At 58.1% G+C, this 57,048-nt stretch carries 45 protein-coding genes, 13 pseudogenes and 2 other annotated features (2 of these 60 cut by a window edge); of the genes and pseudogenes, 13 read left to right on the forward strand and 45 right to left on the reverse strand.

All coding sequences use genetic code 11. The features are described from left to right. The 5 genes and pseudogenes from alr to ACK9YZ_RS34455 form a co-directional block, all read right to left on the reverse strand. Window positions 1-249, reverse strand: a pseudogene (gene alr / locus ACK9YZ_RS34435) (alanine racemase) (its annotated part extends 493 nt beyond the left edge of the window); the annotation flags it as partial. A 265-nt stretch (window positions 250-514) separates the two neighbouring features. Further along, window positions 515-844: a hypothetical protein gene (locus ACK9YZ_RS34440; RefSeq protein ID WP_416068552.1), complete on the reverse strand. Its 330-nt coding sequence runs from the start codon at window positions 842-844 to the stop codon at window positions 515-517. Between the two features lie 76 nt (window positions 845-920). Then, complete coding sequence (locus tag ACK9YZ_RS34445) at window positions 921-1,586, reverse strand: acyl-homoserine-lactone synthase (RefSeq protein ID WP_416068553.1); 666 nt, start codon at window positions 1,584-1,586, stop codon at window positions 921-923. 75 nt (window positions 1,587-1,661) lie between these two features. Further along, entirely contained in the window at window positions 1,662-2,399 is a 738-nt protein-coding gene (locus ACK9YZ_RS34450; RefSeq protein WP_416068554.1) for a LuxR family transcriptional regulator, read from the reverse strand. Between the two features lie 187 nt (window positions 2,400-2,586). Then, window positions 2,587-3,406: pseudogene (locus tag ACK9YZ_RS34455) on the reverse strand (MFS transporter). A gap of 130 nt (window positions 3,407-3,536) precedes the next feature. Here ACK9YZ_RS34455 and ACK9YZ_RS34460 point away from each other — a divergent pair. Then, window positions 3,537-3,755 carry a hypothetical protein gene (locus ACK9YZ_RS34460; RefSeq protein ID WP_416068555.1) on the forward strand — a complete coding sequence of 73 codons (219 nt, stop codon included), beginning with the start codon at window positions 3,537-3,539 and terminating at the stop codon, window positions 3,753-3,755. 433 nt (window positions 3,756-4,188) lie between these two features. Here ACK9YZ_RS34460 and ACK9YZ_RS34465 read toward each other — a convergent pair whose 3' ends face one another. The 5 genes and pseudogenes from ACK9YZ_RS34465 to ACK9YZ_RS34485 form a co-directional block, all read right to left on the reverse strand. Beyond that, window positions 4,189-4,722 carry a UPF0262 family protein gene (locus ACK9YZ_RS34465; protein ID WP_416068556.1) on the reverse strand — a complete coding sequence of 178 codons (534 nt, stop codon included), beginning with the start codon at window positions 4,720-4,722 and terminating at the stop codon, window positions 4,189-4,191. 184 nt (window positions 4,723-4,906) lie between these two features. Then, window positions 4,907-5,596 (reverse strand): annotated as a pseudogene (locus ACK9YZ_RS34470) (IS30 family transposase); the annotation flags it as partial. Between the two features lie 52 nt (window positions 5,597-5,648). Continuing rightward, window positions 5,649-6,545 (reverse strand): IS21-like element helper ATPase IstB, encoded by an 897-nt coding sequence (istB, locus tag ACK9YZ_RS34475; protein ID WP_138386462.1) that lies wholly within the window; start codon window positions 6,543-6,545, stop codon window positions 5,649-5,651. Then, complete coding sequence (gene istA, locus ACK9YZ_RS34480; RefSeq protein ID WP_416065907.1) at window positions 6,542-8,026, reverse strand: IS21 family transposase; 1,485 nt, start codon at window positions 8,024-8,026, stop codon at window positions 6,542-6,544. The genes istB (ACK9YZ_RS34475) and istA (ACK9YZ_RS34480) overlap by 4 nt, the downstream gene beginning before the upstream one ends. A 184-nt stretch (window positions 8,027-8,210) precedes the next feature. After that, window positions 8,211-8,555: pseudogene (locus ACK9YZ_RS34485) on the reverse strand (transposase); the annotation flags it as partial. 311 nt (window positions 8,556-8,866) lie between these two features. Between ACK9YZ_RS34485 and ACK9YZ_RS34490 the strand changes: the two are divergent. Further along, complete coding sequence (locus ACK9YZ_RS34490; protein WP_416068557.1) at window positions 8,867-9,607, forward strand: hypothetical protein; 741 nt, start codon at window positions 8,867-8,869, stop codon at window positions 9,605-9,607. A gap of 17 nt (window positions 9,608-9,624) precedes the next feature. Here the strand turns inward: ACK9YZ_RS34490 and ACK9YZ_RS34495 are convergent. Continuing rightward, window positions 9,625-10,998: pseudogene (locus tag ACK9YZ_RS34495) on the reverse strand (ISNCY family transposase). Window positions 10,999-11,291: 293 nt separating this feature from the next. Here ACK9YZ_RS34495 and ACK9YZ_RS34500 point away from each other — a divergent pair. Together ACK9YZ_RS34500 and ACK9YZ_RS34505 are read left to right on the forward strand one after the other, a co-directional pair. Then, complete coding sequence (locus tag ACK9YZ_RS34500) at window positions 11,292-11,444, forward strand: hypothetical protein (protein WP_416068786.1); 153 nt, start codon at window positions 11,292-11,294, stop codon at window positions 11,442-11,444. Window positions 11,445-11,654: 210 nt separating this feature from the next. Beyond that, a complete protein-coding gene (locus ACK9YZ_RS34505) occupies window positions 11,655-12,392 on the forward strand; it encodes a hypothetical protein (RefSeq protein ID WP_416068508.1) in 738 nt (245 codons plus the stop codon). A 99-nt stretch (window positions 12,393-12,491) separates the two neighbouring features. Here the strand turns inward: ACK9YZ_RS34505 and ACK9YZ_RS34510 are convergent, their stop codons facing one another. Then, a complete protein-coding gene (locus tag ACK9YZ_RS34510) occupies window positions 12,492-13,487 on the reverse strand; it encodes an IS30 family transposase (protein ID WP_210633345.1) in 996 nt (331 codons plus the stop codon). Between the two features lie 594 nt (window positions 13,488-14,081). Next, window positions 14,082-15,116: an IS110 family transposase gene (locus ACK9YZ_RS34515; protein ID WP_416068558.1), complete on the reverse strand. Its 1,035-nt coding sequence runs from the start codon at window positions 15,114-15,116 to the stop codon at window positions 14,082-14,084. A 134-nt stretch (window positions 15,117-15,250) separates the two neighbouring features. Here ACK9YZ_RS34515 and ACK9YZ_RS34520 point away from each other — a divergent pair. After that, window positions 15,251-16,199 (forward strand): IS630-like element ISRel6 family transposase gene (locus ACK9YZ_RS34520; RefSeq protein ID WP_416068559.1). Its coding sequence is split into 2 segments (ribosomal slippage): window positions 15,251-15,586 and window positions 15,588-16,199, totalling 948 coding nucleotides; the frame shifts between segments, so codons are not numbered across the junction. 227 nt (window positions 16,200-16,426) lie between these two features. Here ACK9YZ_RS34520 and ACK9YZ_RS34525 read toward each other — a convergent pair. Then, window positions 16,427-16,927, reverse strand: a pseudogene (locus ACK9YZ_RS34525) (transposase); the annotation flags it as partial. 68 nt (window positions 16,928-16,995) lie between these two features. Between ACK9YZ_RS34525 and ACK9YZ_RS34530 the strand changes: the two are divergent. Then, the gene (locus tag ACK9YZ_RS34530; RefSeq protein WP_416068560.1) at window positions 16,996-18,390 is read left to right on the forward strand and encodes a transposase; all 1,395 of its coding nucleotides are present in this window, start codon (window positions 16,996-16,998) and stop codon (window positions 18,388-18,390) included. A 19-nt stretch (window positions 18,391-18,409) separates the two neighbouring features. Here ACK9YZ_RS34530 and ACK9YZ_RS34535 read toward each other — a convergent pair. Continuing rightward, a pseudogene (locus ACK9YZ_RS34535) lies at window positions 18,410-19,168 on the reverse strand (IS256 family transposase); the annotation flags it as partial. A 441-nt stretch (window positions 19,169-19,609) separates the two neighbouring features. On the opposite strand from ACK9YZ_RS34535, the gene ACK9YZ_RS34540 reads away from it, so the two are divergent. Further along, complete coding sequence (locus ACK9YZ_RS34540) at window positions 19,610-20,587, forward strand: nodulation protein NodZ (protein WP_416068781.1); 978 nt, start codon at window positions 19,610-19,612, stop codon at window positions 20,585-20,587. A 36-nt stretch (window positions 20,588-20,623) separates the two neighbouring features. On the opposite strand, the gene ACK9YZ_RS34545 is transcribed toward ACK9YZ_RS34540, so the two are convergent. From ACK9YZ_RS34545 to ACK9YZ_RS34625, 17 genes and pseudogenes are all read right to left on the reverse strand, one after another. Further along, window positions 20,624-21,852 (reverse strand): IS3 family transposase gene (locus tag ACK9YZ_RS34545; protein ID WP_416068522.1). Its coding sequence is split into 2 segments (ribosomal slippage): window positions 20,624-21,558 and window positions 21,558-21,852, totalling 1,230 coding nucleotides; the frame shifts between segments, so codons are not numbered across the junction. Beyond that, window positions 21,455-21,571, reverse strand: a sequence feature (AL1L pseudoknot). It overlaps the preceding gene by 117 nt. Window positions 21,853-21,940: 88 nt before the next feature. Then, window positions 21,941-22,406: pseudogene (locus ACK9YZ_RS34550) on the reverse strand (NifX-associated nitrogen fixation protein). Window positions 22,407-22,746: 340 nt separating this feature from the next. After that, window positions 22,747-23,064 carry a ferredoxin III, nif-specific gene (gene fdxB / locus ACK9YZ_RS34555; RefSeq protein WP_416068561.1) on the reverse strand — a complete coding sequence of 106 codons (318 nt, stop codon included), beginning with the start codon at window positions 23,062-23,064 and terminating at the stop codon, window positions 22,747-22,749. Window positions 23,065-24,137: 1,073 nt separating this feature from the next. After that, entirely contained in the window at window positions 24,138-24,626 is a 489-nt protein-coding gene (locus ACK9YZ_RS34560) for a NifX-associated nitrogen fixation protein (protein ID WP_416068562.1), read from the reverse strand. A gap of 4 nt (window positions 24,627-24,630) precedes the next feature. Continuing rightward, window positions 24,631-25,113: a nitrogen fixation protein NifX gene (gene nifX, locus ACK9YZ_RS34565; protein WP_416068563.1), complete on the reverse strand. Its 483-nt coding sequence runs from the start codon at window positions 25,111-25,113 to the stop codon at window positions 24,631-24,633. Next, window positions 25,110-26,516 carry a nitrogenase iron-molybdenum cofactor biosynthesis protein NifN gene (gene nifN, locus ACK9YZ_RS34570; protein ID WP_416068564.1) on the reverse strand — a complete coding sequence of 469 codons (1,407 nt, stop codon included), beginning with the start codon at window positions 26,514-26,516 and terminating at the stop codon, window positions 25,110-25,112. The genes nifX and nifN overlap by 4 nt, the downstream gene beginning before the upstream one ends. 10 nt (window positions 26,517-26,526) lie before the next feature. Further along, entirely contained in the window at window positions 26,527-28,017 is a 1,491-nt protein-coding gene (gene nifE, locus ACK9YZ_RS34575; RefSeq protein ID WP_416068565.1) for a nitrogenase iron-molybdenum cofactor biosynthesis protein NifE, read from the reverse strand. Window positions 28,018-28,076: 59 nt separating this feature from the next. Beyond that, complete coding sequence (gene nifK, locus ACK9YZ_RS34580) at window positions 28,077-29,618, reverse strand: nitrogenase molybdenum-iron protein subunit beta (protein WP_416068566.1); 1,542 nt, start codon at window positions 29,616-29,618, stop codon at window positions 28,077-28,079. A 102-nt stretch (window positions 29,619-29,720) separates the two neighbouring features. After that, window positions 29,721-31,223, reverse strand: a complete 1,503-nt coding sequence (nifD, locus tag ACK9YZ_RS34585; RefSeq protein ID WP_416068567.1) for a nitrogenase molybdenum-iron protein alpha chain — start codon at window positions 31,221-31,223, stop codon at window positions 29,721-29,723. Window positions 31,224-31,322: 99 nt separating this feature from the next. Continuing rightward, window positions 31,323-32,216 (reverse strand): nitrogenase iron protein, encoded by an 894-nt coding sequence (gene nifH, locus ACK9YZ_RS34590; RefSeq protein WP_416068568.1) that lies wholly within the window; start codon window positions 32,214-32,216, stop codon window positions 31,323-31,325. A 276-nt stretch (window positions 32,217-32,492) separates the two neighbouring features. Continuing rightward, window positions 32,493-33,721, reverse strand: a protein-coding gene (locus tag ACK9YZ_RS34595; RefSeq protein ID WP_416068522.1) for an IS3 family transposase whose coding sequence is annotated in 2 segments (ribosomal slippage) — window positions 32,493-33,427 and window positions 33,427-33,721 — 1,230 coding nt in all. Because the reading frame shifts where the segments join, the coding sequence is not laid out codon by codon here. After that, window positions 33,324-33,440: a sequence feature (AL1L pseudoknot), on the reverse strand. Its footprint overlaps the gene before it by 117 nt. Window positions 33,722-34,122: 401 nt before the next feature. Continuing rightward, window positions 34,123-35,178 carry an LLM class flavin-dependent oxidoreductase gene (locus tag ACK9YZ_RS34600; RefSeq protein WP_416068569.1) on the reverse strand — a complete coding sequence of 352 codons (1,056 nt, stop codon included), beginning with the start codon at window positions 35,176-35,178 and terminating at the stop codon, window positions 34,123-34,125. A gap of 171 nt (window positions 35,179-35,349) precedes the next feature. Then, a complete protein-coding gene (locus ACK9YZ_RS34605) occupies window positions 35,350-36,981 on the reverse strand; it encodes an SDR family oxidoreductase (RefSeq protein ID WP_416068570.1) in 1,632 nt (543 codons plus the stop codon). Beyond that, on the reverse strand, window positions 36,981-37,556 hold the full coding sequence (locus ACK9YZ_RS34610; RefSeq protein ID WP_416068571.1) for a nuclear transport factor 2 family protein: 576 nt from the start codon (window positions 37,554-37,556) through the stop codon (window positions 36,981-36,983). The genes ACK9YZ_RS34605 and ACK9YZ_RS34610 overlap by 1 nt, the downstream gene beginning before the upstream one ends. 556 nt (window positions 37,557-38,112) lie before the next feature. Next, window positions 38,113-39,323 (reverse strand): annotated as a pseudogene (locus ACK9YZ_RS34615) (cytochrome P450). 245 nt (window positions 39,324-39,568) lie between these two features. Next, on the reverse strand, window positions 39,569-40,897 hold the full coding sequence (locus ACK9YZ_RS34620; RefSeq protein WP_416068572.1) for a dicarboxylate/amino acid:cation symporter: 1,329 nt from the start codon (window positions 40,895-40,897) through the stop codon (window positions 39,569-39,571). A 109-nt stretch (window positions 40,898-41,006) separates the two neighbouring features. Continuing rightward, window positions 41,007-41,681 carry a nitrogen fixation protein NifQ gene (locus ACK9YZ_RS34625; RefSeq protein ID WP_416068573.1) on the reverse strand — a complete coding sequence of 225 codons (675 nt, stop codon included), beginning with the start codon at window positions 41,679-41,681 and terminating at the stop codon, window positions 41,007-41,009. A gap of 553 nt (window positions 41,682-42,234) precedes the next feature. Between ACK9YZ_RS34625 and ACK9YZ_RS34630 the strand changes: the two genes are divergently transcribed. Together ACK9YZ_RS34630 and ACK9YZ_RS34635 are read left to right on the forward strand one after the other, a co-directional pair. Further along, window positions 42,235-42,774 (forward strand): peroxiredoxin, encoded by a 540-nt coding sequence (locus tag ACK9YZ_RS34630; protein WP_416068782.1) that lies wholly within the window; start codon window positions 42,235-42,237, stop codon window positions 42,772-42,774. Window positions 42,775-43,144: 370 nt separating this feature from the next. Continuing rightward, entirely contained in the window at window positions 43,145-44,167 is a 1,023-nt protein-coding gene (locus ACK9YZ_RS34635) for an IS110 family transposase (protein WP_416068574.1), read from the forward strand. Window positions 44,168-44,421: 254 nt separating this feature from the next. Here ACK9YZ_RS34635 and ACK9YZ_RS34640 read toward each other — a convergent pair. The 3 genes and pseudogenes from ACK9YZ_RS34640 to ACK9YZ_RS34650 form a co-directional block, all read right to left on the reverse strand. Further along, window positions 44,422-45,255, reverse strand: a pseudogene (locus tag ACK9YZ_RS34640) (Tn3 family transposase); the annotation flags it as partial. Between the two features lie 142 nt (window positions 45,256-45,397). Beyond that, window positions 45,398-46,132, reverse strand: coding sequence for an IS21-like element helper ATPase IstB (gene istB, locus ACK9YZ_RS34645; protein ID WP_416068548.1), 735 nt, complete (start codon window positions 46,130-46,132; stop codon window positions 45,398-45,400). Continuing rightward, a pseudogene (locus tag ACK9YZ_RS34650) lies at window positions 46,089-46,403 on the reverse strand (Mu transposase domain-containing protein); the annotation flags it as partial. The pseudogene ACK9YZ_RS34650 and the gene istB (ACK9YZ_RS34645), both read right to left, overlap by 44 nt. 187 nt (window positions 46,404-46,590) lie before the next feature. Between ACK9YZ_RS34650 and istA (ACK9YZ_RS34655) the strand changes: the two are divergent. Beyond that, window positions 46,591-48,102: an IS21 family transposase gene (istA, locus tag ACK9YZ_RS34655; protein WP_416068575.1), complete on the forward strand. Its 1,512-nt coding sequence runs from the start codon at window positions 46,591-46,593 to the stop codon at window positions 48,100-48,102. Window positions 48,103-48,114: 12 nt separating this feature from the next. Then, entirely contained in the window at window positions 48,115-48,870 is a 756-nt protein-coding gene (gene istB, locus ACK9YZ_RS34660) for an IS21-like element helper ATPase IstB (RefSeq protein ID WP_416068576.1), read from the forward strand. A 149-nt stretch (window positions 48,871-49,019) separates the two neighbouring features. Here istB (ACK9YZ_RS34660) and istA (ACK9YZ_RS34665) read toward each other — a convergent pair. Then, a pseudogene (istA, locus tag ACK9YZ_RS34665) lies at window positions 49,020-49,808 on the reverse strand (IS21 family transposase); the annotation flags it as partial. A 115-nt stretch (window positions 49,809-49,923) separates the two neighbouring features. On the opposite strand from istA (ACK9YZ_RS34665), the pseudogene ACK9YZ_RS34670 reads away from it, so the two are divergent. Continuing rightward, window positions 49,924-50,028, forward strand: a pseudogene (locus tag ACK9YZ_RS34670) (transposase domain-containing protein); the annotation flags it as partial. Window positions 50,029-50,047: 19 nt separating this feature from the next. Beyond that, a complete protein-coding gene (locus tag ACK9YZ_RS34675) occupies window positions 50,048-50,263 on the forward strand; it encodes a hypothetical protein (protein WP_416068577.1) in 216 nt (71 codons plus the stop codon). Between the two features lie 46 nt (window positions 50,264-50,309). On the opposite strand, the gene ACK9YZ_RS34680 is transcribed toward ACK9YZ_RS34675, so the two are convergent. The 9 genes from ACK9YZ_RS34680 to ACK9YZ_RS34720 form a co-directional block, all read right to left on the reverse strand. Then, window positions 50,310-50,567, reverse strand: coding sequence for an AbrB family transcriptional regulator (locus tag ACK9YZ_RS34680; protein ID WP_416068578.1), 258 nt, complete (start codon window positions 50,565-50,567; stop codon window positions 50,310-50,312). Further along, the gene (locus ACK9YZ_RS34685; protein ID WP_416068579.1) at window positions 50,567-50,689 is read right to left on the reverse strand and encodes a hypothetical protein; all 123 of its coding nucleotides are present in this window, start codon (window positions 50,687-50,689) and stop codon (window positions 50,567-50,569) included. The genes ACK9YZ_RS34680 and ACK9YZ_RS34685 overlap by 1 nt, the downstream gene beginning before the upstream one ends. Before the next feature lie 441 nt (window positions 50,690-51,130). Further along, window positions 51,131-51,373 carry a putative nitrogen fixation protein NifT gene (gene nifT / locus ACK9YZ_RS34690; protein ID WP_416068580.1) on the reverse strand — a complete coding sequence of 81 codons (243 nt, stop codon included), beginning with the start codon at window positions 51,371-51,373 and terminating at the stop codon, window positions 51,131-51,133. Beyond that, the gene (locus tag ACK9YZ_RS34695) at window positions 51,370-51,696 is read right to left on the reverse strand and encodes a nitrogen fixation protein NifZ (protein WP_416068581.1); all 327 of its coding nucleotides are present in this window, start codon (window positions 51,694-51,696) and stop codon (window positions 51,370-51,372) included. The genes nifT and ACK9YZ_RS34695 overlap by 4 nt, the downstream gene beginning before the upstream one ends. Window positions 51,697-51,778: 82 nt before the next feature. After that, window positions 51,779-51,973 (reverse strand): 4Fe-4S binding protein, encoded by a 195-nt coding sequence (locus ACK9YZ_RS34700; RefSeq protein ID WP_069456679.1) that lies wholly within the window; start codon window positions 51,971-51,973, stop codon window positions 51,779-51,781. A 34-nt stretch (window positions 51,974-52,007) separates the two neighbouring features. After that, window positions 52,008-53,489 (reverse strand): nitrogenase cofactor biosynthesis protein NifB, encoded by a 1,482-nt coding sequence (nifB, locus tag ACK9YZ_RS34705; protein WP_416068582.1) that lies wholly within the window; start codon window positions 53,487-53,489, stop codon window positions 52,008-52,010. 223 nt (window positions 53,490-53,712) lie between these two features. Beyond that, window positions 53,713-55,359: a nif-specific transcriptional activator NifA gene (gene nifA / locus ACK9YZ_RS34710; RefSeq protein WP_416068583.1), complete on the reverse strand. Its 1,647-nt coding sequence runs from the start codon at window positions 55,357-55,359 to the stop codon at window positions 53,713-53,715. A 195-nt stretch (window positions 55,360-55,554) separates the two neighbouring features. After that, complete coding sequence (locus ACK9YZ_RS34715) at window positions 55,555-55,848, reverse strand: ferredoxin family protein (protein ID WP_416068584.1); 294 nt, start codon at window positions 55,846-55,848, stop codon at window positions 55,555-55,557. A gap of 13 nt (window positions 55,849-55,861) precedes the next feature. Continuing rightward, on the reverse strand, window positions 55,862-57,048 hold the 3' portion of the coding sequence (locus ACK9YZ_RS34720; RefSeq protein WP_416068585.1) for an FAD-dependent oxidoreductase. 121 nt of this gene lie beyond the right edge of the window; the window shows 1,187 of its 1,308 coding nt (coding positions 122-1,308); its start codon lies off the right edge, out of view; the stop codon is at window positions 55,862-55,864.

Genomic DNA, 57,048 nt, shown 5'->3' on the forward strand with positions numbered 1-57,048 from the left:
TGGCGAAGGAGATGTCGAGGCCGGCAATTCGTCGGCAACCCGGCGCATCTCGGCGAGTTGTTCCGCGTTCTGTGCCTCATCCGGTTCATCCGCCGCGGCGAGGTGACTCATGATGAACAGCACTTCGAGGTTGCTTTTATCGCCGAGCGCCTTCGCCAGGGCAGAACGCTCCTTCGCCGGAAAACCGAGCCGTGACATGCCAGTATCGAACTGCAACACGGCGGGCAGGGTGCGCTTGAGCGTGCGGGCATAGCAGCAATGAGCGAGGATCCGCTCATCAGCCTGCCAGCCCCAAGCTGACCAATTGCCGGCTCTGTCCGGAAGGCACGGCGATCGCCGAAGCTACACCACTCCCAAGGACATGATCGAGTTTTTCGCCGCAAATGGCGACATCAACAGATCAACCGACTAGGTGCTTCGACAGATCTTGCGCAGCTATGCACCCGTAGGCACGCACTTAGACAAGTAGGAGCCCATTTGGACCCGTCTCGATGTGACCAGGGCTCACAACGCATCATCCCGCAGGCGGTCCCAGAAGAGTGCGCCGCACTGTTTCGAAAGGATTGCCTTCCGCAAAATACCACGTGTCAAAATCCAAGTTAGGTGCGACCATCCGTGTACTCGTCTCAACCAAAGCGCGAATGCCGCAGCAAGCCGAGAAATCATTCGCGCCGACCCAGAACAGCAAACCGTCGCTAATAGCTTCCATCATCGCACGGCCTGCGTCGAAGTCGAGTTGCTCGCCGCTCAAGCGCGGCGCGGCCGACTGAAATCTCTCGATCATACATGCGAGGATGTCTGACCTGATCTTTGGTGCATCGTTGGTCGCGACGAATGCTTCCATAGCGTGTATATACAATTGCCTATCTCCGGAGAGGCCCACCACTTCTGGCTTCTTGCAGCAGGTCGACCGGCGTGGTTCAGGCGGGATGCGCCTCGCAAGTCGGGCGGAAAGCCCGAGGCGTTATACGGTGTTGGTAAAGAGGCACTGCGATTTGCATTCTCGCACGCATGTTCGACAACACTCGGGCTGACACCTCGAAAGCACCGCAGCTGACGGGACGCTTGCCAAAGCCATCTGACCGCCCGAGCTCGTCGAAGGCTGCGCCGGCTTTTTCATAGATGCGCCGCATATGCGGTTCGTAGTTCGAAATCATTGTGTGGATACCGTTGTCGAGCGCCAGCTCACAGAGCGCCAGCAGAAGGAGGCAAAGCGCCCGCTCGTACCGCATGTCAGGAAAATCGCGGGCAAGCGCCTCCTCGTCGACACACATGCGCGTGCCCTCCCATATGCCGGGTGCGATCAGATCGGCGGCATGGGGAAAAGTGGAGCGGAAAACGTCGTGAAGAAGGGTGTGGCCGGTGGTCGGCATCAGCCGCACCGCCCCATAGAGCTGGTCTCGATCGTCATCGCACCAAATGAGATAGGCCGGATTGTGGCCGTCATAGCGGTCGCGTTCATACGGACCGGATGTCTTGACCTTCCAGCCCAGCTGATCGGCAAAGACTGTTTTCCTCAACCGGAAATATTGATCCAGCAAGTGTTCATATCGGCCGTACTGATGGCCCTGGACGAATGCATACATGGTCGCCTCCATTTGGATGTCGGCGAGAACATGCAATCGAAAGTGCAGGGAGGAAATGTCCGCAACCTGATACTCTCAAGTGTGGGTATTGCCATAGGGATTGATCAGGCGCAGTTGTGCTGCGCGTGCGGTTGCGGCTGATCTGGTCGCACATTCCAGTTTTAATTGTGCCGATTTGAGGTAGGAACGAACGGTGTGCTCTGACAGGCCGAGAATGGCGGCGATTTGGGGAGCTTCCTTTCCAAGCGCGGCCCAGTGCAGGCATTCGACCTCGCGGCCCCCTAGCAAAGGAACCGGATCGTCTTCGCCATAAAGTTCACGGACCGCCTTCTTGTGGATGAGAAAGGCGAGCTCCACCCATTCTTCGCGCTGCTCGACGACGAGGGCACTCCATTCGCTGTCTGGTTTTTTGGAGTTCAGCGAAAAGAGCGCGCGGCGCGACTTGGTGACGACCGGAATCGAGAACCCGTTCTCGCCAAGACCGAACGTCATAGCGTCGGCATAAAATGCCAGCGCCGCCTTCGGGATTTCGACCTCGCGCCAATCGAAGGGCAACTGCCGAACGAGACCCTCGTGCAGGATAGGATCGACTTTGACGAAGTCCTTCAGGAGGTAGCGTGCCACCCAGGGATCGGGATAGGTGGTCCTGACAAAGGGCGTGTCCACGGCACCTGCGATGGTCTGGGCGAGATGATAAGTGACGAAGTCGACTCCATAGTTCGCCTGAACAACTCTGATCGCCTCGTCGACGGTGGGTGCGCCTTCAATGCCGGCGGAAGTGATGCGAAACAGCGCGGATTCGTTTGTCTGCATAAGAAAATCTCCACAACACGAGCGTCCTGTGGGACGCCCTTCTTTAGACGTTGACGCAAGCGGCAGCGCTTGGCCGGGACGGAGGTCCGGCGAGACCGGTGGTCAACCGACAGTGCGAGGGTCGAAAATACTGCATTTGGAAACCTTTAGCTGCGCTACGCGCGGGTGGTGTCGCAGGGGGCGACCGTTATCCATTGCGTTGCTCACTTCTGCGAAACATAGGAAACGAGCGGAGCCGGCTTGCGGGCGGCGCCTGGCGGGCGTTCACGAGAATGGCGGTTTTCGGCGGCTGGGCGGCGGGGGTGAGGTCCATGAGGTCCCGGTCCAACTGCTTGTCGGCCGCGGCCGGGCGGTGATGCAGCCGGTGATAATCCATCCAGGTTGGTGTGCGGTAGGTCTCGAGCCAGCGCGAAGGTTCGCTGACATCGCAGGTGAACGTCCATTGCCTTGCCCCAGCCCGGCTTTGCACATGCCGGCGTCTGCACAGAACCGATCGGCGTTGTCGTCCGCAATGGAATATTCGATGATGACCAGGATCGGCCAGTCTCTGGGCTTGAGATCGAGCGCGATCGCCGGCGCGACGAACGACCCGGACGGTTCGAGTGCCGGGTCGAGACGATTGCTGATCGACAGCTTGACACCCGAGGCGGCGGCGAACAGCGACGCCCCGGCGGAAGCTGCGAGCGCAGAGAAAAGCGAGTGGGTCTCGGCGCGTCCCCTGAGCCAGCTGCCGCCAGCGATGCCGCCATAGGTGATGGCGCTGTAGATCGAGATGGTCCGCCCCGCCACCCAGCGCGGACTGGCGAATTGCAGTTTACGCCGAGGACCGATAACGCCGTTACCCAGCCGGCGCCGCCAAGCGCGAGCGACGCGGCAAACGCCCACGACAGTGCACAGGTCGCGCAGGCGATGCAGGCAGCAACGAAGATTCGTTCCTGCGCGAAGCTGTGCCGGAGAGGCTGATTTGCCAGCCCGGCGACAAGTGCACCAGTGCCGAAGCCGGCCATCAGAAGGCCACCGGCGACCGGGCCCGCCGAAGGCGCCGACGACGATGAAGCCGCCCAGCGCCGCACCGTCAAAGCGCCCCGTTTTGTAGCCGGCCGACATCAGCATGAACGCCGCCGGATGAATGGGCGTATGCTTCCTCTTGAAATAGGTGCTTTGCCATCCGCCATTGTCGTTGGAGATGACTTTAATGTAGCCGGTGCGAATATAGATGTAGGCATGGGCCGTGTAGACGGCATGCTCGGTGATATTCGCAAGGCCCGCCTTGAGGCTCTCTTCGCTCCCCGCAATTGCGGTGAGGTCGGTCATCTTGTCCAGCAAGTGTCGCAATTAAAAGTCCTTGGGCAGTGAGTTAGAACACATCACGTTGAACCTTTTGGCGCCGATACCTGAAAATGCGCCTGTTCCCATCCCACCAAGGAAAGGACAGCTTGGGCGGGAGATGGAGCAAAAACCAGGCCAACTAACTCGCCCTACGGTAGAGCCTGAAAATCAGTCGGTTCCGCAAAAGCTGTGCTTCCAGATCCTGTTGTTCATGTATCGAAAGCGAGAAAAAGTCTCATCGGTGAGACGCCCGGCTGGTTATAGCGCGGCTTCGAGCTGCAGAGGTTTGAGATCATCGACGCGGGGAAGCCCTAGTAACAGCGGATGCTTCAGTGGTGCCAGTGGTCCTCGGATGTTGTCATCAGTTGCCGCAGTTTTTGCCCACCTCCGCTGCTTTTTGTCTTCAGATCATGAGACTGCCACCGCAGGACGGGACTGCGGACGGAAGCGTTCGCCAGCGTCATGCCAGCCTCCGCAAGTGTCCGCGATGCTGCTGGTTGCTGATCAGCAGCACGTGGATCAGGGTGAACAGCCGCCGCGCGGTGTCGATGTCGACGGTGACCTTGGAGGCGAGACGCGCCTGCAACAGTTCGGCCGCTTCGTTGTGGATGCCGCGGCGCCCCATGTCGATCGCCTCGATCTTCTCCGGACTGGCGCGGCCGGCGGCGTCGTTGAAGCTGTCGCAGATGAGGGCATAGTCCTTGAGATGCCGGCGAAACGGCGTCAGCGACAGATGGTGGCTGACCACATGCTCGCCGCCATCCAGCGAAATTGTCATCACCAGGCGGCGGTCGACCAGTGCAAGCTGGAGGCGGTAGGGGCCGCCGTCATGGCAGACGGGAGCGAAACTGTTCTCGTTCAAGAGATCGAAGATCGCAATCGCCTGTTCCCGCTTGAGATGCGGATCGTCCTGAACGCGAAACGAGCCATCGAGCGAGACGGCGCAGAGCCGTGCGCCGGACGGTGAGGCGTTGGAGCCCGCGGCCGCTTTCATGTCAGGCCTCCGCTTGGCGGGACCAGCATCGTACACGGTCGGGATAGAGGAGACTGCCGTCGGCCTCGCGAGCCAACGGCAGCCGAATTACCCCGGGGGACCGGCGTCACGGTTCCCTCCGAGGTCACGGCAGATTTGGAGGAGCTAACCCAAGTGCATCACGCCCGTTTTGCAGGGTAGGGGATCACACCTGATCCTGCAAATGCGCCATGAACACCTCGGCCGGCGTCTTGTAGCCAAGGCATTTACGGGGTTGGTCGTTGAGATGTCGTGCGAGTTGGATGAGGTCGCGCTGTGACACGGCGGCCAGATCTGTAGCTCCTGGCATGAAGCGGCGAATACGTTTGTTGGCGTTTTCGACAGTTCCCTTTTGCCACGGTGCACTCGGGTCGCAGAACCAGCTACGCGCGCCGATCCCTTCTTCCAAAGCCCTGAATCCGGCAAACTCGGTACCGCGATCAAAGGTGAAGCTTTGACGTGCAAAGGCCGGCAAAGGAGAAAACGCTCTAATGATCTTGTCCATGATCGGGCGTGAATGCCGGCTTGGATTCTTGATGAGAACGGTGTAGCGGCTCTTGCGCTCCACGAGGGACGTGAGATTGGCGTGGCCGAGTGGACGCTCAAAGATGAGGAGGTCGCCCTCCCAATGCCCGAACTGCGATCGATCTCCAATAAAATCAGGACGTTGGGATATACGGTGCGAGGCTGGAAACACACCGTCGCGCGGCTTCCTGGAGCGCAGTGGACGACGTTTGCGACGCGCTTCCGGGAGATACTGATAGAGGCCAAGCCCATAGTCTTCCTTGCTGTAAATGAAGCGGTAGATTGTCTCTTTACAGACGCGGACGAGGCTGTGCCCCTCCAACAACAGGCGCCTATAGCGCGGCGATCAGGATGAGACGGTGGCGACAATCTGGATGAGACTCTTATGTCGCGGTCGGCATGAAGGTATCATGCTGATTGTCGCTGGCAAGAGTCTCATCGTGTTCTGATTGCCGCTCCGCGACAAACTGGGAAGAGCTTTTGATTGTCGCGAAGGCGGCAGGTCTGCCGCGCTGGCGTTTGGCTTCCATGGCGGAACGTCGCCGGTAGCTTTCGACGTTCATTTCGAAGATCGTTGCGTGATGAACAAGTCGGTCCACCGCGGCAAGCGTCATGGCCGGGTCCGGAAAGACGCGGTTCCATTCTCCGAAGGGCTGATTGGCGGTAATCATGATGGAACGCCGCTCATATCTTGCGGAGATGAGTTCGAAGAGCACGCTGGTCTCGGCCTGGTCCTTGGTGACGTAGGCCAGATCGTCGAGGACAAGCAGATCGAACTTGTCGAGCTTTGTTATGGCGGACTCGAGCTGGAGTTCACGCCGTGCGACCTGAAGCTTCTGGACGAGGTCGGTCGTGCGCGTGAACAGCACCCGCCAACCGTTCTCGATTAGCGCGAGGCCAATGGCGGCAGCGAGATGGCTCTTTCCGCCGCCGGGCGGACCGAACATGAGGATATTGGCACCTTTGGCGAGCCAGCTATCGCCGGCGGCAATGGCCATGACCTGGGCCTTGGAGACCATGGGCACGGCGTCAAAAGCGAAGCTGTCGAGCGTCTTGCCAGGCGGCAGATGCGCCTCGGCGAGATGACGTTCGATCCTGCGATGCGCCCGTTCAGCCAGTTCATGCTCGGCGATGGTCGAGAGGAAGCGAGCCGCAGGCCACCCTTCACGATCGGCCTGTTCGGCAAATTGCGGCCACAGCGTTTTGATCGTCGGTAACCGGAGCTCATTCAGCATGATGCCGAGGCGGGCTTCGTCGATGGTGTTGTGGACGTTCTTCATGCAGCCTCTCCCGCGCAGGCAGACCCCATCAGGGCTTCATAGCTATTGAGCGATGCGAGTTGCACATGAACGATCGGCAACTGATCCGGGTCCGGGCCGAAGATCGCTCTCAAGGTGACCAGGTCGGGCAGTTTGTGGGCGTCGAGCGTTCTGGCAAGCTCCTCGGCCAGTTCACGCTCGCAGCCGCGATCATGAGCCAGCGCCAGCAATTCCACGGTAATCTTGCAAGCCTGCCGGTCAGGCAGTTGCTCGATGAGAGTGTCGAAAGCCCTTCGATATTCCGGCCGGGGGAAGAGCTTGTCGCGATAGACCAGGTTGAGAAGCGCCATCGGCTTTTTGCGCAGGGAATGAATGACGTGGCGATAGTTGACGACCTGGTCATGCTTGCCGCTCGCGTGGGCGCGACCTCGCGGCAACGTCAGTAGATGCGTGCCGCCAATGAAGACGTCGAGGCGATCGTCAAACAAACGCACACGCAGCCGGTGGCCGATCAAACGGGAGGGGACGGTGTAGAAGACCTTGCGCAAGGCGAAGCCGCCGGTGCGCGACACGGTGACGACCACCTCTTCGAAGTCAGTGGTGCGGCGATCGGGAAGCGCCTGCAGATGCGGACGCTCGGTATCGATGCGCTTGCCATGCGCGGCATTGCGACGGCTGACGATCTCATCGATGAAAGCGCGGTAGGAGCGAAGATCGTCGAAGTCTCGGGTGCCGCGCATAAGGAGTGCATCGCGGACCGCGTTCTTGAGATGGCCGTGAGAACTTTCGATTGAGCCGTTCTCGTGGGCGACACCCTTGTTGTTGCGGGTTGGCGTCATCCGGTAATGAGCACACAGCTCCTCATAGCGGTTTGTGAGATCGACCTTGGCATCGGCATCGAGGTTGCGGAAGGCCGCCGACAGGCTGTCGCTGCGGTGATAGAGCGGCGAGCCGCCGACCGACCACAGGGCGTTCTGCAGCCCCTCCGCCAAGGCGACGAAGCTTTCGCCGCCAAGAATGACATGGGCGTGTTCGAAGCCCGACCAGACCAGCCGGAAGTGATAGAGCAGATGGTCGAGTGGCTGACCGGCAATCGTCACGCCGAGGCTGCCCATGTCGGTAAAATCCGACAGACCAAGTCGGCCGGGATCGTGCGTCTGGCGGAAGATCACCTCCTGCGCCTCACCGTGAATGGCCCGCCATGACCGGATGCGCCGCTCAAGGGTGCGGCGAATGCCTTCGGGCAATTCCGGATGACGACGCAGCATCTCGTCGTAAACGGCGACCGCACGAATGCCGGGAGCAGCCTTGAGGAGCGGAACGACCTCTGCATCAAAGATATGCTCAAGCGGATCGGGGCGACGTCGACCGCGGGGCGGCTTGTTCTGCGACGGAAGGCGCTGCTCTTTCTCGATACGGAACGCCGTTGCCCGGCTGATCGACGCCTTCGCGGCGGCGACCTCAACAGAATGCGTTTGTCGGTACTTCATGAATAATCTCATCTGATGATCGGTTACATGGCGACCCGGCACGAAGGTGGTTCTCCATTCCAGAAGACCGCCACCGTAGCGGGCCGACCGCGATCATGAGACGCCTAAAAATTGCGCCGCGGCGGGGGTGTAACTCCGGTCGGGCTACGCCCTCCCTTCGTCACACCCCCGCCGCCGAGTCTCATCCTGATTGACGTTGAATCTCACCGTGATTGTCGCCGCGCAGGCGCCCGGCAATCTGCTCCGGAGACCAGCGTGCCTCCAGCTGGTTGATGATCTCCGTGCGTAAATCCGGGTGCCGCCGCAGCTTTCTCAGCCGGCGTCGCCGCTCCTTAGAGATATCGTGCGCTACCGTGCTGTAGTAGCCGTCGTAGTCCGGCAGTTCGCGATCGTGAAACGTGTTGCGCTTGATCTCGCGGTAAATGGTCGAGCGGTGACGGCCGAGCTGGCGGGCCATTTCGGTGACGGGAACTTTTGCCGCCACCAGCTGATGTAGGCGTCGTCGGTCGGCGAGAGCAAGCTGCGTGTAGCATCGGGACATGCTAAAATCTCCAAAGTGAAGCCGTTGAAATCATTGGCATGTCGCACTTCATCCTTGAACCCACCCCCCTACACAAAATGTGGCGAAGAAGTTGGAATGTCCGTTTTGCCGCAAAGTAGAAATGTCACTTTGATCTTTCGTACGCCACGACCGACCAGCCCCGATCTGACCGGCTGATCCGGTTGCAAGATCAGATCGGGGCGGGTGAGGGACCACCCTTCCGGCTTTAGCTTCCTCACTATCAATTCGTCTTTTCCTGGTAGATGGTTGACGGCATCTACATGCCGCGAGGTTAGAATCAGGACTGCGCCATGCTTCCGCAAATCAAATTGCTGGGCGACGTCGATGTCGCCGCCCTCTCGCCGCTAATGCGCGGAATGATCCTGGCCCTATCCTATGCGGACACTCAAGGAGGCATCGGCTTGACAGCCACAGGCGCCATGAACCGCAAGTTCGTGCACTGGGCCGCCGTTCACTTCCATTGGCCCGGCTATACATCCGAAGACCTCTACAGCATGAACAAGGTCCTCAACGAAGCGGACATGCCTCCGCTTTGGGCAGTGCGGGACATGCTTCAGCACTTTAAACTTCTTCGCCGAAAAAAAGACATGCTGCTGCCGACCAAACGTGGACGGGACTTCCAGGCAAGACCGAAAGCCTACTTCGATCTGGTCGCTACGGATTATCTCTATGCATACATCCACGACGGCCAAAGGCAGGGGGAGATGCGCAACCGGATGCGCTGGTGGGACGTCTTCCTTAATCTTATTAATATCATGTCGACATCGGGATGCTCATTGAATGAACTGGCGAACGAATTATTCCCAAGCGAATCCTATCCTTTGATCGAAGAGCAGATGACCGTGGAAGATTGGGCGCTGAGATCAGAGTTTCGTTCCAGCGTCATTCGCCCCTTATGCTGGCTGGGTTTGCTGTATGAAGATCGCCAGGGGCTGGCCATGTGGGAGGAGGGCGCTTACCATAAAACGCCACTATGGCCAGCTTGCCTGCAGCTGGAATCCGACACGCAAGCCCAAATCGGTGTCCATTGATCAACCCTTGAAAGCTCTTACTCGGCAGCATCGAGCCGCGAGAGTGCCTTCTCCCGCCGCGCAATCACTGCCGGATCGTTCATGAAATCCGTCCGCCGTCCCGGCTTGCGCCCACGCGGCTTATAGCCATTTTTGTCGCTGTTGCTCCTCACGACCGGCTTTTCCTGCTGGTCCTGACGCTCCTTGATATAGGCTAAGAGTTCACCGAGCCGCTTGTTCTCGGTAATCGCCGCATGCGTCACCCGCTGGTCCTTGTCGAACACCGAGTAGGGCAGAGAATAACCTTTCCAACGCACATCCAGCCGCCCGTCAGCATAGGCATAGGTCTCGACATAACGACCGACCAGACCACGCGTCACCTCGGTCTCCTGCAGCATGATCCGCTTGCGTTCAAACGAAAACGTCAGCTGCGATCCGACATAACGCTGCTCGCGCTTGCACAGGATCTCAGCCAGTCGATCCGCCGCCAGATTCATCGGTCGATGCAGGTCCTCAGACCGCGCAGGGGCGATCGCAAAGCGCTGATTGTAGTTCTCCATGAAGTCCGGCAAAAACGCATTGCCTGCCTCCATCGTGTCGATCCCGGCCAGCCGCAGCTCCTTGACTAATCGGTCCTGCAGCGTCCGGTTCATCCGTTCGACGCGGCCCTTGGCCTGGCTCGAATTTGCACAAAGGATCTCGATGTTTAGCTCGCAAAGAGCGCGCCCGAATTGGGTCATGCCCTGGCCGCCCTTGGCATCCTTCTTCGCCACCCGAAACACCGAATGCTTATCCGAGTAGAAGGCCACAGGCGCGCCGTGACGCTTCAGATAGAGCTCCAGCGCCTCGAAGTAGGTGAAGGCGCTTTCGGAACGTACAAAGCGCAACTGCATCAACCGGCCGGTCGCATCATCAACAAAGACCAGCAGCGAGCACGGATCTCCGCGATCTTCGAACCAGCGATGCTCGGAGCCGTCGATTTGCACCAACTCGCCATAAGCCTCGCGTCGTAGTCGCGGCTGATGAAACGTCCGACGCTACTTGCGCGATAGCCACAGGCCGGCATCAACCATCCAGTTGCGCACAGTCTCGCGCGACACCCGCAATCCATCTCGCTCGGCAAGCTTCTCGGCGGCCAGCGTCGGCCCGAAATCTGCATAGCGTTCGCGAACCAGCGTCACCGCATAATCGCGAACACCATCACCGATCCGGTTGTTCGAAGGCCGGCCGATCGCCTTATGCCTTATCGACGCTGCGCCGTCAGTTTTGATCCGATCCAGCAGCCGACGCACCTGGCGCGTGCTCAGCTCAAGCACATGTGCCGCCGACACCAGCGTCTCGCGGCCCGCGATTACCTTCGACAAAACCTCGATCCGCTGCAGGTCGCGCTCGCTCATCGCTATCAGTCCCATCCGCAATCTCCCAGGTCATCAAAACGCGGGGAGAGTGACATTCCAACTTTGCAGAAACAGGACACTTTAACTTTGCGGTGTGACTTCTAATGTAAATGCAACAAGGGCTTAAAGGCTACTACAGGGCAGGGAGATCAGCCCCCGATCCGACCGGCTGGGCCGGGTTGAAAGGGCGGAGCGGGGGCGGGTGATGACGCACCCCTTCGGCTTTAGCTTTCTCACTAGCAATTGTTCTTTTACCGCTCGATACTCGCTGGGACTTGCATGGCGCAGTTGGGGATCAAAGCCGCACGATGCTTCCGGAAATCAACCTGCAAGGTGACGTCGACATCGCCGCGCTGTCACCACTTCTTCGCGGCATGCTTCTTTCGGTTGCCTATGCTGACGGTGAGGGTGGCATAGGATTGACGGCGACCGGCGCCATGAACCGCAAGTTCGTGCTGTGACTTCTAATGTAAATGCAACAAGGGCTTAAAGGCTACTACAGGGCAGGGAGATCAGCCCCCGATCCGACCGGCTGGGCCGGGTTGAAAGGGCGGAGCGGGGGCGGGTGATGACGCACCCCTTCGGCTTTAGCTTTCTCACTAGCAATTGTTCTTTTACCGCTCGATACTCGCTGGGACTTGCATGGCGCAGTTGGGGATCAAAGCCGCACGATGCTTCCGGAAATCAACCTGCAAGGTGACGTCGACATCGCCGCGCTGTCACCACTTCTTCGCGGCATGCTTCTTTCGGTTGCCTATGCTGACGGTGAGGGTGGCATAGGATTGACGGCGACCGGCGCCATGAACCGCAAGTTCGTGCATTGGGCCGCTGTGCACTTCCTCTGGCCAGGATTCACAGCCGAGGACCTCTACAGCATGAACAAGGTGCTCAATGAAAGCGACATGCCGCCGCTTTGGGTCGTGCGCGACATGGCCCGTCATCTGAAGCTTCTTCGCGGGAAAAAGGATGTGCTGCTGCCAACCAGACGCGGCCGGGAGTTTTTGGTGAACCCGCAAGCCTTCTTCGATCTGGTCGCCACGGATTATCTCTATTCCTATGTCCACGCCACCGAGCGGGAAGAGGAGGTCCGAGCGCGGTTACGCTGGTGGCGCATGTTCCTCAATCTTCTCAATATCAAGGCCAGAGAAGGTTGCACGCCAATGGACGTTGTGAAAATCCTCTATCCAGACCTGGCGCCTTTGTCGGACACCGAAATGACCATAGGAGCCTGGGAGTTGAAATCCGATCTTCAGTATGGCGTCTTCCAACGCTTATGCTGGCTCGGCTTGCTCTACGAGGCACGAGAGGGGCTCACTCTTCTGCAGGATGGATCCTTCCACAAGACGCCACTTTGGGCAGCTTGCCTGCAGTTGGAATCGGATACGCAAAGCGATATCGGCGTGCATTGACGATCTCTATTCTGCCGCTGGCTGCCTAATAACACTTTCTCTCGCCGCGCAATCACCGCAGGATCATTCATGAAATCCGTCCTCCGCCCCGGCTTGCCGTCATTTGTTCACTTCACGCCTGAACACTTCAGCTGGGGTGCGGAACCCAAGGCATTTTCTCGGCGTACTGTTCAACCGATCGATCAGTGATCGTATCGATTCATCAGGAACGGACAGGACAGCAGTATCCCTCGGCAGGTAACGCCGAATCCGCCGATTCATGTTCTCAACGGAGCCTTTTTGCCAGGGCGCAGACGGATCGCAGAACCATGCATCGGTTCCCATTCCTTGCTTCAGTCGCCGCCAGGAGACGAATTCAAATCCGCGATCAAACGTCAAACTTTGCCGGGCATGCCTGGGCAGGGGGCTGAGCACGTTGATGAGCCGCTCCATGATCGGCTTGGACTGCCGGTCGTTGTTCTTGAACAGCATGGTGAACCGGCTCATCCGCTCGACAACCGTTGCCACATTGGCATTGCCCTGAACCCTTTCGAAGATCATCAGATCGGCTTCCCAGTGACCGAATTCCTTGCGATCGTTGATGGCTTCCGGCCGATGTTTGATCGAACGCTCATCTGGAAAGACCGGGTTCTGCGGTTTGCGAGCATATCTCGGCCGGCGCTTTCTCCGCCGTTCCGGAAGAAGCCGCGCCAGTTGCTGCCGTTGTCCTTCCGGTGAATAGACATATCGGTAGATCGTCTCGTGACAGACGCTTGCCTTGGCCGCTGGTTCGATCTTCAGTCGTCCAGCAATCTGTTCCGGCGACCAGCCGGATTCCAACTTTCCGATCACTTCGTTCCGCAGATCCTCGCGACGAAAGAGCTTGCCGATCCGCCGGCGCCTGTCGCGCGCCATGTCGTTGGCGGTCATCGCCCAGTAGCCCTCGGCATCGGGGAATTCCTGATCGTGCCAGTAGTTGCGTTTGATCTCCCGGGAGATGGTCGCGCGGTCCCGGCCGAGGCGTCTGGCGATCTCAGACTGGCTAAACTTCTGATCCAACATCCTGGAAATCGATCGGCGTTCGTCAAAACTCAAATGCGAAAAGGTACGGATCAAACCATGGCTCCCGAAAAGCAGGCAGCTTAGCGCCTTTGTTGCAGTTCGAGATAGAATGTGCCCCCGCTACATATAAATGTGGCGTAATATGATTTATGGAACAGCAGAGCGGTTTTCGCTCTGTTGCTTTTTGCGACCAAACCGCCTGTTGCGTTCTCGCGCTACGTCGAAGTGTAGAAGTATGCGACTAAGGTCGACCGGATTTAAGCGCTCGAGCGTGGGCCGCCTCTGCATCATGAGCCAAGTGATTCGGCTTTGGGGGCGCTCGTCTGCGCCTTCAGACGCGCTAGAGCGGATCATTACTTATCGGAATCGGTGCGGGATTCCCATATGTGGAACGGCTCTGCGGTCAAGGTGTTCAATCGTTGATATTCCGGGGGCTGGTGCGCCCATATGTCCGGCCTTTTCGCGCAGCAATTGGGCTACTGGCCTTGATGACGTTCGCGACTGGAGTGACCTAAACAAATCAGCGAGCTCGAAGCACGTTGGGAATCACGGTCTTGATCCAATCCGGATGTCTTTCCTCGGGGTCATCATTGATCTTGCACCTTGGGCCTCAGCTTGTCAGCCACGACAAGCGATCTGCATTCGGTCCTAGGCCGCCATCGTTTCGTTCGCCGTGCTATGGAATTGACCACCTCTCACTAGAAGAGCCCAAACAATGCGGGCCATCTTGTTGGCAAGCGCAATGGCGGCGACCTTATATGGCCTGCGCTTGATCAACTCCGTGAGCCATGCTGATGCCTTTGCGCCTCGACGTGCGTGCTGGATAACGGCGGACGCCCCCACAACCAACAGAGATCGTAAGACCGGGTTTCCCATTTTTGAGATTCTTCCCAATCTGGTTTTCCCGCCTGTGGAATTTGATTTCGGGGTCAGGCCTATCCAAGCCGCAAAATGACGCCCAGACTTGAAGGCCTTTGGGTCGGGTACAAATGCCGCGATGGAGCTGGCAGTGATTGGACCCACACCTGGAATTGAGGTCAGCCGGCTCAATGTCGCATCCTGTCGGCTTTCGCGGATCATGTGCTTCTCCAACTTAACGATCTCCGACGTGTAGGCCTCTATCTGATGGGTCAGGGGCAAGAGGGCGATGCGGGCCAAGGGTGGCAAGCGGGCATCATCCTCGTCACGGACGATTGCGGCAAGGTCGTCGACCTTGCCCACACCTCTGGATGTGGTAATGCCCAGTTCGGTAAGATGACCGCGCAAAGCGTTGATCGTTTGGGTGCGCTGCCGAACCAGCAGGTCCCTTGCCTTCAAGAGCATAGCCGTCGCTTGCTGGCCGACGGTCTTGAGCGGCACGAAACGCATTGACGGTCGGCCTACAGCTTCGCATATCGCCTCAGCGTCTGCCGCGTCATTCTTGCCTCTTTTGACATAGGGCTTCACGTAAGCAGGTGGGATCAACCGAACTTCATGTCCGAGAGCCTTGATCTCTCGTGCCCAGTAATGAGCGCCTCCGCATGCCTCCAATCCAACGACACACGACGGGATCTTCCTGAAGAACTTCAAAACCTCAGAGCGTCGAAGCTGCCTACGAAGGATTGTCGTCCCTTCGTTGTCTACTCCATGCAACTGAAAGACTTGTTTGGCCGTGTCGAGACCGATTGTCGTGATCAAAGTCATAAGAACGCTCCAAGCTGTTTACCGAACAGGATGCTCGGCCTCTTTTCAGGATAGGGTGGGAGCAGAGCCGTTCCACAACATCAAATCAGCAGATTTGTGATTCATGATGGATGCTGGAATGGAGGCCAGCATCCATGACGCGACCCTATTCGAATGATCTTCGCGAGCGAGTCATTGCAGCGGTTGTGGACGGTCAGAGCTGCCGGGTGGTGGCGGAGCGGTTCGACATAGCTGTCTCATCCGTGGTGAAGTGGTCGCAGCGTTATCGGGCCACCGGTAGTGTGTCGCCCGGTCAGATGGGCGGCCATCGCCGACGTGTGCTGGAGCCGCACCGCGCCTTCATCGTCGAGCAGATCGAGCAGACATCACATCTGACGCTACATCGGCTGAAGGATGAGTTAGCCGCCCGCGGTGTGAGCGTCTCCCACAATGCCATCTGGCAGTTCATGCGCCGCGAGGGCTTGAGCTTTAAAAAAAACGCTGTTCGCCCTTGAGCAGGGCCGCGCCGACATTGCCCGCCGCAGAGCTCGCTGGAAAGCCTGGCAAGACCGCTTCGATCCGAAGCGGCTCGTCTTTATCGACGAGACCTGGATCCGCACCAACATGGCGCCGTTACGCGGCTGGGGGCCGAGGGGCAAAAGATTACGCGGCTTTGCCCCGCATGGCCGCTGGCGCACCCTCACCTTCCTCGGCGCCCTACGCTGCGACAAGCTCACTGCGCCCTGCGTCTTCGACGGTCCCATCAATGGCGAATGCTTTCACGCCTATGTCCGCCAGCAGTTGATCCCGACCCTCAAACCTGGCGACATCGTCATCCTCGATAATCTCGGCTCTCACAAAGCCAAGGCCATCCGTGATGCCATCAGGGCCGTCGGCGCCAGGCTCTGGTTCCTGCCGAAATATTCCCCCGACCTTAACCCGATCGAGCAGGCCTTCGCCAAGATCAAGCACTGGATGCGCCAAGCCCAAAAGCGAACCATCGAGGAAACCTGGCGCCATCTGGGCATACTCGCCGACACCATCAAGCCAGAGGAATGCGCCAACTATTTCTCAAATGCTGGCTACGCTTCCGTCAAAACATGAAAGGCTCTAGTGCGGGGACTGTCGGCGCGTTGTTGTACGTGGTCTCAATATGCAGCTCATGATGTGTCGTTGAACTCGGCGAATGGTAGCCTTTGCTTGCCGGATATTATTGGCGCACGGATCGTGAAGCGCCAGCGAGGTCCTCCTTGGGACTGCAGATCGCGTCTTTTGGAGTGGTGTAGCTCGGCTTGGTGATCGCCGTGCTTTCCGGCTGAGCCGGGAAAGGGTCAGCGAGCCGCAGCAGGCGGGCTGATGAGGGGATCATCGCTCATTTGTGCGATGGTCTCAAGGGTCATGTAACGGGATCGCTGAACGGCCCATTCGTCATTCTGTTCGAGCAACAGTGCACCGACGAGCCTGACGATGGCGTTCGAGCGGCAATCGATTCACTGGATCGATTGCTCTTCACTCTCACCGTTGGGGAAGATGCCGACGACGTCAGTGCGTCGCTTGATCTCGCCATTGAGACGCTCAATGGGGTTGGTGCTGTGCAGCTTGGTCCAATGCTGCTTTGGGAAGGTCATGTAAGCCAGCACATCTTGCTCGGCATTGTCCATGAGGTTTGCGAGCTTTGGCACTTTCGGCCTGATCTGATCGGCAACGCTGCGCCACTGTGTGCTTGCTGCTTCCGGCGTGTCCTGGGCAAAGGCTGTGGCGATGAAGGCTGAGACGACCCGTCGGCCACTCTTTCCGGCATGCGCCAACGCGTTTCTCATGAAGTGCACCCGGGGGCTGTTGAAGAAGTCTCATGCGTCTGATTCAATTGGGCAATCGTTGATTCTCTGGAGGGTTCACGATGCTCGGCCGTAAAGAACGCGATCAGCTCGAACTGTACATGTGCGGCTCGCTGCGGGAGTTGATCCCGGACGATCACATACTGGTTAAAGTAAATGCGGTTTTAGACCTCTCCTGGCTGCACGAGGAGGTTGCCGAACTTTATGCTGCCGGTGTCGGTCGACCCGGCATTGACCCAGATGTCGCAGTTCGCTTGATGCTGGCGGGCTTCCTGCTCGGAATTGTCCACGACCGTCGCCTGATGCGTGAGGCGCAGGTTAATATTGCGATCCGCTGGTTTGTCGGTTTCGGTTTGCATGAAGTTCTTCCCGACCATTCATCGCTGACACGCATCCGTCAACGTTGGGGTGCCGAGCGCTTCCGGAAGATTTTTGAGCGAACGGTAAAAGTCTGCGTGGCAGCCAAGATCGCCAAGGGAGAGATTGTTCATGTCGATGCTTCTCTCATCCGTGCGGATGTGAGCTGGGAGAGCCTCGCAGTTCGCCATGTGGATGCTGTCGCCGTCGCCAACGAAGACACTGATGGAGAGCCCAAGAGTCGTAAAACCGGTAAATACAAGAAGGTCTGTGTCACTGATCCCGACGCGTCGATGGCGACGAACGGGCGCAATCGTAGGCTTGAGCCGGCATACAAGCAGCATGCCGTGGTGGACGATGCTTACGGCGTAGTTTTAGATGTCGAGGTCACTACAGGCGAGATCAATGAGGGGCAGGTCATACTTGGTCGTCTCGACACGGTCGCCGCGCTGACAGGTTCGGAAATCAAAACTGCAACAGCAGACGCCGGCTATGCTTACGCCAAGGTATTTGCTGGCATGGAAAAGCGGGCGATCGAAGCGATTATTCCGGCAAAAGCAGAGCCGATCCGCAGCCCAGTGCCTATGCACCGGTTCCGCTACGACGCCAAGCACGACACCAAATGCCCGCGCGGCAAGATGTTGAAGGCGGGTCGCGCTGTCAAACATGGGCGCTTCTTCACATCGCGAGCTGCCGATTGCCGGCATTGCGATATGTCCCGACTCTGTCTTTCGAAGGGACGTGTTAACAAAGCTGTGGTGCTGGGCGACGACTATCCTGCACTTCTGCGAGCTCGCCGCCGTCGAGAACGCTGGTCGGATGAAGACCGAGCTTTGTACCAGCGCCACCGCTGGCGCTCAGAGGGCTACCATGGTGAAGCCAAGACCTCGCACGGGCTATCGAGAGCGATCCGGCGCGGCCTGACAAATATGAAGATTCAAGCCTATCTGACAGCCGCAGCAGTCAACTTGAAACGCCTGGCGAGCGCATTTCTGGCCATTTTGCTGCTCGTGTGCTGCCGAGAAGCCCCCAACTCAGTTCGAGATCGGCTGCGAGAAGGAAAAGCCTTTGCATTTGGATTGCTGGTGGCCTCCGCATAACAGCCGCCAACATTCGATTTTTCAACAGCCCCACCCGGCAACGCTGCCAAGTGGCGGAAAGAACTTTGGAGACGGCAGCTTTGATGCCTTCATGGGCATCGGAAACCACAAGCTTGACGCCGCTGAGACCGCGTCTGGTCAGCTTGCGCAGGAACTCCGTCCAGATCGGTTCGGCTTCCGATGTGCCGATCTCCATGCCCAGCACCTCGCGCCGCCCGTCGGTGTTGGCGCCGACAGCGATGATGACGGCCACAGAGACAATGCGCCCGCCGCGCCGGACCTTGAGATAGGTGGCATCGATCCACAGGTATGGCCAATCGCCTTCGATCGGCCGGGCAAGGAAAGCCTTGACCTTGTCGTCGATCTCCTCGCACAGGCGGGAAACCTGGCTCTTGGAAATGCCGCTCATCCCCATCGCCTTGAACAAATCATCGACCGAGCGGGTCGAGACACCCTGGATGTAGGCTTCCTGGATCACGGCCGTCAGAGCCTTCTCGGCCATGCGGCGCGGCTCCAGGAAGCTCGGAAAATAGCTGCCCGTCCTGAGCTTTGGGATACGCAGCTCGACGGTTCCGGCCCGCGTCTCCCAGTCCCGCTCGCGGTAGCCGTTGCGCTGGGCAAGCCGAAGTGCATTCTTCTCGCCATAGGGCGCGCCCGTCTTGGCGCCGACCTCCAGCTCCATCAGCTTCTCGGCGGCAAAGCCGATCATCTCACGCAACAAATCGGCATCGGCGCTCTTCTCAACGAGCGAGCGCAAGTTCATCATATCGTCGGTCATCAGTGGTCTTTCCATCAGGTTTGAGCTTGAACAACCCGACCCTACCGGAAAACACTGATGATCACCCGCTACGCCGCTCACTCCCTACAGCGCTGTTGTGGGCGCGCTCGCGAGCGGCCTAGCTACCGTCGAATTACACCTCGCCCCGGGACGCGACCGGACTGCATTGCATCGATCTCATGGATGGGTGCTATCCAAACAATAAATTTTGCCGATGCCACTGGCCACACTAGAAAGCGCTGAGTTTGAGTGGAGGAGAGTGCATCAGGCAAATGCAAGCGACGCAAAAAAATAGTGGGCCTTCAAGAGGAAACATCAGGTTCTCACGGTGCTGCAGGGTCCGCCACCACACTGGCCGGCGCCGTGGTCGAACAATCATGGACCGAGCGCCCGCGCCAGATCCAACTCGCCCCCTTGCATTCGGAAACGGGGCCGCCGCGAATGCTTGATGGTCAGTTGATCGAGAATCGGTTCGTTGTCTCTCGGAGGCGTACCGGTTTTGGTGACTGTCTGTGGTCGTTAGCGGCCGCTTGGCAGTACGCGCAGCGCACGGGGCGAATGCTCGCCATTGACTGGCGTGGATCGTGCTATCTTGACCAACCCTTCGCGAACGCATTTCCGGTGTTCTTCGAACCGGTCAAAGACATCGATGGCGTGTCGGTTATTTGCGACGACCAGATCAACGAATTCTCATTCCCGGGACCATTCTACCCAGACTGGTGGAATAAGCCGTCAATCGATTGCCTTTACCGACCAGATGAGCAGGTCTTCCGAGAACGCGATGAACTAAGCGAGCTTTTTCAGGCCCAAGGTGATGTGGGCGCTAAAACTGTGGTGTGCGACGCGTGCTTAATGTGGCGTTGCGATGAGAGAGCCGAACGGCAGATTTTTCGGAGTGTCAAGCCTCGGTCTGAGATTCAAAGCCGCATAGAGACCATCTATCAGGAGAGCTTTGCGGGACACAGTGTCATTGGTGTTCATGTTCGGCATGGCAACGGCGAAGACATTATGGACCATGCACCCTATTGGGCCGATCCGGAGCTGGCGATGCGCCGAGTATGCACTGCCATTGATAAGGCAAAAACTTTAGGCCACCCAAAACCTGTGCGGATATTCTTGTCGACGGACAACGCGCAGGTGGTGGCCTACTTGTCGGACATGTTCCCCGATCTTATCACCATCCCTAAGCGTTTCCGATCGCATCAGACTGGCCCATTGCACGTTCCAGAGCTTGGGGTTGACGGCGGAATTTCGGCTATCCTTGAGATGTATCTACTAGGGCGATGCGACACTGTAATTCGCTTCCCGCCGACGAGCGCCTTTACACGCTATGCTCGCCTTTTTGTACCACGGGTAATTGAGTTCGATGTGAATGATCCGAGTCGGTTAAACTTGATTGAAGGAGTGTCAAAGGCCTGAACCGCGCCGGGTTTGCCGGAGGCTGTTTGGTTTAAGTTATGCAGCCATGGCTGGTTCGTCCAGCATGGCGTAATACTGCTCCTCGGCTTCGGCGGGGGGAATGTTGCCGATGGGCTCCAGAAGCCGTCGATGGTTGAACCAGTCGACCCATTCCAGAGTGGCGAATTCAACCGCTTCGAAGCTGCGCCACGGTCCTCGCCGATGGATGACCTCGGCCTTGTAGAGGCCGTTGATCGTTTCGGCGAGGGCGTTGTCGTAAGAGTCGCCGACGCTTCCGACGGAAGGCTCGATGCCTGCCTCCGCCAATCGCTCCGAATACTTAATCGACACGTATTGAACGCCCCTGTCCGAGTGGTGAATCAGGCCGCCACCATGAACGGGACGCCGCTCATGAAGCGCCTGTTCCAAAGCATCGAGGACGAACCCGGCATGCGCCGTCCGGCTCACCCGCCAGCCGACAATCCGGCGCGCGAAGGCGTCGATGACGAAGGCCACGTAGACGAAGCCTTGCCAGGTGGCCACATAGGTGAAATCCGAAACCCAGAGCCTGTTCGGCGCAGGAGCCTTGAACTGGCGGTTCACCCGATCGAGCGGGCTCGGAGCCGTCTTGTCCGGGATCGTCGTGCGGATCGGCTTGCCCCGGATGATACCCTGAAGTCCCATCGATCGCATGAGCCGGGCGACGGTGCAGCGGGCTATATCGAAGCCCTCCCGCTTCAATTGCCGCCAGACCTTGCGCACGCCGTAGACGCGGAAGTTCGCCTCGAACACACGGCGTATCTCGATCTTCAAGGCAATGTCGCTGCGGGCGCGGACCGATAACCGGTCCACGTCCAGGCGTTTGGCAACGTTCTCGTAGTAGGTTGATGGGGCAATCGGCAGCAGCCTGCAGATCGGCTCGACCCCGAATACGGAGCGGTGTTCGTCGATAAAGGAGATCATCGCTTCAATGGGCGGTCGAGCTCCGCCATCGCGAAATAAGCGGACGCTTTGCGCAGTATCTCATTGGCCTGCCGAAGCTCGCGGTTCTCCCGCTCCAGAGCCTTCATCTTCTCGGCGACTTCGCTTGGGAGTCCAGGCCGGGAACCATCGTCCACTTCCGCCTTCTTCACCCATTCATTGAGCGTCTGCGCCATGCAGCCGATCTTGGCGGCGATCGAGGAAACCGCCGCCCATCGCGAGGAATATTCCCCTTGGTGATCCAAAACCATCCGCACTGCTCGGGCGCGGACTTCAGGTGAAAATTTGTTTGTTGTCTTGCTCATATCGGCTCCACTTTCTCAGAAGTTGGAGCCTCCGGCAAACCCGGCGCGGTTCAGTTGTGGCGTGATCTTTTCCTCTAAAACAGCGGCGCTACGCCCGTGCCACGTCCGGATCAGCTTCGGTGACTCGGGCCGCATCGTTGACCAGCTTAGCGCCCGTCCTAGTTTACGAAGAGACCTGAAGCCGAATCGGTAAATATCGCGCAGGGTTTTCGACAGAAGGACGAGCCGTCTGGTTGTAAAAAGCATACGCCCGAAGCCCTCATTGCTGATTTTCATAGTCCGCGACACCAAGAGGCCGGAGCGCTCCTCGATAGCGAACCCGACGGCCTGGTAAAACACGTCGAGCCTCCACAGTACGTCCGGATTGGGATCGCCTATGGGTGGAAGCGCATAGCACTTAAGAGGTCAAGCACATCAACGTCGCACTTTTCCTTCCAAGATCCGTTGGCATCCTGCGCGCGGATCAATCGCACAAGACACTTGATAAAAGGAGCGGTAACGACCTTGTCGTGGTCGAGATCCGGGATAACAGCGGGATTCGGTAATGTGCCGATCGTTTTAGTCCTTATTCTTCATGCTACCTTAGTCTTATATCTACTACGCGTTCTTCGGGCACCGTCCGATGCTAGTGCGAGATAGCCGCTCCCCACCATGCAAAATGCATTTGCAGCCATGCGCATTGGGAATGGTGAGAGCCGGCCCTTTCTGCCCGGTCCTTTCGATAGTTCTCCGAGTGCACCTCTCCCTCTCCCGCCAAACCAAAAAACGAACGCTTCCGAAATATGCAACTTGAAGAAGCACCGAAGTACCCAGTGCTATAATGATTACTTTGCGTGCGAGGACGCGACATAAGGACTTGAAAGGCAACGCCAGTTCTCCTGGTTCTCCGTCAGATCAACCAACAATTTGGTCAGCCGCGACATGGGTTTGGCACTTCTTCGGGCAGACGCGGGCGCAGGCTCCACAGCCGATGCAGCGGCCGGCGTGGTCGATAACCATGATCGTACGACTGAGCTCGCCATCGAAGTCCTCCTCCTCGCCGTCGCAGGCGCCGAGGATTTCACCCGATTCGTCGACGCCGTACAGGTGCATGACTTCGCGCGAGCAGACTTTGACGCAGCGGCCGCAGCCAATGCAGGTCACGGCATCAATCGCCGTCAGATATTGCGGAATCCACGTCGAGCCATCGCGGGTAAAGAAATGATTGGTCATCGTAAGTTCTCCAACGCAGGCTGCTCTCGGCAGCTGCCGAACGTGGAATGTCTTCCAAGTCGGACACGATCTCATCCCGTCACAACCGTCTTCGTCCGTCCGTATCCCCGTTTTTTGTTATTCAGCCTATCGGTGGCGGTCTGCTGATCATCGGTCCGCCATTGCAAAAATGTGCCGAGGCTTTTTCAAGCCTCGACCTTTGAGACGGTCGCCGCAGCGGGACTGTGGGGCATGTGGAGAGAGTGGCCCCGCTGCCTGATGTCGGCCCCGCGGGGAGAACGGGATGGCCGAGGTTCGTCGTTGCCAAGGTGGACCATCAATCCTGCCACTTCGGTACACCCATGGATCTCAATGCTCGCATTGCCCACCAGTTTCGCACCGGCGGCCGGCGAGCTTTCCAAGCGTCTCGAAGCCCAACCGACACACGTCGGTGAATACGACCAGGTTCGGGCATCCAGAAGCCCTCGTTGACCTCTCGTCTTAATCCGGGGAGCCACCGGCGGCCGGTGCGCGCGTCGCAAGCGCGACGGTGATGTGGAAAGGGTCGGAACCGCCGACAATCTGAAACGTATGGGCGCTGCCGCGCAGTCCCGCGCCTTGAAGTTCAGAATAAGGGAGCTGAAATCGATCCTCCTGTCGCCACTGACGATATGCATGTTGGTTCGAGATCGATAAGGGAGGCGAGCATACTTCCTCGTGGCGGCGCACGTGCCCATGCGCTCCTTGCAGTTCCATGCGATCTGACACAGACCTGCCATGTTTACCTTCCCTCGTTGATCCCTACCGATCGGCAGTTTTCGGCGCCTCTCAATGGAATGTCTTCAAGACTTGTGCCAGTTGGCGGCTGGACGAAAAACGGAGTTTGTTGCTGCTTTTCAGTCCTTTATTCAGAGGCAAAGAAAAGTTTGGTGAACGAGCCTGTGTCGCTGAACCGACAAATCTCGACGCCACCGTTCGGATCGCTACACATTGCTCCTCGCCGGCAGGTGGTGTCGACAGCAAAGCTCGCCGCTGCCCACGTCGGTCCTCAAGCGCAGAGAGGGCCAGCGATTAAATTATTGACGGTTCAACCGTCAGGCTCGCGCCACTTCGGGGTAGGTTTCGATAAGAGCGATCGCATCGTCGACGAGTTTTGCCCCGGCCTCTGCGAGGTTCCGAAGCGCCGCGAAGCGAAACCGGTGGACGTCGCGCACTGTTTTCGAAAAGACGACCAGCCGCCCCGTCGTGAGAAGCACTCGCCCAAAGCCCTCATGGCTGATCATCATAGTCGGCGACGCCACCAGACCGGTGCGCGCTTCGATTGTAAGGCCGACGGCGGTGTAAAAGAGATTGAGCCTCAACATGACATCCGGATCGGGATCGCAGATGATCGGGATTTGACGGCGCTGCTCTTCGGTGACGATGAATTTGGCCAACAGCTCCACGTCCGATGCGCCGTCCTGCCAGCCATAAGCATCCTCAGCGCGGATCAGTCGTATGAGGCATCTGACGAAAGGGGTGGCAAGGGCCGCCTCGTGCTCGTTGGCAGCGGGCGTGCCCGCAGTGGCCGACATTTCTTTCATGACATCAGTCCTCGTCCTCGAACGGTTTCTTTTCGGCGACACCTGCTTGCGCCAGAGCCTTGCGCAGCCACGGCGGCGGAGCCGTGCTAAGCATTTTCTGGGTTCGCGAAAGCACGTCTTGAATGGGTTCAGGATGCCCCACGTTTATCGGGTGGATTTTCGCCGATACCACCTTGGCTGCGGAAGGTCCGCCGATAGCCACACAAAAGAGGAGGTGACAGCCGCTCAACGCGTTGACCTTCGGTGTGATCCGGTCATCGCCCTCGATCCGATGCTTCCCGGTCTCGTCGGAGACGTCATCGAAGCTCACCGCTTCCACGAAATCCCAGCCGTTACGCGTCACATCGTAGACTGCAAAGTGCTTGGCCGATCCGAAATGGGCATTAAGCGCTTTCATATCCTGCGTCGCAATCGCGATGCGCAATGCGCCGTGATTCCGCGGGTGAATCTCGTCAGCGACGAGCGACAGGCGACGAACCGAATTCATCCGGCATTACTCCGGTTCCGCAGTGCATAGACCATCTCGGGCGATGGCGTGTGCTGGTTGGCCTGGAAGATGTTTGCCGCCTCGAAGATCATGTCGCGCGTGCCCCGATAGAGAATTGTGAGCTTGTGCTGGCTGCCGAGACGGTCAAATGCCGGGAAGCCGACGCGCAGGAGAGGAATGCCTAGGCGCTCCGCCGCTTGGCGGCCGTGCGAGTGGGTAACGAGAAGATCAGCGCCGCCGGCCAGATTTTCGAAATCGCCAAGATCGCCGATCTGGATCGATTCGGCGGGCACTTTCTCGAGAATTCGTGATGCACCGGTAGTGGTAACAGCCGCCACTATCTCGGCGCCAAGCCCGGTGAAGAAGGTGGCGAACTGGTAAAGCTGGTCCGGTTCGGCGGCGATCGCGATCTTCTTGCCGGCGAAATGGAAGTGTCCGTCGAGCAACGCGTCCTGCAGCTGTGAGCGGCAACGGTGGATCTTTGCCGGTGCCGGCACGCCGGAAATCTCGGAAAGAAGCGAGACGAACCGGTCGACGTTCCTCAATCCCGTCAGCGACTGGAATAAGGTGTATGGCACACCCGTCAGCTTCTGCAGCAGTTCAGCCGGCCGCCGCATATGTTCTCCGACTCCAATGCATTGCACCGCCGTGCCCAACTCCTGGATATCCTCAACGCTGGTGCCGCCGTAGGTGACAGGTATCCAGCGGTCGGGCACCGTTCCGTCAAGCGAGCCGGATACGTCCGGAAGGATCGCCGGCTTAAGCCCGAAACTTTCCGCGATCTCGCGCAAATGCTCTATGTCAGCGACCGTGAGATGCCAGCCGGGCAAGATCGCGAGTTTCTTCCGTTTCAACGGCTGCTCGCCAGGCTCTCTAATCCTCTCGATCACTGGTGCCTTTTTCGCGCGACGCGGCTGCTGGCCCCGCCGGGTAATCCGTTCGATCATTGCGGTGACCGCCTTGGACCATCCCTCCTCGAGGGCGCCATCGAAATCCGGCGTATTTGCCAGCACTATCTCCGTGCCAGGTTCATCCGCGCGCATCATTTTGATGTTGGCGATTTGCGTTGCGAAATCTTCAGAACGGGTTTCCGCTAGAGCCGTCGTGCAGATCCCGATCAGCCGCGGGTTCGCGCGCTCCTTCAAGTTGAGAATCGCTTCTTTCAGATGGCCTGCCCCGCCCACGACTACTGCCAATTCGTCCATTGCCGTAGTCTGCAAAGGGACCGTTTCCTTGAAATGGCGTACACATTGAACCAACGCGAAGCTGGTGCAGCCTTGGCTGCCGTGGAACAGCGGAACCGCACCCTCCACGCCGAGAAAGGCTAACGCGGCACCCAGCGGCTGGGACGACTTGAGCGGATTGACTGTTGCTGATTTGGTTTGGGGATAGACGTGAACCATTTACGTTACCTCAACACTCAGACAAGTCACCGACGTCGTGCCGGCGAGTTTTTGAGGGCGCGACACCCGCAGCCTCGGTGAGCGTGTGCGCGCTCGGTTGTTCCTCCGCATGAGAATCGATTTCCCACGGTGCGGGCTCCCGTACTTCGGACCAGATAGGGTTGTGAATAGCCAGGTCGATCTGGCGCACGAGCTCCGCCATGCCGTCATAGCCGGCATAGGGATGGTGGCGCTCCTGGTTGATATCAAGCCAAGGTGTCTTTGCCTTCAACGCAATGAACTGGGTGCGCCCGCCTGACAGCATGATGTCGGCCTTGTGCTCTGAGAGCATGGTGTAGAGCTCTCGAGACGCCATCGACTCGAACATGTGGTGCTCGTCCTTCAGCACCTGCTTGATGCGCTCCTTATCTCCGGCCGTCGATTTCTTGACCGAGGTGCCAACGATCTCCATGCCGATCTCCATCAATGCATGTACAAGCGACCAGGACTTCACGCCGCCGCTGTTGATAAGCACCCGCTTGCCTTGGAGCCGGGGGCGATATAATTCAAGTCTTTTCCACGCAATCGCCTCCTCCTCTGCAATGAGTGTATCGGTGCGATCGAGGATCTGTGCATCGGCACCTCTCTTTACGAGCAGCTCCGCAATCCGTCGGAGAGCTTCCGAGGTGGCGGTGATGCCGTAGAAGGACCCCTCAAAGAAGGGGATTTGCCAACGCTCTTCCATTTTCCGAGCAAGGTTGATGAGTGCCGTCGAGCACACCAACATGGCTGCGCGTGCGCGGTGCGAGCAGGCTACATCTCGGTAGCGCGCGTCACCGGGAATGCAGGCGCGAACGCGGATGCCAAGCCGGTCCAAAAGTGGCCTTATCAACCAGAACTCGCCAGACAGATTGAACTCTCCAAGGATATTGATGTCGTAAGGACCGACGTCATCAGGCTCCATGGTGCCGATGACGTGATCGAGCAATGCCTCGCCGGCGAGCTTGTTGCCGAGGTTCTTTGAACCAACGAAGCCTGGCGCATTGATCGGCACCACCGGTAAGCCGAATTTTTCCGCCGCGCGCTTGCAGACGGCCTGGATGTCGTCACCGATGAGTTCGGTTACGCAGGTCGCATAAACAAAGATCGCTGGCGGCGCATACGCTTCCTTGATCTGGCGCAGCGCGTGGAACAGCTTCCGCTCGCTCTGCCCAATGATGATGTCGAGTTCGGTTAGATCAGTGGTGAAGCTGGTGCGCCACAGCGTGGGACCGGACGACGCCGTACCTCGGTTGTCCCAGGAATTGCCCTCGCAGGCGAGCGGTGCATGAACCAGATGCGCGACGTCGGTGATTGGCTGCAGCACAATCTTGGCGCCATCGAAGGCGCAGCCTCCGGCTGCCGCGCCGGGGGTTAGCGGTTTCGAACAGCCCTTTTTGCGCGCCTTGTCATCTTTGGCTCGATTTATCTCGCAGCCGGGCTCGTCGAAAACATCCTGGATTTTAGCAGTGGGCGATTGCATTACGCTATTCTCCCAGTCAATCGGAAGAGGGTTGGCCGCGTCTCAGCCAACCGCTCCTTTTACCGCGTGAGGTCATAAGAATAATCCGTCACACCAAGCAGCATCGACTCGCGATCGAGTTTGTCGAAGATCTTGTCGAGGATCGTTGTTAGGACACGGAGTCCGCCCTGGTAGCCCATGAGCGGAAAACGATGGTGATGGTGTCTGTCGAAGATCGGAAACATAAGCCGGACGAGCGGCGTGCCGGTATCGCGCTCGAGGTACTTGCCATAGGAATTGCCGATCAGCAGGTCTACCGGCTCGGTGAAGAGCAGCGATCGCATTGCCCACAGATCCTTTCCAGGCCAGACTTGGGCATCCTTGCCGAAGGGAGAAGATGCAAGCAGCTCCTTCATCTCGGCTTCCCAGGCGGTCGTGCCGTTGGTGGCGAGGCAATGGATGGGTTCGCCGCCAGTTTCCATGATGAACCGGGCTGCGGCGTAGACGAAGTCAGGATCGCCGTAGATTGCATATTTTTTACCGTGCAACCAGGATTGGCTGTCTGCCATGGCGTCGATCAGTCGGCCGCGTTCCAAGCGTATTGTCTCGGGGATTTCCTTGCCGGAAATCTCCGACACCTTCATCAAGAACTCGTCGGTTGCCTTGACCCCGAGCGGGTAGTGGAAGGAGGCGGTAGCCTGCTCGAACTCCTGGCAATAATCGAGCGTCTTGCGGGTATTGTAGTGCTGCAGCGAGAGCGTCGCCTCCGCATTAAGTGCCGCTCTTACGTCTTTGATTTTCGTGCCTCCGTCATACATACGGAATTCGCCGTCGGACGGCGTATCGAATTGGTCGGAGGCATCCTGGATGAAGGTGTAGGACACGCCCATAAGGTTGAGCAGACGCTTGAGTTCGCGATTGTTCCCGACGCAGAAGCCATCGAAGCCCGGGATGATATTAATCGTGCCAGCCGCCTCCGTACGCTCCTTGCCTTTCCAGAAGTGCTCCAGGATGCCTTTGACCATGGCGTCATAGCCGTCGACGTGGCTGCCGACGAAGGCAGGCGTATGGGCGAAGGGTACGTCAAATTCGGGAGGGACTGAGCCTTCGCTCTTGGCGTTCTCAATGAAGCCATGCAGATCGTCACCAATGACTTCCGCCATACAGGTGGTAGAGACAGCAATCATCTTCGGGTCGTAGAGCGCGTAAGTATTGGCGAGCCCATCGACCATGTTCTTCAGGCCGCCGAACACTGCCGCGTCCTCAGTCATCGAGGATGAGACTGCCGATGAAGGCTCCTTGAAATGCCGCGAAAGGTGCGACCGGTAATAAGCAACGCAGCCCTGGCTGCCATGCACAAAGGACATGGTCCGCTCGAATCCCGCGGCGGCGAATACCGCGCCCAGCGGCTGGCAGGCTTTGGCTGGGTTCACCACGAGCGCTTCGCGGGCAAGATTCTTTTCGCGATATTCCCAGGTCTTGGTGTATTCAGCTTGGTCAGTGACGATTTGATCGGAGTGAGGACATTCGAAATTCAGCTTCTTCTCCGCTAGCATCTTTCTGTATTCCGGCTCGCGGAACAAGGGAGCATGGTCAAGAATCTTTTCGGCCGATTGCGGCATACTGGTCACCCTTTTTCATCTGGCCTCGTCAAACGGCGGCACAGGAAAACTTTTTGAGACGTCGGGTCTCCCGCGGGTTCCGGTCCGCGGAAGACCACGCTTCTATTCGGCTGCAACCGCTGCCGCAGGCGTGGTCACTTTCTTCCAGGGCGCGTCGTAGAGGTCCCAGACCGGATTGTTGATGGCCAGGTCCATGTCGCGGGCGAAGATGGCGAAGCCGTCATAGCCGTGGTACGGGCCGGAATAATCCCATGAGTGCATTTGGCGAAATGGTATGCCCATCTTCTGCACGGGGTATTTTTCCTTGATGCCGGAGCCAACAAGATCGGGACGAATCCTCTCGATGAACTTATCCAGTTCGTAACTGGTTGCGTCGTCATAGATCAGCGTGCCTTTCTTCACGTAATGGCCGGTGCGCTGATAGTCGTCGTTGTGGGCGAATTCGTAGCCGGTGCCGACGATCTGCATGCCGAGGTCTTCATAGGCGGTGATGACGTGACGGGGGCGCAAACCGCCGACATAGAGCATCACTCTCTTGCCCTGGAGGCGCGGCCAGTACTTGTCGATCACGGCGTCGACCAGCGGCCGGTACTTGGCGATGACCCTCTCGGCCCGTTCTTCGATCGTCGGGCCGAAATGCCTGGCAATCTTGCGCAGAGAGGCCTCGATCTGGGAGGGGCCGAAGAAGTTATATTCCATCCAGGGAATGCCGTATTTTTCTTCCATGTGCCGGCAGATGTAGTTCATCGAGCGGTAGCAGTGGATGAGGTTGAGCTTGGCCTTGGGGGCACGCTCCACTTCCGCAAGCGTCGCGTCCCCCGACCAGTTGCCGACGACGCGCAGGCCCATCTCTTCAAGCAGGATGCGCGAGGCCCAGGCGTCGCCGCCGATGTTGTAGTCGCCGACCACGTTGACATCGTAGGGACCGGGTTCGAATTCGATGTCCGTCTTGTCGAACACCCAGTCGCGGATGGCGTCGTTGGCGATGTGGTGGCCGAGCGATTGCGAGACGCCGCGGAAGCCTTCGCAGCGTACCGGCACGATTATTTTTTCGTACTCCTTGGCCTTCTTGCGCGAAACCGCCTCGATGTCGTCGCCAATGAGACCGATCGGACATTCGGACTGGATGGTGAGGCCCTTGTTCAAGGGAAACAGTTCCCCGATCTCATCGATGATCCTTTCCAGCTTTTTGTCGCCACCGAAGACGATGTCCTTCTCCTGAAAATCGGAGGTGAACTGCATCGTTACGAATGTATCGACACCTGTCGTGCCGACATAGTAATTGCGGCGCTGCGACCATGAATATTGACCGCAACCGACCGGCCCATGCGAGACATGGACCATGTCCTTGACCGGGCCCCAGACCACGCCTTTCGAGCCAGCGTAGGCGCAGCCGCGGATCGTCATCACGCCTGGAATGGACTTGATGTTCGACTTTACGTCACATTCGGAGATGGCCTGGCCTTCCTCGCCGGCCTCCTCGCTATCCGATGCGACACTGAGGTGCTTTTGGCGACGTTTCGCCGCTTTGTTTGGGTAATGCGACAGCACTTGCGTGATAAGCTCCTCATGGAGAGCACTGTCATTCTCGTAATCGAGGCTCATTCGCCTGCCCCTTTTCGCGGTTCGGGTGATGCCTCCAAGAGGAGGCAGCGTTGGTGGAATGTTGCGCCGGGTAAAGTTCCGACCTCGTCTGCGAGGCAGTCACTGGGCAGCTGCTACCGCCGCTTCTTTGGTCTGGAGTTCTGCAAGCATCTGCTCGTCGGTCTTCATGATGCCGAAGTCGAGCAGCATGTCCTCGAGTTCCTCCATGGTAATCGGGGTCGGGACGGTGCCCTGGCCCGAATTGGCGTGGATCTTTTCAGCCAGCGCGCGATATTCCGCCGCCTGCTTGGAGTCCGGTGCATACTGGATAACCGTCATCTTCCTGAGCTCGGCGTGCTGGACAATGTTGTCGCGTGGCACGAAGTGAATGAGCTTGGAATTGAGCTTGGCCGCGAGTGCCTCGGCGAGATCGAGTTCGCGGTCTGTCTGTCGCTCATTGCAAATCAACCCGCCGAGCCGCACGCCGCCCGAGTGGGCGTATTTCAGGATCCCCTTAGCGATGTTGTTGGCGGCATAGAGTGCCATCATCTCGCCGGACATTACGATGTAGATTTCCTGGGCCTTGTTTTCGCGGATGGGCATCGCGAAGCCGCCGCACACCACGTCGCCGAGCACGTCGTAGGAGACGTAGTCGACATCATCGTAGGCGCCGTTTTCTTCCAGGAAGTTGATCGACGTGATGACGCCGCGCCCGGCGCAACCGACGCCCGGCTCGGGGCCGCCCGACTCTACGCATTTGATGCCTTTGTAACCGACCTTCAGCACGTCCTCCACCTCGAGGTCTTCCACCGAACCTTCCTTTGCCGCGAGATGCAGGACCGTGTCCTGCGCCTTCGAGTTCAGGATGAGGCGGGTGGAGTCGGCCTTGGGATCGCAGCCCACGATAAGGATTTTCTGCCCGAGATCGACTAGGGCCGCGAGCGTATTTTGAGAGGTGGTGGATTTGCCGATACCACCTTTGCCGTAGAATGCGATTTGACGCAGACCTGCCATGTTGCTTTCCTTCGTTTGTTCGAACCATCGCGGTTGCCCGCAGAATGAATGTCGCCGGCAGCTTTTGCCGCCTGCGTAAGGATGGTTACAAGACCCGTGCCAACTCGGCGGGTAGACCGAATAGAGTTACATTGTTGTACGTTACCAGTTACTTATGCGGAAACGAGACTACCTGCATCACAAATCAAATCCTTGTCGCGGAACCGACAATTGTAACCAGCAATTGTCGTAAGCGTCTGAACCGCGCCGGGTTTGCCGGAGGCTGTTTGGTTTAAGTTATGCAGCCATGGCTGGTTCGTCCAGCATGGCGTAATACTGCTCCTCGGCTTCGGCGGGGGGAATGTTGCCGATGGGCTCCAGAAGCCGTCGATGGTTGAACCAGTCGACCCATTCCAGAGTGGCGAATTCAACCGCTTCGAAGCTGCGCCACGGTCCTCGCCGATGGATGACCTCGGCCTTGTAGAGGCCGTTGATCGTTTCGGCGAGGGCGTTGTCGTAAGAGTCGCCGACGCTTCCGACGGAAGGCTCGATGCCTGCCTCCGCCAATCGCTCCGAATACTTAATCGACACGTATTGAACGCCCCTGTCCGAGTGGTGAATCAGGCCGCCACCATGAACGGGACGCCGCTCATGAAGCGCCTGTTCCAAAGCATCGAGGACGAACCCGGCATGCGCCGTCCGGCTCACCCGCCAGCCGACAATCCGGCGCGCGAAGGCGTCGATGACGAAGGCCACGTAGACGAAGCCTTGCCAGGTGGCCACATAGGTGAAATCCGAAACCCAGAGCCTGTTCGGCGCAGGAGCCTTGAACTGGCGGTTCACCCGATCGAGCGGGCTCGGAGCCGTCTTGTCCGGGATCGTCGTGCGGATCGGCTTGCCCCGGATGATACCCTGAAGTCCCATCGATCGCATGAGCCGGGCGACGGTGCAGCGGGCTATATCGAAGCCCTCCCGCTTCAATTGCCGCCAGACCTTGCGCACGCCGTAGACGCGGAAGTTCGCCTCGAACACACGGCGTATCTCGATCTTCAAGGCAATGTCGCTGCGGGCGCGGACCGATAACCGGTCCACGTCCAGGCGTTTGGCAACGTTCTCGTAGTAGGTTGATGGGGCAATCGGCAGCAGCCTGCAGATCGGCTCGACCCCGAATACGGAGCGGTGTTCGTCGATAAAGGAGATCATCGCTTCAATGGGCGGTCGAGCTCCGCCATCGCGAAATAAGCGGACGCTTTGCGCAGTATCTCATTGGCCTGCCGAAGCTCGCGGTTCTCCCGCTCCAGAGCCTTCATCTTCTCGGCGACTTCGCTTGGGAGTCCAGGCCGGGAACCATCGTCCACTTCCGCCTTCTTCACCCATTCATTGAGCGTCTGCGCCATGCAGCCGATCTTGGCGGCGATCGAGGAAACCGCCGCCCATCGCGAGGAATATTCCCCTTGGTGATCCAAAACCATCCGCACTGCTCGGGCGCGGACTTCAGGTGAAAATTTGTTTGTTGTCTTGCTCATATCGGCTCCACTTTCTCAGAAGTTGGAGCCTCCGGCAAACCCGGCGCGGTTCAGTCGCCTATCAGACGTTAAGATCCGACAAGACGATGCTGCCGATCAGGGCTGAGGAGGGGATGGGAGCGCTCTTCTCGTGGAGGCTTTATCAACGCGAAGTGCCAAACGTTCGTTCAAGCGTGCTTCACGCTGCTTCCCGGCCCTCACTGGATTTAACCGTGACTTCGGCCATCGGAGCTCAAATGGGTACTGTCGTATGAATGTGCATGCGTCCTATGACGATCCACAGCTGGTGCCTTCGGAAGAGCTCCATGCGTGCCCTACATCTGGAGGCCCGGCTTGCACTTGCCGGGTACCGCGGTAGCGTGTGAGGAAGGTGAGCTGATCTGAAAGTCAGGCAGACAACTTCAAGTGTCCGGCTGCCCGAGAGATTTCTGGACTGCTGGGATGATCCTGTCTCCCCAGAGCTCTATCTGGCGCAGCATCGTTCTTTGGTTCAAATCCCCCAACTGCGTCTGAATTGCAATCTGGTCCGGCTTCAGGACTTCGATCTCCTCCAGAAGGCGATCAATCACGCAATTTATGTTCCCGATGGGCAGGTTCTTACGCATAGTATCGAACGAGAAGTCCTGATGAGTCGGCACCTCCTCCAACATGTAGCCGTCCTTGCTCTGTTGCCGACGCTGATGCAGGGCCTCGGACAGCCGGCGCTGAAAGCGGGCGTTATCGAGATAGCAGTTGATTTCCGCTCCATCATCGCTGGCATAGCAGCAGCGCAAAAGCGACAGCTTGGCGTCACGGACCTTTTTGCCCTCGGATACAGCGGCCGTCTGGACGATGTCTCGCAGCAGGCCCAGAGTTTCCAAGCCCTCATGGAGGGCCGTAACGAAAAGGTTGTGTCCCTCACGATAGGCTCGGCGCATTGTTTTGGAGGACCCGGTGGCAATCCAGATCGGCGGGGTTGGCTTTTGAAGAGTGCGCACCGAAATTGCCGTCGCAGGGATCTGCGTGTAGTGACCATTGTGGGAAAAGATCTTTTGCTTGAGACCCTTGAGCAAGATGTCGAGGTATTCCGAAAAGACGGCCGGCGCCTCATCTACATTGACGCCGAAGCGGTCGAATTCAAACTGCTGGTATCCTGAACCAACGCCGAGCTCGAGTCGGCCGTTCGCAACGATATCGACAAAGCCGATTTCCCCCAGCAGGCGCTGCGGCTGATAGAGTGGCAGCACGCAGACCGCGGTGCCGAGGCGTATGGTGCTCGTCAATCCGGCACAGTGGGCGACCATCAGCAAGGGCGACGGGACGAGGCTGTAGTTGTTGAAGTGGTGCTCGGCGAACCAAGCTGTGCGGAAGCCAGCCTGCTCCGAAAGAACGGCCTGCTCCACTGAGTTGCGGATGACGCTATCGGAAGATTGATGATAGCCTCGCTGGGCAGCCAGAATGAACGTTGCGAACTCCATGGTGTCTCCTTGTTTGCGGAGGGGATGACACAGCTCGTGATGACCGGGCGGTCAGTACGGGCATGTAGGCGTGCCTGGCACGACCTCGATTCACGAGCACGCTCCCATGATCGATGAAGCGACTGTGTCGAAGGGGTCATTGTGAGAGCTCCACAGCCAACATGGGAAATCTCAGCTCCCCGCGTCTCCGGACGAGCTCCAGCCTCCGTCCACGTGCAGGATCGAGCCGTTGATGTAGGAGGCATCAGACGATGCCAGAAAGTAGACTGCTTCGGCGACTTCCTCCGGTTCCCCAAACCTGCCTAAAGGGATCTCCTGTCGGAGCGATCTCGGGCGTGTGCCTGTAGCCGTTTCGCACTGGAGGTCGCCAGACGCGCGGATGTGACCTGGAGCGACTGTGGCTATGCGGATCCCAAGCGGCCCGAATTCGGCCGCCATGCATCGGGTAAGCATATCCAGGCCAGCGTTGTACGCGGCGTAAGCATGCTTCATCGAGAGAGGTAAGAGCCTGCAACTAGTTGCGAGATTCAGGATTACACTACCAGGTCGCATCGATATCGCGGCCTCGCGCACGCAGGTGAAGGCGCCAGTAAGATTTATCCCCAGAGTGTTTTTGAGCCCTGCCGTGGCCTGCTCAAGATCGGGGACGAATGTGCCATTCACGCCAAGGCCGTTGACGAAGACGTCGATGTGGCCGAAGCGTTTCCGCAAATCTTCGAAGAGCGCGACGACCTCGCTCTCGACTGTCCTGTCCACGCGGCTTGACAGGTGCTTGTCGCCGAGCAAGTCAGCGAGCTTTACCGCTGCACCACCGTCTCCGTCAGCGATCACAACCGTATCGCCGCTCGCGGCAAAGCGGCGAGCGATAGCCGCGCCTATGCCTTTAGCACCATCCATGACGACCACCGTTCGCGCACCGGTGTCCTCGACCGGGCGTAAGAGTTCTGCTCCGGGCGTCCTACCCTGAGTTGGGTGGGCTGCACCTGGTTGGTTGAATGACATCCAGCCACCATCGACTACAAGCGTCGATCCGGTGATGAAACCTGCCTGCTCACTGGCCAGGAAGTGCACGGGTCGCGCGATCTCGTCGGGACGAGCCAGTCGGCCTATCGGCACGCGGCGCCTTATTGCCCTGACGTCCAACTTGCCAGCTGTTTCTAATTCCGCGACCATTGGCGTACGCACGTAACCGGGGGCTACCGCTGTCACGCGGATGCCGCGCGAAGCCCATGCGCACGCCAGCGATTTCGTGATTGAGATCAGCGCAGCTTTCGAAGCGGCGTAGCCATTGCGCTTCGGGTTGCCGAGGAGGCCAGCAAGCGAAGCGACGTTGACGATGGCTGCGCCAGGTTTCATCAGCTTGGCGCTTTCGCACGCCATCGAGTACGGCCCGATGAGGTTTACTGCTAGAGCGCGTTGAAAATCTTGGATGGGAGTGTCGACGGTCGCAGCCATCGTCGGACCTATCCCCGCATTATTGACGAGCACTCCAATCTGCGAGAATCGTTTTTCCAGAAGGGTACAGAATGCGAGGACATCGTCGTGTCGCGACACGTCGAACTCAAGGCCGAGATTGGGCTGGCCGAGATAACGGCCCAGTTCGATCACACCGCTGTCTGGAAGGTCCACCGCGACTACAATGTCTCCACTCGTGGCAAAAATATCGACCAGCGCACGGCCGATACCCCCTGCCGCACCTGTCACGATGATGACCCGCCCTGGCTGAACCGGGCAATCGTCCAGGCGTGTCTTCACCGGGCAGGCGGTGGCGGGGGGAAAAGGAGGGTAGCGAAGTCGAATCATTATTCTTCTTCTCCACCGCCGACCCGGTTCTTTAGATGAGTTTTCAGAGGAGCGCGCCGCTTCAAAAGTTCGTAGACGGGATCATTCGGGTGCGGTGCCCCAATCGGCTGGCGAGGACCGAACAGCTCAGCTTCCGTGGACGTCGGGGGCCTCTGCTCTTCGACCCAATCATAGACTACGGTGCGTTCGAAGATGCGCCACTCCCCTTCCCTTTTCTGAAACAAATCACAGTATCGTCCGCACAGGAGCATCTGCCTCATCTCGCCTGCCTCGTCGGGTCCGCGCTGCAGCGCGATGAAATAGCTTTCTACCGCGGCCTCTGCCGAGCCCAGGAACTCGACCATTATGTTTGCAAGCTGGTGGACGTTGCGCGGCTGGGTTTTGAAGACACTAAGCGCAAGCTGAATGAACCCCCGGGCAGAGCCGGAGTAGCTTCCGTGATTGTCAGTTGCATCGGGCCAATAACAGCTGCGCAAAGCGGCCTCGTCTGCCCGGTCGATCCCTCGACAGTAACGATGGAGACAGTCGCGGATTGCTTCCCGGTCGAAGAGTTGGGTAATGGTTGCCTGATGCATCGGCTCAATAGAGGTTCAGAATTCTATGAAGCGTGTCCGCAGGACCACGCGTTATCGGCGAAGATACGCGGTTTCCGGCGCGAAGCTCATCGCTGCCCCGCCTGGACCGGACAACGGAGTTTTCGAGATTTCCCCAAAAGGGCCGGCCTTTCTGCGGTCTTCATCACCTCGTTCTTCCCTTTCGCTTACGACGGTCTATGCTTCCACGTTGACGCGTCACGAGAACTCAACCGAATGTGCGGTAATGGTTCCTGAAACCGCGGCCACTCGAACCTGAGATCCGTGGTGGTGTGCTCACTAGCAACTTGGCGCCGCCGCTCAATCGAACACGTTCAAAGTTCATGCCAATCTGGCTGACCACCCAAAGAATGCATTTATAGTGTCTTTTTCAGCTACTTAGCCGCGATATACGAGAAATGGGCTCAAACGAGCCTGTGTCGTCAGGCCGACAAAGGCGACAGTCGTCTTAACGGCCTTAAAGCCGCTGCTTGTTGAGGAGGTCGTTGAGCGGCTGGGCGTTTTGAGCCGTGCGCGTCTGCGTACGGCCGGTTCCCGATCAGGTCCAAGTCAGAATAAGATCCCTGATCCCGAATACATGACCGTTATGGGTAATCGGCGCCGCACCTTCTTTGATGCGGAAAGTCGGGATGCGCGCCAACCTTTCGCGTACGCCAACGACGATTTCTCGCCGTGCAAGGTGCGCTCCGATGCAAAGGTGTGGACCATAGCCAAAAGCGGTGTGGTGGTTCCCCCGTCGTGCCAGATCGATATTCTCAGGGCACTCGAATTCCGATGGATCACGATTGGCAAACATAGTGGCGCAGGAAACATAATCCCTTACGGATCGGCACGCCTTCGAACACGATATCCCTTGCGGCCACGCGGATCATCTGAACGGTTGAATAGGCGCGCAGCAATTCTTCAACGGCGAGCATGACCCGATCCGGTTCGTTCCGCAACAACTCCTGGTCCTTTGGATTGCGTGCGAGATAGGCCATGTCAAAGCCTATCGCAGCCGCGACCGTGTCGAGTCCCGCGACCAAGAAAAGCACACCGATGCCACGGACTTCCTCTTCTGTTAAGGAGCGGCCATCAATCTCCGCCTGCACGACAAAAGTCATGAAATCGAAAGCTGGTGTCCTGCGGCGCCTGGCTGCAAGTTCGTCAATGAAGCCCACGATAGACCGGCCTGCTGCCGTTCGCTTGTCTGCGTTACCGTGGAGGAAATCGCTTACCCAGCCAACAAATACTTCGGATCGCCTCTGCGAAAGCCCCAGAAAGCTAAGAAAGACGCTGACCGTGAAGGGCAAGGCAAAATCCCTCATGACGTCACAGCTGGCTCTCTCTCGCTATGCGGTCGATCAGCGCGCTCTCTCTCGCGGATAGTCGGCTCGAGTGCAATCACCCGCTCGGATGAGAACAGAGGATCTAGCAGTGCACGAAACACACCATGGGTCGGTGGATCCAGTTCGAGCGGGATGACCGGCCAATGTTCGGCCAGTGCGGAGGCGAAGATGCTACGATGGCTGGAAAAGGTCCTTGTATCCTGCAGCACCCGGCGCTGGTCTCTCGCGCGTGTTATGACCCAGGTACCTCGCCCATCACGCGTGTTGGACGGAGAGTAAAAGATCGGTGGCCCGTCATGAACACAGGCCACGGCAGCGTGCGGATCGCCGTTAGGCGTCGGAGCCATGCCAGGTGAACTGAAAGACTGAAGTCCCGCACCAGTTCGCGCGGTACATGATCTGGAATGGTGTTGGTCTTCACGCGCTTTGTCCCTTCTGTCAATCACTCATTAACTGCGTGGGCCGTCGAGGATCTGAGCGGAACCGATCGGGAGAATTCCGTCAAAATCGCTCTTTGCCCCTTGGGCGACAATCAAGAATGCGGGAAGGTTGGGGTAAATACCTGCTGCACAGACAGGCAGCCCGTGGTCGCGCCGCAAGAAAGTGGGCGCGATCTGCGAAACAGGTCGCGAAAAAAAAGGCATTTATCATCCGGCCTCAAGGGCATTACTCCGCTGGCTTGACAACCGCCGGCATGGTCTGGACCGGCGCCTTGCCTGCAAGGGCGGCTGCAAGATGCGCCCCGGCAAGCTCGCCTTCCCATTTCGCGACTACCACGGTCGCGACCGCATTGCCGACCAAGTTGGTTAGCGCCCGGCATTCCGACATGAAGCGGTCGATGCCGAGGATCAGCGCCATGCCGGCGATCGGTACGGATGGAACGACCGACAGAGTGGCAGCGAGCGTGATGAAGCCGGCGCCGGTGATGCCGGCGGCCCCCTTCGAGCTCAGCATGGCGACGAGCAGGAGCAGGACCTGGTCGGCGATGGAGAGCGGCGTGTCCGTTGCCTGGGCGATGAAGAGCGCCGCAAGCGTCATGTAGATGTTGGTGCCGTCGAGGTTGAAGGAATAGCCGGTCGGGATGACGAGGCCGACCACCGAGCGCTTGCAGCCCGCCTTCTCCATCTTGTTCATCAGACCCGGCAGCGCGGCTTCCGAGGACGAGGTGCCGAGCACCAGCAGCAACTCCTCCTTGATGTAGCGGATGAGCGAGAAAATTGAGAAGCCGTTGTAGCACGCGACCGCGCCAAGCGCGACGAAGACGAACAGGAACGACGTCAGATAGAAGGTGCCGATCAGCATGGCGAGGTTGGCGATCGAGGCGATGCCGTATTTGCCGATGGTGAAGGCCATGGCGCCAAAGGCGCCGATCGGCGCGGCTTTCATGAGGATGGCGACCAGCCGGAAGATCGGCAGCGTCAGCGCCTGCAGGAAATGGACGACGGGCTCGGCCTTGTTGCCGACCATGCCGAGCGAAATGCCGAAGAGGACCGAGATGAAGAGCACCTGCAGAATGTCGCCCTCGGCGAAAGCACTGACCAACGTCGTCGGGATGATGTTCATGAGGAAGCCGGTGACGGATTGCTCATGCGCCTTGGCCGTATAGGTGGCTACCGCCTTGGCGTCGAGCGTGGCCGGGTCGATATGCATACCCGCGCCCGGCTGCACCACATTCGCGACCACCAGGCCGATGACGAGCGCGAGAGTGGAGAACGTTAGAAAGTAGAGCATTGTCTTGCCGGCGACACGGCCGACCTTCGCGAGATCGGTCATGCCGGCAATACCGGTCGCGACCGTCAGGAAGATGACCGGCGCGATGATCATCTTGACGAGCTTGATGAAGGCGTCGCCGAGCGGTTTGAGCTCAGTGCCGATATCCGGATAGAAATGCCCGAGCAGGATGCCTGCGGCGATCGCTGCCAGCACCTGGACATAGAGGTGACGATAAAAGGGTGTCTTGCCGCGGACCTCCGCGTAATGTTCTGCGATCGACATGATAGCCTCCACGGGTGCATGCATGTGTCGTAAACCGGGCACGCTGAATCGGCGAAGCGCAGCGGCCCGCAGCCGGAGTCGGCGGTGCCTACCTCAATGTTGGCTCCTACTAGGGCTCCACGCGAACACTTTCCCCTTCCTCAGGGGCAAAGCAGCTCTCCATTTCCTTGCATTCTTGGCAAGCGGTCGCCGTGCACAGCGAAAATCCCTCAGCCTCGCAGAGCTTGCGGTAAAAGTACTTCTTCCACCTCATGTTGTCGGTATTGCCGGCTGCAAGCCTGGGGAAATGGGTTGAGAGCAAACGGCTGAGTTCGACCCGATCGAAAAGGCCGAGCTCCCTCCAGAGATGGTCGTGGCGTAAAGCACGGCGGGCTATGATCTTGGCGAAACTTACGCTCGCGGGATCGTCCGGTCGAGCATGCGCGAGCAGCAGACCGCGCAGAAGCTCCTCCTCCATGCCAGGCTCCGCATCGCTGACGTCTTCCAGGGAGAAAGCGTGAATCGTTGGTGCGGGAAAACTGCGGTTCACGATGTCTCGAAGCTCGACTTGCGAAAGGCCCGTTGCCTCTGTCGCAGTTGCCTCGCCGGCATCGATCTCCTCAAGCGCACGCGAAAGGACACAAGTAAGCACGTACTGATCGAAATCCATTTTGAGATCTACGGACGGCCAGACTCCGGGGGCTAGAAGTTTGGACAATTGTCGCCAACCGGGCCGATCGGAGATTCCGGCTCCAAGGACTGTTCTCCCTTTCGACAAAGCGCGGACTTGAGCTAGATTTGACATGTTGCTTCCTTCCCTCTTCGTTCCACCACACCGAGCGCCCGCGGGTGCTTGCCGCAAGGCAATTCTGGCCAAGTCGGTTCAAGTGTCGTGCCAATCGAATCTGCCGAGCCGAAGAGGTAATTTTGTGGTTGCTATTCAAGGACTAAACGAAAGTCTGGCAGGAGCTCGGGGGGATGCGGCCGTGTCAGGAGGACGACAAGGATAACATGAGATGTCGGTTCTCTGCCAAGAGTAGCGGCCGGATACTCAACAGGAAACGCCGAACCGTAACGCGGCAAATCGGCCTCGCAGGCGATAGTACGCGCCAGCAGCTACCGGCCCATCGCGCCGACGGGCTGAGCCTTGAAAGGCGCCTGCTGGAGTTTGTGGCCAAAGGCAATACGCGCACACCAACATGGCCATGCGCGCCACAAAGCAGTGCTGCTGCAGTTTGGATGTCAAGTGGCACGGCTCTTGCTGCTTGCTCGTCGGTAGCCGCCAAGCTGCCAATCGCGGCGAAGACGCCGGTTCTCTTCCGAAGGATGCTGATGCCAATGAAGAAGGAGAAATGCAGATGCCAATGACAAAAAAAATTCCCTTCGTTGCCTTTCATACGCGCGTTCGCGACGAGACAGTGAAGGGGCCGAATCTCTACCGGTGGGAAGTCAGAACAACCGAGGATTACTTCAGCGGCAAGCGCGTCGTTCTATTTGCGCTTCCCGGTGCGTTCACCCCGACTTGCTCGACTCGGCAATTGCCCGATTTCGAGAAGCTATATGACGAGTTCCGGGATGCGGGGATTGAGTCGGTCTATTGCCTATCAGTCAATGATGCCTTTGCCATGAATGCGTGGGGTAAGGCCTTAGGGGTAGAAAAGGTCAATCTCATTCCGGATGGTTCCGGCGAATTCACTCGCAAAATGGGCATGCTGGTCGCAAAGCACAATGTTGGCTTCGGGATGCGCTCTTGGCGCTACGCTGCCGTGGTCAATGATGGCGTAGTGGAAAAATGGTTTGAAGAGGAAGGTCTCTCTGACAACTGCGAGTCCGATCCCTATGAGGTCTCTTCTCCGCAGAACATTCTCGAAACCTTGAGGACCGCTCCCGCCTCTTGAGCGGTCCCCAACACGATTTTGATGCTTCTGTGGATGTCCCCGCCGCTGAGCAGGGCAAAAGACGGAGTTCCCCACAGTCAGCGCGTTTCGTCCGACGCGCTGCCCGCTATAGCCTCTACGCTTCGCCCTTCTGGGGTCAGAACAAGAGCAGTCCGAAATCGTACGCTTAGGGCGAACGGAATGAGAACTTATGCGACCCGCCGTAGCCCGGCTGGCAGACGGAGCGATCGAAATCCGTTCGGCATCTGATGTTCGGCATCCCAGGTGTAGATGCCGGTAAGGTTGATGTGATGTGTTGAGATGGACGGCTCCTGCTCCGCAACCGCTGTGCCATAGTGGCATGCGGTCAGAAACGATAGAGGAGCAGTTCATGAGAAAGATTACGACGATTGGCCTTGATCTGGCGAAGAATGTCTTTCAGGTACATGGCATCGATAACCTCGGGAACGTTATGGTTCGGCGGCAGCTTCGGCGAGGCGAGGTACTACGGTTTTTCCGCGGTATCCAACCGTGCCTTGTGGGCATCGAAGCCTGCGGAAGCTCGCATTACTGGGCTCGGGAAATCGAGAAGCTTGGGCATGTCGTCAAACTCATGCCGGCTGGGTACGTGAAGCCCTACGTGAAAAGAGGCAAGACAGATGCAGCCGATGCTGAGGCTATTTGTGAGGCCGTAACACGGCCGACGATGCGGTTCGTCGCTGCGAAGTCTGCCGATCAACAGTCGGTACTGATGATGCACAAGGTTCGTGAGCTTCTTGTTCGCCAGAGAACGATGCTGATCAATTCATTGCGTGGGCACTTGAGCGAATTCGGCGTCATCGGTGCTGGCGGGGCAAAGAACGTCCCCAAACTTGTCGAGCATTTTCACGAGATCCAGGGCAGCTTGCCGGAGCTGGCGCGCGCAATGCTGTGGACGATTATTGATCAATTGCAGCGATTAGGCGCCGAAGTCGTAAAGATCGAAAAGAAGATCGTAGACAGTGTCAGAGCTGACGCAGCAGCACGACGCCTTCTCTCGATACCAGGTGTGGGACCCATAACAGCGAGCGCCATCACCGCGGCGGTGTCGGACATTAGAAACTTTTCCTCCGGACGGCGCTTCGCTTCCTGGTTGGGATTGACGCCAAGACCGCACAGTTCCGGCGGAAAGGAACGCATGAGCGGCATTAGCAAGCAGGGCGACGGATATATTCGAAAGCTATTGGTTGTCGGTGCAACCGCAATAATCCGTTTCGCAAAGGATGGAAGCAGCGCCAGTCACGATTGGGCTGTGAGCCTGATGGACCGAAAGCCAGCAAGGGTCGTAACCGTCGCGCTCGCGAACAAAACAGCGAGGATTATCTGGGCGCTCCTGGTCCGCGAGCAGCAGTATATGAAGTCCGTTGCGGCTTGAATGAGATTTCGGGCGTAACTTTACGTCCGAGATGGCGGAGAGGTGCTGAAATGTGATGATCAAGCCGGTCGGACCGGAGACGAGGAAAGCCCCTGGGAGCATTGAGCTTGTAAAGCCCGATGATGTGTTTGGGACCTTGTCTGCGGACTTCATCATGGCCAGCGACCCGTAGGTCGCACGAGTAGGCCGGACACATGATTGCAATCGACCGAGAGATATCGCATGAATCACCACTGTGCCGCAGGAGCCGTCCACACATGTTCCCAACCGAGCGGCGAGATGTGCTTCAACAGAGTATCAGGAATATCTTGACCTGCTCGTTTCAGCTGTGTGATTGCACGGTCGAGATAGACGGTATTCCAATGGACGATCGCACTGACGACGAGGTTGAGACCAGAGGCGCGGAACGCCTGGCTTTCGAACGACCGGTCGCGGATCTTGCCTCGCTCGTGGAAAAAGACAGCGCGTTTCAGCTTATGGGCGGCCTCGCCCTTGTTGAGACCGGCTTCGCATCTCCGCCGTAGTGCCGGGCTTGAGTACCATTCGATCATGAAGAGCGACCTTTCGATACGCCCGAGTTCGCGGAGCGCCCTCGCGAGATGGCTTTGCTTCGGAGATGCGGACAGTTTCTTGAGGATTGTAGACGGCACCACGGACCGCGTCGTGATTGACGCGGCGAGATGGAGTAGATCGTCCCAATGGTCGAGAATCAGGGTGGTGTTGATCGGCGCCCCGATATGGTTCGACAGGGTCGGATATGCGTCGCTCTTCTCGAACGTGTGGAACTTCCGGTCTTTGAGATTGCGCAGTCGCGGTGAGAACCGCTTTCCGATCAATGCGAACAGCCCGAAGATATGATTACTGGCCCCGCCTGTGTCGGTAAAGTATTCATGGATGTCGAGGACCGTGTCCTGATCGAAGAGCCCATCGAGCACATAGGCCGCCTCGCTCTCGGTCGGACTGATGGGCAAAATGCTGAAATAGCCGTACTGATCAGACAGATGGCTATAGAATTTCGATCCGGGTTCGCTGCCGTAATGCAAATTGATGTCTCCGCGCTTTGCAGCCCGGTCGCTCGCACGGAAGATGTCAATCGGCTTCGTAACGGGACCCCATATCGGCTTCCAAAAGGGACCCCTTCCTCTGGTTGCATAGGGTCAGCGCGCGTAGGCCCGGAGCTGTCCATTTAGCGCAGGGGCCTGCGGGCGCGGGTTGTTTGTCTTTTCGGCTTTAGCTTTGAGAGCGGTTTTTGAAGCGCCAGGATTCATTCCCGGTCTCAACGATTTCGCAATGGTGGGTGAGCCTGTCGAGCAGAGCGGCGGTCATCTTCGCGTCGCCGAACACGGCCGGCCACTCGCCGAACGCCAGGTTCGTCGTGACGATGATCGAGGTCCGCTCGTAAAGCCTGCTGATCAGATGGAAGAGGAGCTGTCCACCGGCCTGGGCGAATGGGAGATAGCCGAGCTCGTCCATGATGACGAAGTCGAGCCTGGTGATGAAGTCGGCAAGCCGCCCCTGTTTGCCGCTACGTGCTTCTGTCTCGAGCCGATTGACGAGGTCGACGACGTTGAAGAAGCGGCCTCGTGCGCCGTTGCGGATCAGGGCACGGGCAAGCGCGATGGACAGGTGGGACTTTCCCGTGCCGGTCCCGCCGACCAGAACGATGTTGTGCTGCTCGGCGAGGAAGGCTCCGGTCGCGAGTTGGCGCACCAGCCCTTCGTTGACCGGCGTGTCGGTGAAGTCGAAGTCGTCGATGTCCTTGGCCAGCGGCAGCTTGGCAACGGTGATCTGGTATTTGATGGAGCGCGCCTGCTTCTCGGCGATCTCCGAGTTCAGCAGGTCACCGACGATGCGCGGCGGTTCGTGCTGGCGCTTGATGCCGGAAGCCATGATCTCGTCATAGGCGCTGCGCATGCCGAACAGCTTCAGCGTGCCCATCATGTCGAGGATTTGCGAACGTTCCATAGGCATGTATCTCGGCTGGGCGACCGACCGCGGTCGACAGCACTGAGTATTTGTTGTTGTCGAAACGCACGAGGCAGGTCTTGCCGATCGAGGCTTGCACAGCATGGAAGCCGTCGAACTTACCCGGATAGCTGACCAGATGCGGCTTCTCCGTTTCGAATACCTCCCAGATCGTGCGCTCCGTCTGATCGACATGCTTATGAGCACGGGCGTAGCTGATGCACTTGTCCAGCAGCCAGCCATTCAGCTCGTCGTAGGATTTGATGCGGATTCCGACGTGAAGCCGGCCGCCAATCCGACCAAAGACCGGCCACCATTCCGATTTGAAGCCGGCCACCATTCCAATCAAAATCCGGCCAGTTTTCGACACTGAAGATACCCCCTGGGTCAGCAACTTTGGCATCAATCACCTCGCGATGAACGAGGACATTTTGATGCCGGCAAAGAGAAGGCTGACCATGAGACAATTAAGACAAATGCTTCGGCTTGCCGGAAGCGGGACGAGCTCCCGCGAGATCGCCGTCGTATTGGGAATAGCCCGCAGTACGGTGCAGGATAATCTTCAGCGCGCAGCAGCAGTTGGGTTGAGCTGGCCCCTACCGGGGGAACTGACCGATGACGCGCTCGAGAACAAGCTCTTTGCGCGCAATGGCGTCAAACAGGGCACGAGACGACGCGTCGAACCCAACTGGGCCGAGCTTGCCGTCGAGCTCAAGAAGCCCGGCGTCACCCTGCTTATCCTCTGGGAGGAGTATCGTGGGTCGCATCCAGAGGGTTACGGCTACAGTCGCTTTTGTGAGCTCTTCCGTGGCTTTGAGCAACGGCTTTCGCCGACGATGCGCCAGGAGCATGCGGCCGGCGACAAGGTCTTCGTCGACTATTCCGGCAAGAAGATTCCGATCGTTGATCGCAAGACCGGCGAGATCCGCGAAGCGGAGATATTCGTGGCGGTGCTGGGCGCGTCTAGCTTCACCTATGCGGAGGCGACCTGGACGCAAACACTGCCGGACTGGATCGGCTCACATGTCCGGATGTTCCGCTTCTTTGACGGCGTTCCCCGGCTGATCGTTCCCGACAATCTGAAGTCAGGCGTCAGTCGCGCCAGTTTCTATGATCCCGAGATCAACCGCAGCTACGGCATGATGGCTTCTCACTATGGCGTCGGCGTTCTTCCAGCACGGCCACGAAAGCCCAGGGACAAATCTAAAGTTGAGAACGGGGTCCGTTTTGCCCAATCGTGCATCTTAGGGCGTCTGCGCAATCACACGTTCTTCTCGCTTGCTGAGGCTAATGCTGCCATTGGCCAGGCACTCGATCGCATCAATGATCATGTCATGCGCCGGCTCGGCGTCAGTCGCCGGCAGCTGTTTGAGAGTGTCGAGCGCGCCGCGCTCGCCAATCTTCCCGGTGAAGACTACGAATTCGCCGAATGGCGTTTGGTCCGCGTGTCGACCGATTATCACGTCGAGTTCAAGACCTTCCTCTATTCCGTACCGCATGGCCTCATTCGCCAGCAGGTTGATTTGAGAGCGACGGCACGCACCATCGAGATCTTCCACCGCGGCAAGCGCGTCGCCGTTCATCAGCGGCGGTATGGCGGCACTCGGCATGGAACCGACCCGGATCATATGCCCAGTTCCCATCGGCGATATGCCGAGTGGACACCCGATCGCTTTCGGCGCTGGGCTGCATCCATTGGGCCGCAGACCGAAGGTTTGATCACTGCTGTTCTTGCCAGTCGTCCGCATCCTGAACAGGGCTTTCGAACATGCCTGGGCATTCTGCGCCTGTTTCGCGATATCACGCGAGATCGGGCCGAGGCGGTGTCAGCTCGCGCTGTCGAGATCGGCGGTCTGAACTGCAAGAGCATCGCCTCGCTCCTGGCCAACCACAGGGCCGCGCGCCATTCCACCGAACCGACGGCCATCGTTGATCACGCAAATCTGCGTGGCCCCGACTACTTTCATTGAGGAGACAAACCAATGCTGAGCAATCCCACCATCGACATGCTGCGCGAACTCGGCCTTTACGGCATGGCAACAGCCTTCCAGGAGCTTGACGCACAATCCGAAGCCCGCGGTCTTGAGCATGGAGAATGGCTTTCCATACTGCTCGAACGGGAGGCCACCATGCGCCGACAGAAGCGCTTCGAAGCCCGTGCCAGGGCCGCCAAACTACGCCATGATGCACAGATCGAGAATGCCGACTTTCGGGCCGCTCGCGGCCTCGATCGCAACCTGTTCATGGCGCTTGCCGGCTGCGACTGGATCAGAAAGCATCACAGTCTCCTCGTCACTGGGCCAGCCGGCGTCGGCAAAAGCTGGCTTGCCTGCGCGCTTGGTCACAAAGCATGCCGCGAAGACTTCTCCGTCGCCTATCACCGGGTTCCTCGGCTGTTCGCCACGCTCGCACTTGCAAGAGGCGACGGGCGATACGGCAGGATCCTCAAATCCTTGGCCAAGACCGACCTGCTGATCCTTGATGACTGGGGACCGGAAAAACTCAACGATGATCAGCGGCGCGATCTCCTCGAGATCATCGAAGACCGCTACGAGCGGCGCTCGACGATCATCACCAGTCAGGTGCCCCTGGATCGCTGGTACGAAATCATCGCAAACCCAACGCTTGCCGATGCCATCCTGGATCGCCTCGTTCACAACGCCTATCGCATCGATCTCACCGGCGAAAGCATGCGAAAACAGCGCTCGCCAGTCGCACCCGAAAACACCAAAGCTTGACCTGAAACGAAACCAGATCCAAACATCAGACAGACCCAGGATCAGTCCGAGAAATGGCCGCCTTCAAATCGGAACGCCGGCCGGAATGAAATCGGAATGACTGGCCGGCTTCAAATCGGAATCGATGGCCGGCTTCGTCGGAATACGCAGGATTTGAAGCGCAGCCGCGGCGTGAAGAAGCGTTCCCGCACCAGATTGACCTGGTTCTCGACCTGGCCCTTCTCCCACCCCGACGCCGGCGTGCAAGCCACCGGTTCGATCAGATAATGGCTGCACATCTGCAGGAAGCGGCGATTGTATTGCCGTTCATTGCCGACGAAGACCGTCTCCACCGCGGTCTTCATGTTGTCGTAGATGCCGCGCGTACAGGCCCCGCCGAAGAAGGAGAATGCCCGGTCATGGGCGTCGAAGACCATCTCCTGCGTCTCGCGCGGGTAGGCTCTCACATACATCATCCGGCTATGGCAGAGCCGGACATGCGCCACCTTCACCGTCGTCGTCACACCGTTCAGCACGACGATCTCGTGGCTCCAATCGAACTGGTAGGCCTCGCCCGGCGCGTAATAGAGTGGCACATAGGCCTCCGCCGTCACGGACCCGCGCTCCTTCGCCCACGTCCGGGCATAGCGTCGGACGGTGTCGTAACCGCCTTCGTAGCCCAGATCGCGCAAATCCTCGAATATCCGGATCAGCGTCAGCCGTTCGCGGGAGGATTTGGCTTCATTGGCAAGCAGCATTCCATCGAGCTGATCGCGCCAAGGGCCGAGCTTCGGCTGAGGCTGACGGGTCCGCTCGTATTTGAATTCCGTCTCATCGGTGCGCAGAACCTTCCGCACCACTTTCCGCGATATGCCCAGCTCCCGGCAGATCGCCTTGATCGACTTACCCTGCACACGGGAAAGCCGCCGTATCTTCAGAATTGTCTCCACAACAAGCATCCAAATAAAAAGCCTCCGATGAAACCGGAGGCTGTTGTAACCCCATCGCAGATGGGGGTCCCGTTTGGACGCCGATCACCCCATTTGCGGGGTCCTTATTCCATGCCTAATCACAGCCTATCTCACGGACGTCATCACCAAGATCGTCAATGGCCATCCGAACAGCCAGATCGATGACTTGTTGCCATGGTCATATCGCCCGGATAAAATGCTCGGATAAGTCCACGAGCGGGTATGTCATGACCGAGAAAAACACTTGGGAACAGGACGGAATTGATTCCGGTTGGTTCTTCGCCAAGGACGTCGGATCGTTGCGAAGCAACGTCAGCTACCGCCCCGGCGGTTGGTGGTTCCTGGCGAAATGGCTACCCGATACTGTGGAACATGATATCGGGCCATTCAAAACAAAAGTCGCAGCAATGGCTGAAGCGGAGCGCCTTGCGGCCCTGCAGTGACAATGACACACGTCAAGCGTTGAATACCGTGCTGTCAGAACAGCGCCTACAGTGAATCGGCATGCTTGAAGACCGCAGGCGAGAACGACCCTCCCAGCATTACACCAATTGCAGCGGTCATTGGCAGTCGAGCCAAGGGAGGCATCGCCACCGGCAGCTTGAACAGCGCAGCCACGCCGGTGGCGATGATTGCGCCGGCGAACCAGGCGAGCGGCATACCGAAGTGCCATATCACCCAACCGCTAAGAGCTCTCAGCGAGAGAGTGAGGGCAAATTTGGCAACTGACGCACCGTACTTACTCATCACGCATCATCGGCCATAGGACGCCCGGTCGCGTAATAGGTGACCTTCGGTGCGATATAGCTCGCGTCGTTTGCATTGCCGAGCGGGTAGATAAAGCGGTGCGACGCCTTTGGCCGGATCAAAGCCTCATCCGTTGGGACAAATTAGCAGTGAATGCAGCCGACTTGTCGGATCGCTTGGCGCCGAGAACCATCACACGACCTTCGCAATTCCTCTTGTGCACGGGGATTGGGATGCTACGGCCGAAGACGGTGACACCGTTAATCATCCTGGCCAAACCTTCGCGCTCCACAAATCGCGTCGTCGTCACGCCGCGATCGTTAGACTTCAGTTCCCCACGGCAGCAACGGGGTCCCTTCCATTGGCAGGCGCACTGCGGCAAGTCGTGGGGCTTGAGAGTGATGCACCGCCGGCGTGAAGGACAACGGCTGCTCTACCGCACGAGAGCAGAGGGTACGTACCAAGCAGACCTGACCTATTCGACGCCACAGGTTCATCCGCGCCGGGTCACGCTGCGTCGGATCGGGGCTCCGAATGACGACGCCCGGAAGTCAGTGTTGATTTCATGATGTTTCTCTTTGGGCTATCATACCAACATCGTCGTTCACGATCTTTCTTGCCTCGACGGTGGCCGGTAGACGGGTGTCCTTTGGAAGCTCGGGCAGTAGGAGCCGCCAGCCGTTTGCAAGCACCACAACGCCACCCCATAGGCTTTCGTTCTCCATCTCGACGATCGGCTCTTCGAGATCCTTCCTGGGAACATATGCTGATAAGCCATTGTCGGTTCTGCGAATTGTTACTTTCATCTGCCTTTTCCTTCGCTCCGATGCGTGCATTCAGTAGCAGTTTTCAGACTTGGGACCTCGTCGAGGCTCATCAGTTCACGCGCACGCATTCCTACGACGATGCCACGATCAATCCATTCGACGGCATAGATGTAAAACTGCTGGAGAAAAGTCCCCACATCGCGCACAAAACCCGCGTCGCCTTTCCTGACGAGGCTTGCTCCGATCTCTTTCCCGGGATAGGTGCCGTCATTCTTGATGTGACGTGTGGCACAAACCCGCTCACCCGGCATAAACCGCGGAGGATTATGGATTTCGACCTCCTCTTCGCGTCCAACACCCATCCCCATTTCTTTCATCGTTGCGGTTACACAGGGAAGACTCATGGCCGGCCGCGCGCGTAAGCTCGGCCATTGCATTCCGGGTTTAAGCCGGCACGCAGGTCTTCGGCATCGGACATACCGAGGCGCATTGCTGGGCCTCGTAAACTCCCTCGCATTCGGTGCACTTGTCAGGGTCAATCACGTACTTCTCGCCCTTCAACTCGATGGCATCGGAAGGACATTCGAACTCGCAGGCACCGCATTGGGTGCATTGGGATGCGATGATTTTGAAGGCCATTGATCAACTCCTGTTTGTGTCTGGATAGGCAAGCTCAAGCTGTTGCCTGCGATGGATCGATGCCATGCTCAGCGGCGTAAAGAGCGCTAATCGCGGCTTCGATGTAATCATAGCTAAATGCCTCCGTTGCCCGGATCCCAGCTTCCATGAGCTGCTTCTTGGGACAATTTCCAATCTTGGCACACAACACTACGTCTATGCCTTCGAGTGCAGCAATGATACCACCGAGGGTGCCCTCCTCGCCCCAGCCCCCACGGCAATACGGCTCGATCTTGCGATGCCCCACAAATTTAATCCCTGTCTTCGAGGCTTCATAAACTTGGAACTCCTTCGCATGGCCGAAGTGTTCGTTGATGCGTCCGCCCCCCTTCGTCGCAACAGCCACTTGAAGCGACCCGCGCGTGCTCATTGATGCAAGCGTCGTCATAGCCTCGTTCTTAGCTGCCAAATGGTCATCGAGGATGCGTGCAACCACCTCGCGGTAGGCACGACGCTTGCCACCGTTGTAGCCAAATTCGGGCGGAATGTGGTCGAGCGTGAACTCCTGGCCGCGATCAGTGCCGAGAAGGCCGACTGCATCGGCGCGGCACTGTCGGCAGTGACGCATCAGCTTGGCGCCACCTTCGAGACGATCCTGAAGCGCCTTCAGTTCGAGCGCATTTGGGCCGCGCTGTCCGGTGAGGCCAAAACAGGTGCCGTGTGCCGGGTCGGAGATCAGCGGCATGACGTTGTGCAGAAATGCGCCGCGCTTTTTGACCCATTTGTTGACTTCGATCAGGTGCTGGTCATTGACGCCGGGGATCATCACCGAATTAATTTTTGTTAGGATGCCGCGTTCGCTCAGCATCTCAAGCCCCAACATCTGCCGCTCATGCAGAATTTTGGCAGCATCCATACCGGTGTATCGGCGATGACGATAAAAGATCCACGGGTAAATCTTCTCGCCGACTGCGGGGTCAACCATGTTGATGGTGATCGTCACGTGGCTGATGTTCAATTCGGCCAACTGATCGACACGCTCCGGCAGGGCAAGTCCATTGGTGGAAATGCATAGCTTGACGTCCGGGATCTCCCTAGCGACGCGTTCGAAAGTCGCCCTCGTCTTCTCCCAATCGTAGCAGGCATCGCCCGGACCCGCGATGCCGAGAACGGAAAGCTGCGGCAATTCGTTGGCGACGGCAATCACCTTACGCAGCGCCTGGTCCGGTGTCAGCTTTTCCGAAACGACGCCAGGCCGACTTTCGTTGGAGCAATCATATTTACGATTGCAGTAATTGCATTGGATATTGCAGGCTGGTGCGACTGCGACGTGCATACGCGCAAAATAGTGGTGCGCTTCTTCTGAAAAGCATGGGTGATCCTTGATCTTCTCCCAGGTAGCCGAATCCATGTGGGTTGGCCTCGAGGACAAGCCGCAGGACGAGGATGCGCAGCCACCGGATTTCGCGGTTGTCAGCAACTGCCCAGAGGATGTCGTCTTGGCCAGGCTTTCAAGCGAAATAATCGGTGCACTCATCGAACAGCTCCACTGGTGAGTAAGGTCGTTGTCAAATATGCAAGCGCTGTGCCAACCAAATCAGATCGTAATTTCAACACGTTGTTGTTTCGTGTTCGATTTGCGCCAATTGCTCCGACGCCGTTTTGTCGAAGTCGCGACAATAAGCGGCCAAATTGGACAATAGACCCGCGTGCCTGAGGAAGAGGGGTTGCTCACGCCCAAGATAACGTCGGCTCACCACTTAGATCTTCTTCACCTGTATACGATGGCGACGCAATGCATAGCCAACTTGCCGCGGTGTGAGGCCTAGAATCCGAGCTGCCTTTGCCTGAACCCAGCCGGCCTTCTCCATAGCACTGATTAGCAACTCGCGGTCGGTTAGATGTGGTGCCACCGTTAAGCCGGCCGGTCCGGTGGAGTAACCGAAGCTGACCGGGGATTCGACCGTCCCATTGAGTGTATTGCCCGCAAGTGGCCGGTCAGCGCTTTTCCAGAGCATTGAAGAAAGGCATTGGTCTTTCAGACAGGAGAAATCTGATGGAAGGATCGTCCCCGAACGCGCGAGAGTGGCGGTCCTCCGGACGCAATTTTCAAGCTCTCGGACGTTGCCGGGAAAGTTGCATTTTGACAAGAGCTCGAGCGCAGCCGGCGTGAATGTGAGATCCCGATTGTTTTCTCGGTTGAATCGGTCGAGGAAAACCCTCGCAAGGCGTGAAATATCTCCATTTCGCTCCCTGAGAGGCGGCAAAAATATGGGTACCACATTGATCCGGTAGTAGAGGTCGGCCCTGAACTCCCCATCCGCGACTGCCGCCTCTAGATCCTTGTTCGTGGCGCATATGAGTCGAACGTCCACCTTGAGTGTTTTTGTGCCGCCGACTCGCTCAAGCTCACCCTCCTGCAGGACGCGCAACAGTTTCGCTTGAAAGACCGGCGAAATCTCGCCGATCTCATCGAGCAGCAGGGTTCCACCGTGCGCCAATTCGAAACGACCGGCGCGCTGGGAGATGGCCCCAGTAAAGGCGCCCTTTTCATGTCCAAACAGTTCCGATTCCAGCACACCTGCAGACAGTGCGGCGCAGTTCAACTTCACGAAGGGCTTCTTTCTTCGAGGTGAAAGCTCGTGAATGGCCTTTGCAAAGAACTCCTTGCCTGTGCCGCTTTCGCCCCTGAGAAGTACTGCAGAATTGGTTATTGCAACAACTTTCACGCTTTCGACCACCTGTTTGAGCGCAGGGCTTTCCCCAACGATCCAATCGATTTTTGTGAGGCGCTGGCCAGGTTCGGGGAGTTCCTTCTTGCCTGAACTAGTTTTGCGGGCTCCTTCCTCGCCCAAGGTTGGTTGACCATCGCGGCTCTGGTGGCGATCCAACCGAACGGCCCGGGCCGCAAGGTTGGCAATCATGGACAGGAAACGTACCTCTTCCTCAAATTGTATCCTGGTGCCGCCATCCTTGATGCGGTCGAGCCATAGCGTTCCAAGCGTTTCTTGATCCACCTTCATCGGGACGCCAAGGAAGGTGGTCGGGCCGGTGGCATTCGAGCTGGTTTGGAGCTCAGCCTGGAACAGGTCCGACTTGCAAGTGTCCGGCACGACCAGTGGCGCGCCTTTTGCGACGATTCTGTCTATTGCAGCCTTCGCCGGAATGCAGCGAGCGCCTTGAGATGCTTGCTCCACGCCAAGCGCTGCAACCATCTCGGGCGCTCCTCCAGCATTCAGAACGACGATTGCGCCGCGCCGCATTGGGAGCATTGCGGAGAGGGCGCTAATGACATTGGCAAGCTTGGCCTCGAGACTGGCTGGACCAATCAAGACTTTCGATACCCGATAGATACCGCTGGCCCAAAAATCCGGTTTGTGCATAGTTTGAGCGGATCGTTCAGTCATACCCTCATTGAGCCCATTGTGCAGCATTTCAGCCTGGAGACACCGTCTGGACCGCTCATGCTCCCAACGAAAACCCACCGCGATGCTAATATTATTAGGTGCTTACATCGGCACTTGAGAGTACGCGAATGTAGCCGTCTTGCTCGACAAAAGCGAGATGCTTTTGGGTTTCATGAGGACTAGAGTTAGCTGCTATTAACCGAATTTGAAGAGGACACCGAATCCACCTCGTGGGTAGCTCCAATCGATATCACCGTTTGCTTCGCACAATACTCTACATGTACCGCACTCCATGCACCCGTCAGCAGTAACTTCGACTTGTCCGTTTTCATTTACCTCATAACATTGGGCTGGGCAGATCCGCGTCAGTGCGAGCAAGTTTGCGCTCGGAGACAGATGCGGTCGCACTTTAATATGCGGCCGCCCCGCGTCCACCAGATAGCGATTCTGGTAAAGCCTGTCCTCGATGCGAACGAATGGAGCTGTCATCTCGTTTCTCCCTTTAGCGCCAAGCAAGTGCCAAGCGGACCGCGTCGCTGAACAGTCCCCATCGCGAACGTGCCTTGACAAAGGCGGCCGTAGTCGCTTTTTCCTTCTCGATCTTGGGTGTGCCGTCGACGCGCACGAAATTTTGCGCTGCCTTGGACAGCAGCTGCGGGTACGTAAGAAAAAAGTTGCGTGAGTTCGTGTGGAGCAGGGCAGGCATGTCCTTGTATTTTTTTAGGTCTTTCACAACAAAAGATTTGTCCAGCATGGCCTTGTAAAGGGAGAGGTTTTCCTGGGCCATCGAGCATCCTTGGCTCTTGATTATGGAGATCGCCTCGCCGGCGATGCGGCCCGACGTCATGGCGAGATTAGAGCCCTCGCGATGCACGGCATTGTTAAGCTGCCCCGCGTCACCAACCACAACCCAGCCGTTTCCAAAGAGCTGCGGAATTGCCTTGTACCCACCTTCCGGAATAAGGTGCGCCGCATATTCCTTAACCTCCGAACCCGCAAGTAGTGGGCGGATTGATGGGTGGTCCTTGAAGCCGTCAAGAAGGGTATACGGACTTTCCATGGTCGCTGCGAAATCGGAGACAAGGCAGCCGAAACCGAGTGAGACTGATTCCTTGTTGGTATAAAGAAATCCCAATCCGGCCATTCCGCGCGAGATTGTCCCAGCCGCTTCAATAACACAGCCTTGATCGCCGGTAAGGCCGAAGCGCTCGCGGATGACCTCTTCCGGCAGGAAATGCATTTCCTTGACAGCGAGTGCCACGGCCTCGGGTTTCGGCACCTTGCGAAATCCTGCTCTCGTGCCGAGCAGGCCGTTGACACCTTCTGCGAGGACGACCACTTCCCCGTGGATGGGATCGCCAGCACGATCGGTGCGTACGCCTATCACCTTGCCCCCGCCATCGACAACCAGCTCCGTCGCGGTCGTCTCGCACAGAACTGTCGCACCGGCCTCGCGCACTTTGCGCGAAAACCACTTGTCGAACTGGGCGCGAATGATCGTGTAGCGGTTCGGCGTCGGCTCATTAAAATCGTCCGACCGGTAGTGCACTCCGGTGTGCGAAGTGTCGTCCATCAGCCAAAAACGCTGCTCGATTAGATGCCGCTCAAGAGGTGCGTCATCCCGAAAATTCGGAATGATTGTCTCCAGCATGTTGGCGTACAGTATGGCGCCTTGGACGTTCTTGGAGC

The sequence above is a fragment of the Rhizobium sp. ZK1 genome, from assembly GCF_047782645.1.
In the GTDB taxonomy this organism is placed as follows: Bacteria; Pseudomonadota; Alphaproteobacteria; order Rhizobiales; family Rhizobiaceae; genus Rhizobium.

Excerpts from the sequence above, each read along its gene's own strand:
- ACK9YZ_RS34635 (WP_416068574.1), top strand. The coding sequence starts at position 43,145 with ATGAGAAAGATTACGACGATTGGCCTTGATCTGGCGAAGAATGTCTTT.
- ACK9YZ_RS34610 (WP_416068571.1), bottom strand. The coding sequence starts at position 37,556 with ATGCATCAGGCAACCATTACCCAACTCTTCGACCGGGAAGCAATCCGC.
- ACK9YZ_RS34600 (WP_416068569.1), bottom strand. The coding sequence starts at position 35,178 with ATGGAGTTCGCAACGTTCATTCTGGCTGCCCAGCGAGGCTATCATCAA.
- istB (WP_138386462.1), bottom strand. The coding sequence starts at position 6,545 with ATGAAGAACGTCCACAACACCATCGACGAAGCCCGCCTCGGCATCATG.
- nifN (WP_416068564.1), bottom strand. The coding sequence starts at position 26,516 with ATGGTTCACGTCTATCCCCAAACCAAATCAGCAACAGTCAATCCGCTC.
- nifB (WP_416068582.1), bottom strand. The coding sequence starts at position 53,489 with ATGAGTGCACCGATTATTTCGCTTGAAAGCCTGGCCAAGACGACATCC.
- nifX (WP_416068563.1), bottom strand. The coding sequence starts at position 25,113 with ATGAATTCGGTTCGTCGCCTGTCGCTCGTCGCTGACGAGATTCACCCG.
- nifE (WP_416068565.1), bottom strand. The coding sequence starts at position 28,017 with ATGCAATCGCCCACTGCTAAAATCCAGGATGTTTTCGACGAGCCCGGC.
- ACK9YZ_RS34445 (WP_416068553.1), bottom strand. The coding sequence starts at position 1,586 with ATGTATGCATTCGTCCAGGGCCATCAGTACGGCCGATATGAACACTTG.
- ACK9YZ_RS34450 (WP_416068554.1), bottom strand. The coding sequence starts at position 2,399 with ATGCAGACAAACGAATCCGCGCTGTTTCGCATCACTTCCGCCGGCATT.
- ACK9YZ_RS34490 (WP_416068557.1), top strand. The coding sequence starts at position 8,867 with ATGCTTCCGCAAATCAAATTGCTGGGCGACGTCGATGTCGCCGCCCTC.
- istA (WP_416068575.1), top strand. The coding sequence starts at position 46,591 with ATGAGACAATTAAGACAAATGCTTCGGCTTGCCGGAAGCGGGACGAGC.
- istB (WP_416068576.1), top strand. The coding sequence starts at position 48,115 with ATGCTGAGCAATCCCACCATCGACATGCTGCGCGAACTCGGCCTTTAC.
- ACK9YZ_RS34695 (WP_416068581.1), bottom strand. The coding sequence starts at position 51,696 with ATGGGTGTTGGACGCGAAGAGGAGGTCGAAATCCATAATCCTCCGCGG.
- ACK9YZ_RS34540 (WP_416068781.1), top strand. The coding sequence starts at position 19,610 with ATGCTTGATGGTCAGTTGATCGAGAATCGGTTCGTTGTCTCTCGGAGG.
- istA (WP_416065907.1), bottom strand. The coding sequence starts at position 8,026 with ATGAGATTATTCATGAAGTACCGACAAACGCATTCTGTTGAGGTCGCC.
- nifA (WP_416068583.1), bottom strand. The coding sequence starts at position 55,359 with ATGACTGAACGATCCGCTCAAACTATGCACAAACCGGATTTTTGGGCC.
- ACK9YZ_RS34625 (WP_416068573.1), bottom strand. The coding sequence starts at position 41,681 with ATGTCAAATCTAGCTCAAGTCCGCGCTTTGTCGAAAGGGAGAACAGTC.
- ACK9YZ_RS34500 (WP_416068786.1), top strand. The coding sequence starts at position 11,292 with ATGCTTCCGGAAATCAACCTGCAAGGTGACGTCGACATCGCCGCGCTG.
- ACK9YZ_RS34440 (WP_416068552.1), bottom strand. The coding sequence starts at position 844 with ATGGAAGCATTCGTCGCGACCAACGATGCACCAAAGATCAGGTCAGAC.
- fdxB (WP_416068561.1), bottom strand. The coding sequence starts at position 23,064 with ATGACCAATCATTTCTTTACCCGCGATGGCTCGACGTGGATTCCGCAA.
- nifD (WP_416068567.1), bottom strand. The coding sequence starts at position 31,223 with ATGAGCCTCGATTACGAGAATGACAGTGCTCTCCATGAGGAGCTTATC.
- ACK9YZ_RS34675 (WP_416068577.1), top strand. The coding sequence starts at position 50,048 with ATGACCGAGAAAAACACTTGGGAACAGGACGGAATTGATTCCGGTTGG.
- istB (WP_416068548.1), bottom strand. The coding sequence starts at position 46,132 with ATGGAACGTTCGCAAATCCTCGACATGATGGGCACGCTGAAGCTGTTC.
- ACK9YZ_RS34515 (WP_416068558.1), bottom strand. The coding sequence starts at position 15,116 with ATGACTTTGATCACGACAATCGGTCTCGACACGGCCAAACAAGTCTTT.
- nifK (WP_416068566.1), bottom strand. The coding sequence starts at position 29,618 with ATGCCGCAATCGGCCGAAAAGATTCTTGACCATGCTCCCTTGTTCCGC.
- ACK9YZ_RS34620 (WP_416068572.1), bottom strand. The coding sequence starts at position 40,897 with ATGTCGATCGCAGAACATTACGCGGAGGTCCGCGGCAAGACACCCTTT.
- nifH (WP_416068568.1), bottom strand. The coding sequence starts at position 32,216 with ATGGCAGGTCTGCGTCAAATCGCATTCTACGGCAAAGGTGGTATCGGC.
- ACK9YZ_RS34465 (WP_416068556.1), bottom strand. The coding sequence starts at position 4,722 with ATGAAAGCGGCCGCGGGCTCCAACGCCTCACCGTCCGGCGCACGGCTC.
- ACK9YZ_RS34630 (WP_416068782.1), top strand. The coding sequence starts at position 42,235 with ATGCCAATGACAAAAAAAATTCCCTTCGTTGCCTTTCATACGCGCGTT.
- ACK9YZ_RS34680 (WP_416068578.1), bottom strand. The coding sequence starts at position 50,567 with ATGAGTAAGTACGGTGCGTCAGTTGCCAAATTTGCCCTCACTCTCTCG.
- nifT (WP_416068580.1), bottom strand. The coding sequence starts at position 51,373 with ATGAAAGTAACAATTCGCAGAACCGACAATGGCTTATCAGCATATGTT.
- ACK9YZ_RS34715 (WP_416068584.1), bottom strand. The coding sequence starts at position 55,848 with ATGACAGCTCCATTCGTTCGCATCGAGGACAGGCTTTACCAGAATCGC.
- ACK9YZ_RS34605 (WP_416068570.1), bottom strand. The coding sequence starts at position 36,981 with ATGATTCGACTTCGCTACCCTCCTTTTCCCCCCGCCACCGCCTGCCCG.
- ACK9YZ_RS34560 (WP_416068562.1), bottom strand. The coding sequence starts at position 24,626 with ATGAAAGAAATGTCGGCCACTGCGGGCACGCCCGCTGCCAACGAGCAC.
- ACK9YZ_RS34530 (WP_416068560.1), top strand. The coding sequence starts at position 16,996 with ATGCTCGGCCGTAAAGAACGCGATCAGCTCGAACTGTACATGTGCGGC.
- ACK9YZ_RS34700 (WP_069456679.1), bottom strand. The coding sequence starts at position 51,973 with ATGGCCTTCAAAATCATCGCATCCCAATGCACCCAATGCGGTGCCTGC.
- ACK9YZ_RS34460 (WP_416068555.1), top strand. The coding sequence starts at position 3,537 with ATGCTTCCTCTTGAAATAGGTGCTTTGCCATCCGCCATTGTCGTTGGA.
- ACK9YZ_RS34505 (WP_416068508.1), top strand. The coding sequence starts at position 11,655 with ATGCTTCCGGAAATCAACCTGCAAGGTGACGTCGACATCGCCGCGCTG.